Genomic DNA, 57,671 nt, shown 5'->3' with positions numbered 1-57,671 from the left:
ACGTCGCCGCCTTAGAGACAGGTGCAGACGACTTTATCAGTAAGCCTGTTAAGCCGCGTGTGCTTCTTGCACGGATCCGAGTGCTGCTTCGCAGAGTCGCGGAATCTGAAGCAAACTCAGACGCGAGCAATGAATTGAGTTTTGGTAAGTTAACGCTCAACAAGTTAACCAAAGGATGCGTTCTCAACGGTAAAGACATCGCGATTGCCGAAAGTGAGTTTGAATTGCTGTGGTTACTTGCGTCGTCGCCTGAGCAGGTGCTATCACGAAATTATCTCACTCAACAATTGCGTGGGGTCGATTATGACGGCATTGATCGGTTCATCGACAACAAAATCGTTGTTCTTCGAAAAAAGCTCAACGACAACACCATTCCTCCCAAAAAAATCATCACCGTTAGAGGCAAAGGTTATTTATTTGTCCCTGAGCGCTGGTAATCACTAACCAAAAGCCGTCGATATGCGCCGCATTTATTTTGAGTATTTGATTGGGCTAACCGTTATATTTTTGGTTAGCATTTATTCTTATGCCTTTATTGTTTACAAGCTCAGTACTGATTACGAATATATATTGAGAGATCATCAAGCAGAGGCCTATCAGCAATTGCTCGATGTCATTTCATCGGTCAAAACAGAAACGGAGACACTTGATATTATTCAAGCGTATGCCGATAAAACGCGCCAAAACCTTAGAGTGGTCAATTTATCGAGTGCTCCACAACTTGTTCAACACGTATTTTCTGACCCAAATATAAACAGTTACTACTATGATGAAGACTATCTGTGGTTTCGTTTGAGTAACAGTCGCACTCTATATGAGTTGAGCGATAACAAGGACTCTTTCTTACGCCAAAAAATTCGATTCGAAAATCGACTAATTTGGGTATTTGCAATTACGGGTTTTGCACTCAGCGGGCTGTTTTTAGTCTGGAGAATCAAGCGTCGCCTAAATAACCTTGAACAGGTCACAGTCTCATTTTCGAATGGTGACCTTTATCAACGCGCATCAGAGAAAAACAGCATCAAGCTAGGGACGTTAAATAAAAGCTTTAACGTAATGGCGGATAAGATATGTGATTTGATCAACAGTAATAAATCACTGACCAACGCGGTCGCCCATGAGTTACGCACCCCCATCTTTCGTATTCAGTGGCAAGCCGATATCCTCAGCGATTTAGAGCTGCCAGCAGCTCAAAGTAAAGCGGTCGCGCGCATTATTGCCGATACAGAAGAGATGGAAGATATGGTGGATGAGCTGCTTTATTACGCCAGATTAGAGCGCGGCGGGTCAGAACTGCAGTTGCAGTCGATCAATATTAATGAGTGGCTGCAAGAGCGATGTGAATTTTGGCGAAAGGAAACGCGTTTGGAATTGGTCCACGTTGTTTCTGCGATTCCTGTAGGGCTAAATGTTGATTTGAAGCTTTTTAATCGAGCAGTGGACAATATTGTGCGCAATGCCTTCAAGTTCGCACGAACCAAAATTGTGATTGAAGTGTGGTCAAGCGATGAAGACGTTGTGATTGAAATTCATGATGATGGAAAAGGTGTAGGCTCTGAGCACTGGCCGTATCTATTCGATCCATTTTACAGCGCGAATGCCGCACGAAATAAAGGCAAAACTGGACACGGCCTTGGTTTAGCAATCGTGAAACAAGTTTGTGATCATCATGGTGCGAGAGTTTCAGTGGCTGACAGTTACTTGAATGGCGCTTGTTTCTCTCTCAGTTTCCGGCGTCAGCGCACTCGCTCGATTGATGAGCGTTAACACTAGCCTGCGTGTTGAATACGAGTTGCATCGTTTGTGGGGTCAAGGTTGTTGTTTTATTTCAACCGTTTGCATACATAAAATAAACAGGGCATTATCGTTATAGTGAATTGACCCAATTGAGAACGCGTATGCAGATTTTGATAGAGCAGGAAGTGGCATTACATCAGTACGAAATTCGTCAAAATAAGCACGAGATAGCACGCCTCATACATCCTTCCTTTAAAGAAGTTGGCAAGTCAGGAACAAGTTTTGACTATGCTGACATCCTAGATATGATGGGTAACGAAAAGCCTTGTCTTGGTCATATTCACTCGCAAGATTTTGAAACCATTCAGCTCGAACCCTCAATTCAACTTCTCCTCTATAAAACGGCTTGGATCGACAAACTGGGCACCAAAGGCCACTACGCCAAGCGTTCCTCTATCTGGGTTTTTACAGGGGAAGGTTGGCAACTGAAATATCATCAAGGCACGCCCTGTGCTGAGTTTGAGCTAGTCACCTAATCGGATGTAAGGAGGCGGTATGAATGTCGCAGTGGTGTTAGGAACGTCCAAATCGGATGGCAATACGCGTCGTTTGGTCAATGAGTTTGTTTACCAATCGGGCGCGGCTCTGTTTGATTTGTCTGAGCGCGAAATCTCATACTATGATTACGAGCACAAAAACCGCATGGACGACTTCTTGCCTCTAATCATCGAGTTAAGCGAGTTCGATCATATCGTGTTTGCCTCTCCCGTCTATTGGTATTCCATGTCAGCACAGTTGAAGGTGTTCTTTGACCGACTCTCCGATTTGCTGACCATAGAGAAACAACTCGGCAGACGCCTAAAAGGCAAGTCCATTTCCATTTTATCGACTGGCTACAATACCGAGTTGCCGGAATGCTTTATTGAACCTTTTGTTCTCACGGCTAAGTACATGCATATGGAATTTAACGGCTGGACTTACGCAGCGATTCAGAGTGAAGTGGATCTCGCTGCGCTAGAGGCAGTGGCGGAAATGGCACTGCATAAAATTCATTAAGCAAGGAGCATCAATGAAGAAAACAGCGCTCGTCACGGGTGGTTCAAAGGGTATTGGACTTGAAGTGATTAAACGTCTCATCGAGCAAGGTGTTCAGGTCATTACGTGTTCACGGAACAAAGCGCATTGGCTGGAACAATGTGAGGTGTTACCAGAACTGCAAAATGTCGACTATCTCGCGCTTGATATCTCAATTGAATCCCAACTTAGGGATTTTTTTGATTACGTTGAGCGTCAATATGGGCAACTTGATTTCGCCATCAACAATGCCTCTCCCGCGATTGGTTCGTTAGGCGAGTTTGGCAGTGTGTCACTGGATGATTTGAAAAACACATTGGATGTGGATTTTTGGTCACAAGCCTACTGTTTGAAGCGAGAAATTAGCCTGATGGGTTCTGGCGGCGCGATTGTGAATGTCAGCTCGGTCAATGGCATTAGACCTACGCCCAATGCGGCGATGTACAGCGCGGCGAAACACGCACTTGAAGGTTTAACGCGTTCTGTGGCACTCGAAACGATCAGCAAAGGGATACGGATTAACGCGGTGGCACCAGGCGTGACGTGGACACCGCGTTGGCAAGAGAGAGAGCGTGAAGATCCGGGCATTCGTGAGCGAGTCAACGACGCCGTGCCATTAAAGCGTTTTGCACACACTGGTGAAGTTGTGGACGCCATTGAATTTTTGCTTTCAGATAAGGCAAGTTACATCGTTGGGCACACTTTGGTTGTCGACGGTGGTCTATCACTCGCCTAATGGTTTTTTCCTGATTTTTCTCTTACTCCTAGTGTGACAGTTAAAAGAAATAGCGCGCTAGGACTCGCAATTTTCGTCACTATGTCTAAGCTCCTTTAAGGGCAGGGCTGCGGTTTAGTTCGTTCCAGTGCTGCCTTTCTCCAACTCAATCACACCGAGAGGCACAAGCTAAGTGTCCATTTTGCACGCTAAAAGTCAGTCAAATAAACGTAAACGAGTTAAGGACTAAGGAAATGTTTAACAACAAAATTTGCCTAGTGACAGGCGCAGCCCAAGGAATCGGCAAAGCAGTAGTGGAACGATTTGCCGAGCAGCACGCTCAAATGGTCTATGCGATCGACATGAATGAGCAAGCGTTACTCTCGGCATTTGAAGGCCGGACCAATGTAAAACCGATTGTGATGAATATTTGCGACCGCGCTGCGGTATTCGAGTTCATGGAGCAGGTAAAAGCGGACGTGAGCAGAATCGATGTTTTGGTCAACAATGCGGGCATTACCCGAGACGCATTGATCGAGAAAATGACCGAAGATGAGTGGGACGCGGTAATAAACGTGAACCTAAAAGGTGTGTTTAATCTGACTCAAGCTGTTGCCCCGATCATGATGGAGAACAATGCAGGCTCTATCGTAACCATGTCTTCGGTTGTCGGAACCGATGGCAACATTGGCCAAAGCAATTACGCCGCAACCAAAGGCGGGGTGATTGCAATGACGAAAGGCTGGGCAAAAGAGTTTGCACGAAAAGGCGCACAAGTGAGAGCGAACTGCGTAGCCCCTGGCTTTGTTCAAACCCCAATGACTGAAAACCTCCCAGAAAAAGTGTTGGATATGATGAAAGCGAAGACGCCGCTCGGTCGGATGGGAACGCCAGAAGACATCACCAATGGCGTAGAATTTCTTGCCAGTGACAAGGCCAGCTTTATCACGGGTCAAGTGCTTAAGATTGATGGCGGACTGGTGTTGTAGTTTAGTTTGATAATTCGCTGTCATGGCATCGAATCCGTGACAGCGGCTTTTTAGCTCGATTTGAGTATGGCGTCCACCAGTTTGTCGAGCTCTGTTTTCACGGTGTCGTTGAGTTCATAGCCGATGTTAATACGAAAACAATCGTTATAGAGTGCTAGCGTACTAAACAGATGACCAAGTCGAATATCGATTTTTCCTTGTTCGACAAGCGATCGAAACTGATCAACGTCTAAATTTGATACCTGCAACCAGAGCACCATTCCTCCTTTCGGGTCACTCATATTCACATGGCTCGGTAATCGTTCAGAGAGATAATGGACATACGCTTGTCGAAGCTGGAGTAGCCGATTTCTGCGCCGCTTGAGCTGTTTTGCATAGTGTCCAGACTCAATAAAATCGGCCACTGCGAGTTGGATAGGCAGAGAAACACCAAAGCAAGAAGCGGTATGATGTTGACGGTATCGGTCTGTATAGCGACCTGGAAGGCACCAACCTAACCGATAACTCGGAGAAAGACTCTTAGAGATGGAGCCACACCATAGAACATAGCCGCCTTGATCGTAATACTTAGCAGGAAGCGGGGTGTGATCAGCGTAAGAGAGTTCTAAGTAAACATCATCTTCAATAATCGGGGTTTGGTATTGATTGGCGAGCCTTGCGAGGGTCTGTTTTTGTTGAGCGGACATAGTGATGCCTTGCGGGTTCATATGCGAAGTACAAAAAATGCCTGCTTTTACATTCCCATCTCGCAAATGGCCTTCAAGTTGAATAAGGTCTATCCCATCATCTAGTGAAGGGACTTCAACAATGTGTCTGCCCATTTGACCAAGCAAATCCAATATTCCACTGAAACACGGAGAGCTAATAGCAACCGCATCACCGGCTTGAGTACATGCTTCAAGCGCAGCTTTGATTGCTGGCATACAGCCAGAGGTTACAACGAGTTCTTCTGGATTTAGGTGTAAGCCTAGTTTTGAGAAATGAGTACTTAGTGCATTTCGAAGCAGCGGCTCCCCTTGAGTATTTGGGTAGTGATTTAGCCGCTCTGTGAGTCGTTTGCTGGCGCGTCGAAAACTACGTTCCAACTCATTTAACGCGATTCCATCAATACTCGTACTAGAAACGCCAAGTGGACCGTTGTGGTTGGAGTGAATCGAAAAGCTGTGGTTTACGGTTGATACCCTGCTGACAAAGCGGGCCCACTCAGGCGTATTGTGTTTGCTGGGTCTGGCACTGACGAAATAGCCAGCTTGGGGGCGAGCATAAATCCAACCTTGAGATTCAAGCTCTTGATAGCAACTCACTGCCGTAGACATACTGATCGAATGTTGCTTAGAGAGTTGGCGCAAAGAGGGCATACGGCTACCTTCGATCAGTTTTCCGCTTTCAATCTCGTGGACGAACTGGTTTGCGAGTGCTCTATAGATGCTCATAGTCATACTGTACTGGTTTTTATGTGAATAATTGTATCTGTACTGATAACTGTACCCGATCAATACTAATTTTCAACAGAAAGGGAGGGCAGTTATGACAAGAAACGATTTATTGTTGGCTATTTTTGTAATGGCGATTTGGGGGTTTAACTTCTCAATGATCAAAATGGGGATTACAGATGTTCATCCGTTATTGGCGACGGCAGCACGTTTCACACTTGCAGTGATTCCCGCCATATTCTTCATTCGCAGACCCAGCGTGAAGTGGCGATACCTAATGAGTTATGGCGTTGTATTTGGTGTTGGCATCTGGGGAATGGCGTCTTGGTCAATCACCGCGGGGCTATCGTCTGGGATGTCATCGGTACTGCTATCATCCAATGCGCTGATCAGTATGGCTGTGGGCGTGTTTATTCATAAAGAAGCGGCCTCGAAACGAAAAGTCATGGGGGCAGTGACGGCTTTGGTAGCCTTGCTTGTTTTGGTCTCTGCGACCAATGGTAATGTCACGGTTCAAGGATTGCTCTTTATTGCAATTGCGGCGGGAAGTTGGACGGTCATGGGGATGATAGTCAAAGGGTCAAAGACCACCCAGGCATTCGCGTTCAATGTATGGGGGATGCTATTTGCTCCGATCCCATTGGTGTTATTTGCTATCAGTTTGTACGGTGCGGATATTGTGTTTGACGCTGTTCGTGTTTGGGATACGAAAACGACGGTCGCAGTGCTCTTTCAGGCTTACCCGACTACTTTATTTGGTTATTGGGTTTGGAATCGATTGTTGATCCGCTATCCATTGAGTACCACGGCCCCGTTGACTTTATTGGTGCCGGTGTTTGCGCTTGTTTCAGGCTATCTGATGTACGCAGAGCGACTTAGTAGCGCACAAGTTTTGGCTTGTGGGATGTTTCTTGTCGGCATCGGTTTGATTGTCAAGCCAGCTAGGGAGAAATGGCGCACTGGACCAAAGGTCAGCGTATCTTAGGTAATGTAAAAAGGGGCTGAATGTCAGCCCCTTTTGCTATTTGATAAACGCGAGATCAAACACGGTTGAGCGGTTTCTCCCAGTCTCTTTTGAGAAATAAAGCGCTTTGTCTGCATGCTCTAGCCAGTTCAAGTGGTTAGATTGATAAGGTGAGATTTCACAAATCCCCAAACTGATGGTGTACTTAACGTTGTAGCCTTCACATTCAACGATCGAGCTCTCGATCTTCTTACGTAAACGCTCAGTAAAGTAAAGAGCTTGGTTAGCGCATGTCCCCGGAAGCAGCACGGTGAACTCTTCGCCGCCATACCGGCCACAAACATCGGATGTGCGTGATGCCTTTCTTAGTTCATTCGCGGTGTGGCGAATCACGTGGTCACCAACGGTATGACCATAGGTGTCGTTAACGCGCTTAAAATGATCGATGTCGAAAATCACAAGAGAGGAGACCGCACCTGAAATTTTGCAGCTCTCATACTCCTTCATTAAACACGTTTCCCAATAGCGGCGGTTGAACAGTTGGGTTAAACCATCGGTTCGGCTCAGATCGGACAGTTTTTGATTGGAGTCCATCAAGTGGATTTTGTTTTTGGCGATATCGGTGACGTCATTGATCACTAAGCTCACATGTGACACCTCACCATTGACCGATGTTAACGGTGAGAATGTGATGTTTTGACGCATCTCCCTTAACCCGTTTGAGATGGGGCTAAAGTTCTTAAACTTGAAGAGGTAAGGGCGATCTTCCCAGCAAGAAAAGCCGCGGCTGTTGAGTTTAAAAGAGGCGTCGACTTTTTTTCTTAGCCAAGATTCCGGTAGCCCCTCAATCACATCAAACAGAACTTTGCCGATGATTTTGTCGGCGCTAATACCGCTGTAGGACTGCATGAAGGAGTTCCACGCGTAAACACGGTACGCTTTATCTACAACGATAAGGCCAGCATCGAGATCGCCGATGATTTGCATTGTCCAATGGAAGTCACTGATTTCGGTTGCTTTCATAACACGCTCTTTAGAATCTGTTCGATGGCGTCAATGGAGTCATTGTCCATCAGGAAAATGACATCGCAGGCAATGTCGAGGTTTTCCGCTTTATAGACGAACTCGATGGTAAAAATATCTTCATCGTACCCCGCAAGAAACTGATTACAGCTCAATGACACTTGCAGCAGCTCTTTTTCAAGCACGATAGGTTGGCGTAAAGAGATGGCGATATCGAGTTGACGGCTAAACGACACTAAGAAAGAAGAAACCAGTAGGTTGGAGATATCGAGAATGACTTCGTTGGTGCCGTTGCTTTCTTCACCTCCGAGGTTATCTAGCCCGCGCCCGTGCAGGCAGACGAGCGCTTCGCCATTGATGCCATTGCCCACAAAACGCTGAGATACCGCTCGATACTCAGAGTTATTTACAATGTCTTGGACGGTCATTTTTAGCTCTGACTGATGCAAAGACGCGACGTTTGGCAACGGCATTTCAATAAACTGACCAACTTGTTCTGCAATCAAGGAAGCACTGGTTCCTAAGGCGATATTACTCATCTCGCGGATACTGCCCATCAAATCGACAGATTGGTGAATGCACTCTGGCGTTGCCATGTTAAACGCCTGAAGTGGGATACCGTACTTTGAAAATAGTTGGGTAAGGTCAGAGGTACTGAAGGGTTTTTCGATAAAATCGAGGGCGCCCATTGCACGGCATCGTTGTTTGGCTTCGCTTTGAATATCACCAGACACGACGATCACTTTTGTCGGGTAACGGCTTACAGGGAGGGACGCGAGCACTTCAAAGCCATCCATTACTGGCATGGTAAGATCAAGAAATAGGATGTCGATGTCAGTTTCTACGAGCTGCTCTAAGGCTTCTTTACCATTTTCCGCCTGAAGAATGACGGTCTTAGCGGTTTGCCCGATTTTGCTGATGATAGCTTTGCGTGCGATCTTAGAGTCGTCGCAGACCAATATATTCATGAGGTGTATTTTAAGCCCAAGGGTGACGAAGGTTTTTTATAGTTGTATAAAGCAAAAATCGATTATAGTGTGATATTAGTGCCAAATACTCAGACTTAGTTAACACTTTTGAACGGGTTATATCACGACCTTTTTAATCGCTAGGGGTGATTTTTAGAGCCCCAACACAGAATCATCGTTTGATGTGGTCGTGTAATGCTAATGCAACATTCGAGTTAGGTGAGCGGTTTAGATATTGTGTGACTCGCCAACCACTTAGCGCCACTTTGCGAAGGTCTACACCGGTATCAATACCCAGCCCTTCACACAGATAAAGCACATCTTCTGTGGCTACGTTGCCTGACGCGCCTTTTGCATAGGGGCATCCGCCAAGCCCAGCCACGCTCGAATCGATAACATTCACCCCCATTTGCAATGCTTGATAGATGTTCGCCAAGGCTTGTCCCCAGGTATTGTGAAAATGAACGGCGAGTCTTGATTGATCAACTCGGCGCATCACGGCATTCAGCATTTGGGCAACTTTTAGTGGGGTGCCTGTGCCTATCGTGTCACCCAGCGAGACTTCGTAGCAGCCCATTGAAATAAGTTGTTGGGCGACATCTGCAACTTGTTCTGGTTGAATTTTGCCTTCATAAGGACAATCAATAATACACGAAAGGTAACCGCGCACAGCAATACCTTGCTGCGAGGCTTTTTCGATAACGGGTTTAAATCGGTCTAGGCTCTGTTGGGTCGAACAATTGATGTTTTTTTGGCTGAAGGACTCCGAGCAGGAAGCAAACACCGCGACTTGGTCCGCTTGAGCTTTCATCGCGGCATCAAAGCCGGTGATGTTGGGCGTAAGTGCCGCGTAGATGACGTCAGGGTTGCGTGTGATCTGCTTAAAGACCTCATCAGAATCGGCCATTTGCGGAACCCACCTAGGAGAGACAAACGATCCCACTTCGATGTGAGTGAGTCCGCTACTTGAAAGTTGGTTTATGAGCGCCACTTTCGCGTGAGTAGGGATGTTCGCCTCATTTTGTAAGCCATCCCTCGGTCCTACCTCAACAATTTTAACGCGCTCAGGCAGTGACAGGTGAGCCATTGGGTTACTCCTCATCTGGCCAAATGGGCGGGCGTTTTTCGATAAAAGCGGCGAGTCCTTCTTGCCCTTGTCGTGAAACGCGCACATTGGCAATCATATCGCTTGTATAGCGAACCAGTTCGCGGTCGATGATTTTGTTGTCACAGTGTTCAATGAGCTCTTTAGCGTGACGTAGTGCAGCTGGGCTGTTACGTAAAATCTGCGCTATGAAGCGATCAATACAGGCTTGTGCGTCGTCTTTGTTTGTCAGGTGGTGAACGATGTGCAGTTCTTGCGCGGTTTTTGCGTCGATGGTTTCTGCTGTCAGCATGTATCGTCGAGCTTGTCTAACGCCAATACTTCGAATCACATAAGGGGCAATCGTTGCGGGGACTAACCCCAATTTGACTTCACTCAAGCAAAATCGAGCGTGATGATCAGCAATGGCAATGTCGCTACAACAGATAAGACCTAAAGCACCGCCAAACGCCCAGCCATGAACGTAGACGATGGTGGGGTGGGGAAACTGATCCAATATGGACATTAACTTGGCGAGCGTTTGCGCATCTTCGACGTTGGCCTCATGCGATTGCTCCGCCATTTGTTTCATCCAGTTTAAATCCGCACCCGCGGAGAAGTGTTCGCCATTCCCTTTAAGCAGCAAGCAGCGCACATCAGGATGATTGGCGAGATAATCAAGGGCAAGGATTAACTCGTGAATCAATTGATCACCAAACGCATTGTGTTTATCGAGGCGGTTAAGGCTCAGCGTTGCGACGCCGTTTTGATCAATCTCATACTGTAAATCGCTACTCAGCGTAATGTCCATTTTACCGTTCCTTTGTATTACATCCTGAAAATCCCAAACTCGCTATCTGGAATCGGCGCATTCAGGGCGATTTTTAACGCGCGGGACAGCACGTTCCGAGTCTCATTTGGATCGATGATGCCGTCATCCCAAAGTCTAGCACTTGCGTAATAAGGCGAGCCTTCGGTTTCGTATTGATTGATGATCTTCTGTCTGAACGCGGATTCGGCGTCTGGTGACCAGTCGCCATTTTGCCTTTCGATGGCCTCGCGTTTGACTTGAGTCAGCACGCCTGCCGCTTGCTCTCCACCCATCACAGAAATTCGTGCATTGGGCCACATCCACATCATGGTGGGTTCGTAAGCGCGCCCACACATGCCATAATTTCCAGCTCCATACGAGCCTCCCACGATGACTGTAAACTTAGGCACATCGGCGCAAGCCACGGCCATCACCAACTTGGCTCCGTGTTTGGCGATGCCGCCTTCTTCGACCTTTTTACCGACCATAAAACCGGTCACATTTTGTAAAAACAGCAAAGGAATCTTGCGTTTGGCGCAGAGCTCAATAAAGTGCGCCCCTTTTTGCGCCGATTCTGAAAACAAGATGCCGTTGTTGGCAACAATTCCAATCAGTTGACCGTCAATACGGGCAAATCCGCACACAAGAGTGGTACCAAATAGCGCTTTGAACTCGTCAAAATCGGAATCATCGATGATCCTCGCGATCACTTCACGAATATCAAACGTGAGGCGCAAATCGGCGTTTACAATGCCGTACAGTTGTTCGGCTGGGTAACGCGGTGCAATCGATGGTGAGTGATTGTAGTCGACGGGCGTTAGGTGGCAATTGGCAATGGCTTGGCGCGCGAGACTCATTGCATGTTGCTCGTTTTCAGCGTAGTAATCCGCAACGCCCGATTTTCGGCAGTGCACATCTGCGCCGCCTAGTTCTTCGTCGGTGACCACTTCTCCAGTAGCGGCTTTCACCAGTGGGGGACCGGCTAGAAAGATGGTTCCTTGCTGTTTGACGATGATCGACACATCGGCCATTGCTGGAATGTAGGCGCCACCAGCGGTGCAAAGACCGAGCACGACCGATATCTGCGGGATACCCAATGCCGACATGCGTGCTTGGTTGTAAAAGATGCGCCCAAAATGCTGTTTATCTGCAAAGACATCTGCTTGGTGAGGCAGATTGGCACCACCGGAATCCACCAAGTAAACGCAGGGTAGGTGACATCGCTGGGCGATCTCTTGGGCGCGAAGGTGCTTTTTAACGGTTAGAGGGTAATAGGTTCCTCCTTTGACGGAAGGATCGTTGGCGATAATCATGCACTCCACACCATTCACTTTTCCTATGCCAGCCACCGCGCCTGCGCACGGTATTGGCTCTTCATACACTTGCCATGCAGCGAAAAGTCCGACTTCGAGAAAATCACTGTTGTCGTCTAAAAGCATGGCAATACGTTCTCGGACAGGATGTTTCCCCTTTGAACGTTGCCTTTCAATTGCCTTGGTACCGCCGCCTTGTTTGATGAGCTCTATGTTGCTTTTTAGCGTATCGACGAGTGCAGTCATCGCTTGATGGTTTTTTACATAGAGCGGTGCGTCAGTTTTAATTTTGCTTGTGATTACCGTCATTGAATTCCCTCAGCGTGATTCTTCAAACAGTTCGCGGCCAATGAGCATGCGTCTTATCTCAGATGTACCCGCGCCAATTTCATACAGCTTAGCATCACGTAATAAACGCCCAGCGGGAAACTCATTGATGTAGCCATTGCCGCCAAGCAGTTGTATTGCGTCTAAGGCGAGTTGGGTGGCCAGCTCTGCGCTATACAAAATCACACCAGCGGCATCTTTACGTGTTGCTTCCCCCCGATCGCAGGCGGCAGCAACGGTGTACACGTAACTTCTTGCGGCGTTAGTTCGGGTGTACATATCGGCGACTTTGGCTTGCACCAGTTGGAACTCGCCAATGGCTTTGCCAAACTGCTTGCGCTCATGTACGTAAGGGATCACTAAATCTAAGCACGCTTGCATGATGCCCAAAGGTCCGCCCGCAAGGACGACACGTTCGTAATCTAATCCGCTCATCAGCACCTGAACGCCTTTGTTGACTTCACCAAGGACATTTTCAACCGGGACAAGGCAATCGTTGAACACAAGTTCGCAGGTGTTTGAACCTCGCATACCCAGCTTGTCGAGTTTCTGCGCATGACTAAAACCTGAGAACGCTCGCTCGACGATAAAAGCGGTGATGCCATGTGAGCCAGCGGATGAATCGGTTTTGGCATAAACGATGATCACGTCGGCATCGGGGCCATTGGTGATCCACATTTTGTTGCCGCTGAGTCGATAATGGTCTCCATTTAACGTCGCTTTAAGCTGCATACTGACCACATCGGAACCCGCGTTTGGCTCGCTCATCGCCAATGCGCCAATCGCGCAACCATCAATGAGTTTGGGTAGGTATTTGGCTTTTTGTTCTTGGGTGCCGTTGCGAAAAATTTGATTCACGCAAAGGTTGGAATGAGCCCCATAGCTCAATGCAACTGAGGCGGAAGCACGGCTGATCTCTTCCATTGCAACCACATGAGCCAAGTAGCCCATGCCAGCGCCGCCAAATGACTCGGACGTGGTTATGCCAAGTAGCCCCATATCACCGAGCAGCGGCCACAAATGGTTGGGGAACTGATTGTCTTTGTCTATTTGATCCGCGATGGGCGCGATATGTTGGTCGGCAAATGCACCAACATGGTCGCGTAGCATGTCGATGGTTTCGCCCAGTCCAAAGTTGAGCGGGTGGTATGGAGATAACATAGCGCCTCCCAGTTGCACCTAAAGATGCAAAAAGAAGCGCTAAGTTACTTAAGGTTGCTAGCTTTGACTTAGGGCTTCTTCACATCGTTGACGAGCTGCGTTTAAGTCTTCAAGAACTACGGTAATGTCTTCGAGTTGACGCTTAAGCACAGCTTCCTTTTCATCAATAATCTTGAGCATTTTGGTCAGCTGAGTATCTTCTTGGTGAGTATCATACAGTGCAAATAGCTCTTTGATCTCGGCCAAAGAAAAGCCCAGTCGTTTACCACGAAGAATCAGTTTTAGGCGGATTTTATCCCTACGCTGGTAGAGTCGCATTGTGCCTTTACGTTCGGGCTCGATAAGCCCCACATCCTCATAAAAGCGAATGCTTCGAGTGGTAATACCAAACTCTTTTGCCAGCTCACTAATCTTAAATCTTTCCACCTGTCTTTATTCTCCAACTGCCTAAGAATAGATTGTAAAAAATGCGTTTCTTTACGTTTACGTAAATGTTAGTGCTATGCTTACGTAAACGTCAAGAAATTCCATGGAGTGGGGGACACAATGGGAGATAGCGATATCTGGATTGTTGCGGCGAAACGGACACCGATGGGGTGCTTTCAAGGTGCCTTATCAAGTTTTTCCTCTCCACAGCTTGGCGCCATGGCGATAGAGAGCGCAGTTGAAGCCGCAGATATTGCAATTGACCTAATCGATGAAGTATTCATGGGCTGTGTGTTACAAGCTGGTTGTGGCCAAGCGCCCGCAAGACAAGCAGCGCTTGGGGCTGGTTTAAGTGAATCAACGCCATCTACGACGGTCAATAAAGTATGTGGCTCAGGCATGAAAGCCGCAATGTTGGCAAACGATCTTATCAAATTGGGCTCGATGCAATGTGCGGTCGCGGGTGGAATGGAAAGCATGACTAACGCGCCTTATTTGCTAAAAGATCAGCGTGGCGGTGCGAGAATGGGGCACAAAACAACGTTCGACCATATGTTTTTAGATGGCCTGCAAGATGCCTATCAAGGCGAGTTAATGGGCGTCTATGGACAACAGATTGCCGACAAGTTGAAGTTTACCCGCGAGGCGATGGATGCGTGGGCAACTAACTCGATTCACCGAGCTCGAAGCGCAGATGAACAAGGTTTATTTGTTGACGAGCTTTGTCCGGTCACATTGAGCTCTGGTGAAAAGCTTGAGCGTGATGAACAACCTCAACGCGTTGACCCTGCCAAAATCCCCAAACTAAAACCTGCTTTCGATAAACAAGGTACGGTGACAGCCGCGAACTCGAGTGCAATTTCTGATGGCGCCGCTGCTTTGATCTTAATGTCGCCGACACTGGCAAAGCAGCAAAAACTTAAGCCACTCGCCGTCATCAAAGGTCATTCAACACATGCCAGAGCCCCTGAAGAGTTCACGTTAGCGCCGGTGTTTGCCATCGAAACCTTGTTATCGACGCTTGATTGGAGTGTCGATGAGGTTGACCTATGGGAGATCAACGAAGCATTTGCGGTGGTTACCCAAATTGCGGTCAAACAGCTTGGTCTTGATCCCGATAAAGTCAACATCAAAGGGGGCGCCTGCGCACTTGGACATCCCATTGGTGCCAGTGGCGCAAGAATTCTCGTCACCTTGATCCACAGTTTAAGACAGCTACAGGCGATAGGGACGGATGGGGATACGGAAAATAAAAAAGTGGTGCGAGGTATTGCTTCTCTGTGTATCGGCGGAGGTGAAGCCACCGCTATGGCAATAGAAATTCCACTTGAGTGAAAAAGGATACCACTATGACACAGTCAGTTCCGCTTTATATCGATGGTGAGTTCTGTCAATCGCAATCCAATGATTGGATTGATGTGACTAACCCCGCAACCAATGCCGTGATCGCCAAGTTACCAAAGGCGACAGATGCAGAAATAGCGCGCGCGATCGAGAGTGCAAGCCATGCTTTTCATCACTGGAAAGAGGTGGCGGTTTCTGAGCGAGCCAGAGTCATGCTCCGCTACCAACATTTACTTAAAGAGCACCACGACGATTTGGCTGAGTTATTGTCTCAAGAAACAGGGAAAATCCTACTGGATGCCAAAGGGGACGTGTGGCGCGGGATAGAAGTGGTCGAGCAAGCCGCAAACATCGCCAGCAATATGATGGGAGAAACGGTTGAAAATGTTGCCACCGACATTGATAGCTACTCGTTAATTCAGCCCCTCGGCGTCTGCTGTGGCATTACACCGTTTAATTTTCCTGCAATGATTCCATTATGGATGTTTCCGTTGGCCATTGCTGCTGGCAATACCTTTGTCCTCAAACCTTCAGAGCAAGTGCCATTGACGTCAATCCGTTTAGCTGAGCTTTTTGAGCAAGCGGGCGCACCGAAAGGCGTGTTGCAAATCATCCATGGTGACAAACACCAAGTAGATACCCTTCTTGCCCATCCAGATATCCGAACCGTGTCTTTTGTCGGGTCGGTCTCGGTTGCCGAATACATCTATCACACCGGAACCCTGCACAATAAACGAGTCCAAGCTTTTGCCGGTGCCAAAAATCATATGGTGATCATGCCCGATGCTAATAAAAATCAAGTGGTCAGCAATTTAGTTGGGGCGTCGGTTGGCGCTGCTGGGCAACGGTGCATGGCGATTTCCGTCGCGGTGTTTGTGGGTGAATCCAAGCAATGGATTGCTGAGCTCAAAGACGAAATGGCGAAGATGAAACCAGGGGCATGGGATGATGAATCCGCTGCTTACGGGCCTTTGATAAGCAAAACGGCGAAAGAGCGAGTGATACGATTGATTGATGAAGGCAAAGCGCAAGGCGCCATTTGTGAATTGGATGGCAGTGATTGCACGGTAACCGGCTTGCCTGACGGAAATTGGGTAGGCCCGACGCTGTTTAGCGGTGTGACGACCGATATGTCTATCTACCAGCAAGAAATTTTTGGTCCTGTTTTGGTGTGCCTTGAAGTGGATTCACTGGATGATGCCATTGCGCTCATCAATCGAAACCCATACGGCAATGGCACCTCGATATTTACTTCGAGTGGCGGCGCGGCGCGTAAGTTTCAACACGACATCCAAGTTGGGCAGGTGGGCATCAATGTCCCGATTCCCGTGCCGTTACCCTTCTTTTCATTCACTGGATGGCGAGGCAGTTTCTACGGCGATTTGCACGCTTATGGTAAACAAGCAGTGCGATTTTTTACCGAAACCAAAACGGTGACCGCGCGTTGGTTCGATGACGACATTCCCACTGGCCCCAACTTAACCATTCAATTGAAATAGGAGCGGCAGATGGACTTTGAACTGAATGAAGAACAACGAGCGTTTGCCGATACCGCGGCACAATTTGCCGAGCAACGTTTAATGCCAAATGCCGCCAAATGGGATAGCGAGCAAATCTTTCCTAAAGAGGTTCTGAGCGAAGCGGGCGAGCTGGGTTTTTTAAGCCTGTACACGCCAGAAGAGCAAGGCGGTTTGGGCTTGAGCCGTTTAGATGCCTCTATCGTGTTCGAGCAGCTTGCGATGGGCTGCACGTCAACCACAGCCTACATGACCATTCACAATATGGTCTCTTGGATGGTGGCAAGTTTTGCAACCGATGCCGTCAAACAGCGCTATTGTGACAAACTGGTCACTGGCGAGTGGTTAGGGTCTTACTGCTTAACCGAGCCAAACGCAGGATCAGATGCTGCCTCTTTGACAACCAGTGCTACCAAGCAAGGTGAACGCTATATATTGAACGGGGCCAAAGCATTTATCTCGGGTGCGGGTGATACCGATGTATTGGTTGTTATGGCAAGGACCAGCGACGACGGGGCTAAGGGCGTTTCGGCGTTTGTGGTTCCCGCAAGTGCCGAAGGGATAAGCTACGGACGAAAAGAGCCGAAAATGGGGTGGAACAGCCAGCCAACACGCTCAGTCAACTTTGATGGTGTGGTCATTCCTGACGATCATAGACTTGGCGAAGAAGGTGAAGGATTTACCTTTGCCATGAAAGGATTGGATGGAGGGCGGATTAACATCGCGACTTGTTCCATAGGGACTGCCCAGCAAGCATTGAATCAGGCGACTCAGTACATCCAAGAACGCAAGCAGTTCGGTAAACGGATTGCCGATTTTCAATCTATTCAATTTCGACTGGCTGACATGGCGACAGAATTGGTGGCTGCGAGACAATTAGTGCGTTTGGCTGCGTGCAAGCTCGATCAAAACTCCTCAGACGCGACGGCCTACTGCGCCATGGCAAAACGCTACGCCACCGACATTGGTTTTAAAGTGTGCGACCAAGCGCTGCAGCTTTTTGGTGGCTATGGCTACATTCAAGAATACCCAATGGAGCGCTATTTTCGCGATGTTAGGGTGCATCAAATACTTGAAGGCACCAATGAGATCATGCGTTTGATCATTTCAAGACGATTGTTAGCGCAAGGCGCGCAGCTACTGTAAAGGACAACCACTATGACCAACGCAATCGAACACACAGTGTCTGACCATATCGCCGTGATCACGATGAACAATCCGCCCGCCAATACATGGACAGAGCAAAGCCTGATGCAACTAAAGCAACTGGTGGAGAGGTTAAATGCAGATCGCGATGTCTATGCGCTAGTGCTAGTGGGGCAAGGCGAAAAATTCTTCTCTGCGGGCGCTGACCTTAACTTGTTTGCATCAGGAGATAAAGCCGTCGCGTTTAAGATGGCAAAAGCCTTTGGGGAAGCATTTGAAACCCTATCTCAATTTCGCGGCGTGTCGATCGCGGCTATCAACGGTTACGCCATGGGAGGCGGGTTAGAAGTGGCGTTGGCTTGCGACATACGCATCGCAGAAACGCAAGCCAAGCTCGCGTTGCCTGAGGCGAAAGTGGGCTTGCTGCCGTGCGCTGGAGGGACGCAGAATCTCACGGCTTTAGTGGGTGAAGGTTGGGCTAAGCGGATGATTCTCTGCGGCGAACAGATCGATGCGCAAATGGCTGAAAAAATTGGGCTGGTTGAACAAGTGGTTGCAAAAGGCGATGTGTTAAATCAAGCCATTGAACTTGCGAAACAAGTCGCCAATCAATCACCTTCATCGGTGGCGGCGTGTAAAACGCTGATCCAGACCACACGGTTCCAAACGCGAGACTACGGTTTAGCAAAAGAAAGGGAGCTGTTTATGGCTCTTTTCGATACGGATGATCAACAAGAAGGGGTGAACGCATTTCTTGAAAAGCGTACACCTGAATGGAAAAACCAATAAGGGGGCAATATGACCGATACTGTCCATTTTAATCTACTGCCTTGCAGTGACAGTCAACACAAAATCGCCGTTGCCACGCTCGACAACGCCCCTTCATTAAACGCGTTAACCGCCAACATGCTCACCTTGTTAATGACTCAATTAGCGTTGTGGCAAGAAGACGATGACATCATCTGTGTCGTGCTTGAAGGTGCCGGAGAAAAGGCTTTTTGCGCGGGCGGCGATGTAAAATCAATGCATGAAGTAATGCGTGACAACACCAATGATGAGATTCGTCGAGTGTGTGGTGATTTCTTTACCATCGAGTATCGATGTGACTACCTAATTCACACCTACTGCAAACCGATCATCGCATGGGGAAGCGGAATTGTGATGGGCGGAGGCATGGGTCTGTTTATGGGCTCAAGCCATAAAGTCGTTACGCCCAATTCGAAGCTCGCAATGCCTGAAATCAGCATTGGCTTATACCCTGATGTCGGTGGAACATGGTTCTTGAATCGGCTGGATGACGGGATAGGTCTGTTTCTTGGACTCACCGGTTCCATGCTCAATGCGGCTGACGCCGTTGACGTCCATTTGGCAGACTTTATGGCGCTTGCGGAACATAAAGCCAGCTTGATCGAACAACTCCAAGTGGCCGACTGGGAATGCGTGGACGACGCCTATGAAGTCGTGACTGAGTTGTTGGAAACATTTGCTCAAGAGGCGCATCACGAATCACCTAAACCTCAGCTACTTCCCTTTTACCCGCATATTCAGCAAGCCTGCCATCAGGACAGCTTACTTCAAGTGGTTGATGCCATTGACGCGATAGAGGGTGAAAGCCAGTGGCTAGCGCGCGCGAAATCAAATCTCGCCACGGGCAGCCCGATCAGTGCCCATATTTGCTACCGTCAATTGACCGCTTGCCATGACCTTTCATTGGCAGATTGTTTTCGCTTAGAGCTGACGTTGTCAGTGTGTTGCTGTCTAGTGGGCGAGTTTCAAGAGGGCGTGAGAGCACGATTGGTCGATAAGGATGGCTCTCCAAACTGGAAGTATAAAAGTCTCGCTGCTGTCGAAGATAAGCTTATTGATGAAATGTTTACCTCCCTGTGGACACCAGAGTCACACCCTCTTGCACAGTTAGGGCATTACTAGTCAGTTGACTCTCAAAAACAAAAGGACACTGTTATGACAACCATCGCGTTTATCGGACTTGGCAATATGGGCGCACCCATGGCTCTGAATTTAGTGAAAGCAGGGTGCAGAGTGCAAGTGTTTGATTTGGTGCAGCAATCGGTGGAGCAAGTAGCGTCACATGGCGCTGTAGCGGCAAACTCAATCGAAGAGGCGCTAAGCGGTGCAAACGCAGTGGTAACCATGTTACCCGCGGGGGAGCATGTTCGCGCGGTCTACCTCGGTGACCACCAAGGCAATAAAGGACTCATCGATGCCGTTGCCCCAAATACGCTATTAATCGATTCCTCCACCATCGACCCAGACTCCGCCCGTTTGGTTGCGTCTCACGCGCAGAGCAAAGGGCTAGAGTTTGTCGATGCGCCGGTCTCTGGAGGCGTAGCGGGGGCAGCAGCGGGGTCACTGACCTTTATTGTTGGTGGCAGCGATAAAGCGTTTGATAAAGCAGAGCAAGTGCTAAAACACATGGGCAAAAACATTTTCCACGCTGGCAAGGCAGGCGATGGTCAGATGGGAAAAATCTGTAACAACCTGATGCTGGGTATATTGATGTCGGGGACCTGTGAGGCGTTAAACCTAGGCATTGAAAACGGTTTGGATCCAAACGTCTTATCACAAATTATGCTGCAAAGTTCGGGGCGAAATTGGGCACTTGAGCTTTATAACCCATGTCCGGATGTGATGGAGACAGCGCCAGCTAGCAATGGCTACCAGCCCGGATTCATGACCAAACTGATGCTCAAAGATCTGGGCTTAGGGCTTGATACCGCGGCAAAAAGCCAAACCTCGGTGCCGATGGGATCGCTCGCTCGAAACCTATTCGCTTTTCACAATGCCAATGGTAACGCGGAAAAAGACTTTTCTAGCTTGTTTGAGTTTTACCAAAGCAAGAATAAGTGAGGGCGACGATGGACTTAAAGCAGAGTGTCATTGCGATAACAGGGGCAGGTAGAGGATTGGGCCAGATGATGGCAATCAATTTGGCTCATGACGGCGCGGAGTTAGCCCTACTTGATAGGGATGAATCTTCTCTGGAAGAGACCAAGAAACAATGCAATATGTTGGGCGTGAAAGCGCTGTGTTATTGCGTGGATGTCACATCGGAAGAAGAAGTTGAACGCGTTTTTAACGACATTGTGGACGATTTTGGCCAGTTAGACGGACTCATCAATAATGCAGGGATCCTACGTGACGGCTTACTTGTCAAAGTGAAAGATGGCGTAGTCAGCAAAATGTCGTTGGAGCAGTTCAATTCAGTGATTAACGTTAATCTGACTGGGACGTTTTTGTGTGGCAGAGAGGCAGCGTGTCAGATGGTCAAATTACAACGACCGGGCGTGATCATTAATATTTCGAGTGTTGCGAGGGCAGGCAACATTGGCCAAACCAATTACGCGGCGTCCAAAGCTGCGGTAGCGACACTTGCGGCAACTTGGGGCAAAGAGCTAGCAAGGTACGGCATACGCTCAGTCGCTATTGCCCCGGGCGTGATAGAAACGGAAATGACACGTCAAATGAAGCCTGAAGCCAAACAACGATTGGAGCAGGCCATACCGCTGCGCCGCTTGGGCTTGGCCAATGAAATCGCCAGCACGGTTCAATTTGTTCTTGAAAATGATTACGTCAATGCGCGAACCATTGAGATAGACGGTGGAATTTCATTTTAGTCTGTCCAGTAACGGGTATCCGCAGATACGTTGACAGACTTTTTTTCTCAATTTTTCGTAAAGTTTCCAAAGCGTGCTTACAATTATATCACTAGGTGCATAAATATATATGACGTCAGATGGCAGTTTCCTCTAATTCGATAAGCGGATATGGATTTTCCGCGAGAGGTCATTGTTATGAAAATTGCCACCAAAATAGTAACGGCATCAACCATTCTGTGTACGCTGGCGGTTGTTGCCACGGGCGTGATAGTAGGTTGGCGCTCCTCGGTGTTATCTGAAGACGCACTATATAATCGCGCCACAGAGCAGTTAATCTCCGTTCGTGAAATAAAGAAAAATGAGATCGAACTCTATTTCGAACAGATTCGTGGTCAATTGATCACAACAGCACACTCGGTGGGTATTCAAGACGCCATTACCGAGTTCTCTCAAGCGTTTGCTCAGTATCCGACAGAGTCAGTGACTGAGCGCGATCACTCAGTATTGGAACGTTACTATCAGAGCCAGTTTGGTGCGACGTATCGAGCGTCAAACAGCGGCCGTTCTGCCAATGAAATGCAAAAACTGTCGATGATTTCTCCCCTGGGCAAGGCGTTGCAAGCAAGATACATAGGTAGCAACCCAAATCCACTCGGTAATAAGCATCAATTGATGGCTGACAGTTTGGGCACTCGTTACGATGAGGTTCACGCAAAATATCATCCAAGTATTAAAGGGTTTCTGGAGCAGTTTGGCTATTACGATATCTTTCTCGTTAACCCAAACGGGGACGTCGTTTATTCAGTGTTTAAAGAGCTGGATTACGCCACAAACTTATTGACTGGCCCTTATGCGGGCAGCGGGATTGCAAAAGCTTTTAGTCAGGCACTTTCAATGAGTGATGGCCAATTCCATCTTGAAGACTTCGCGCCTTACTATCCTTCTTATCAAGCCGCGGCTTCTTTTATCTCTTCACCGATCAAACAGGGGTCAACAACCTTAGGTGTGCTGATATTCCAGATGCCAGTGGACGAAATCAACAACATTATGACTTTCAACGGCAACTGGAGTAATGCGGGTTTGGGGGAAAGTGGTGAAAGTTATCTTGTTGGTCCTGATGGGCTTTTGAGAAGCGAATCAAGATTTCTCATGGAAGATGCCGATAATTACTATAAAACGATGCTGAATTCAGGGGTATCAAACACCATTATTGAGCAAATCAAGGGCAAAGGATCTGCGATTGGTCGTCAGCCTGTGACGACATCTACCTCAAAAGCGGCGTTGCGTGGGCAAAGTGGTTCGGGCGTTGTGGTTGATTATCGTGGTGAGGATGTTTTGTCAGCTTACGCGCCAGTTAATGCGGCGGGATTGAGCTGGGGGATCGTGACAGAGATTGATAAACACGAGGCACTAAAAGATGTAGATAGCTTAATCAATGCAATGATCTTTACCGTCTTGAGTAGCATTGTGGTCATCGTGCTTATTGCAATTGTTATCTCTTACTTCTTAGGTAGAAGCATCGCTTGGCCTATCAAGTTGGCGAGCGAGCGTATTCAACAGATCAGCGAAAATAATGATCTTACCCAGCGACTCGAAGTGGCCGGTAAAGATGAGATGACTGAACTCGCTCTAAGTTTGAACGGGTTATTCACACATCTACAGCAAATCATTGGCAAATTTGCACAAGCGACTGACGACTTAAACAGCAATACCAACAGCATGGCGGGCAACATGAACAGTACCCGTGCGGCTGTCGATGACCAAAATCATCGAACCGAATCGGTGGCTACGGCTGTTAATGAGATGAGCGCCTCAATTGCTGAGGTGGCGCAGTTTGCAACCCGAGCAGCAGAGTTTGTCAAAAACGCCAATGACGCAGGCAGCCAAGGCGTAAATATTGGTCGAAGTTTGGGCGTGGAAATCTCTCAGTTGAATCAGCAAATGCAAACTGCGGTTGAAGCGATCGGACGCCTACACAATGAGACCAACTCAATCGCCGAGGTGCTCGATGTGATTCAAGGCATTGCCGAGCAAACGAACTTGCTGGCTCTCAATGCAGCGATTGAGGCGGCTAGGGCTGGTGAGCAAGGGCGCGGTTTTGCTGTGGTAGCTGATGAAGTCCGTTCATTGGCTGGGCGTACCCAATCATCAACGGAAGAAATCCGAGAAAAGATTGAGTCACTTCAACGCGAAACCAATGAGGTTTCGAAGAGTATTGAGAATGCAAACATCACGGTATCGAAAGGCGTTGCGACGTGTGATGAGAACACTGACATGTTGGAGCAAATCGTCACGATGTTGATTGAACTCAATGAGATGAACGTTCAAATCGCTGCCGCGACCGAAGAGCAACGCGCTGTGACGGATGAGATTAGCGGCAGTATCACATCCATAGCGGATGCATCTTCAGCAGTGTCAATTCAAGTGAACGATGTGGACGATGTCTTGCAAGGGCTCTCTTCCCAAGCTGAAGAGCTCAATCAGGATGTTACCCAGTTCAAATATTAATCCAATTGTAACCGCGGCTACTTTGCATGAGCCTAGATCAGCGAAGTAGCCTCGGCTCATCTTGATTCCTTTCTTTATATAGCAGGGTTAACCTACCTATTGCCTGACGACAAATTAGCGCTTTTTATCTCGTAATCAATCGCATAGACTGACCTCTTTATAATATCTATGGAGAGAGTCCAAATGGAATTGAATGCCTTTATTGAAAAACTAAACCAGCAGCCTGAGCAAGTTGAATTTGAACAAACCATCGCGGTGATCGACGCTTTCTACGATTTCGTTCCAACCTCGTTTACTAACGGAAGTACCCGCAATGATGCTGGGCAAAACAACGGTTCGTGTAAGATTTTTGCGTTCGGCAAACTGAATGGATTGGATAAGGCAAGTACGCTCGCTTGTTTTGGTCGTTTTTATCGACAAGATGTGCTGGAAAACCCACAAGGCGAAGACCACGCCAATATTCGTAACTTTATTCAGTCAGGCTGGGATGGTGTTCACTTTAACGGTGAGGCATTGATAGCAAAATAAGCGTATCGATTTCGACTTTCTGGAGAGCAAACAATGACGAACAACGAACTAGAAAAATACCTTGATACCTTTATGTGCGCGGAGTCGAGTTTCCCATTTGGGCCAGATGCGTTGGTATTTAAGGTCAAAGGTAAGATGTTCGCCATTTTGGCGCAAAGGGAAGGGCGAGAGTACGTGACTGTAAAGGTCAAACCCGAAGACGGAGAAGTACTCACCGATCAGTTTGCGGATATCACACCAGGTTATCACACTAACAAGCGCCACTGGGTGACCGTTTATTATCCTGGTGATGTCGAAGACGGCTTGATTCACGATCTTTGCGAGCGTTCTTATGAGCTTGTGGTGAGTAAACTGCCTAAAGCACAGCGAGAATTATTGCAGGGCGGAGCGGTCGGAAGTGTTTAAAAACCGCCTGATTAGATCAAACAAACAGCTATTTGATGTAATTGTCGGCAAACAAACAAAAATATGAGATTTTTGTTTGACTCTCAGTGCTCAATCCGTAAAGTATGCAGCGAACGCAACGGTGGGTAACCTAAAGCGTTGAAAGAAAAGGGCGCCTTGGCAGAGTGGCTATGCAGCGGATTGCAAATCCGTGGACCTCGGTTCGACTCCGGGAGGCGCCTCCATTCTTTATCATATTTTAGATGGTGTTTATTGTTCTAAACGGCATCACAAAGCGATTTGTGTGCCCTGGTGGTGGAATTGGTAGACACAAGGGATTTAAAATCCCTCGGCGTTCGCGCTGTGCCGGTTCAAGTCCGGCCCGGGGCACCATCTTAAATTACTCGAGAGAGTGCAAAAATAATGGCGCCTTGGCAGAGTGGCTATGCAGCGGATTGCAAATCCGTGGACCTCGGTTCGACTCCGGGAGGCGCCTCCATTATTTTGAAGCCCTGACAGAAATGTCGGGGCTTTTTTATGTCTGTAGCTTTGGCAAAAAAATGCCCAGTCAAAAGACTGGGCATTGTTGATTAATAGCTATTCATAATGATGAGTTGCGTATCATCAATGACATAAGTTTGATAGCCATCGCCTGACACATCCAGTTCATTGTAAATACTATTGTTATTGCCTGACGCGTCACCGCTGTACCGCTGTGAGCCATCCGCTCTGAAGATCCACACATCTTTGTCGCCATAGTAGTTACTTGTGGTGGCATGAACTTCGTTGTTCTCGCCCATTGCTGAGCCAGCAGCGTACCCGTCGGTGGTAAATACTTGCGTAACCTGCATGCTATCGACATCAAGACCGAGCAGCGAGGAGCCAACCGGATAGACCACGCTACCATCTTTGTTGATGGCTAAGCCGGTGGCGAATGAATCTGTACCGTGTGGCGCTTTAGCGATATGCTCCACTTTGACATCGTCACGATAGCTGTTGTACGTCAGTTCATAACAGTGCAATAGGTACGGCGATAGACCAGATTCGGTAGCACAGAAGCGGTTACCAAATTGGCTTGATGCAAGAATGTCATAGCCTTGATACCAGGCAACATCCGATACCCAGTGACCGTCACCACGTACATTTAGGCGTGTACCGGTATTGGCGTGATAAATGTTCCCACGAGCGGCAACAATCAGTGGTACGCCTGAAGGTTCGGTAATTGTAAACGTCTCTGCGAGCCCTTCATTACCTGACCAGATCGTATGTAGGTTAAATGTCGTCAGGTCAAAGACCGCAATACTGTTGCCATCCAAACCACTGTACAACCATCTTCCGTCCTCACTCACTTTTATGTCACCAAACTGGTGAGTTCCGCCAGGTGATAGCCCCGCAACGTACTCTTGCGTATGGCTATTATAAACACTGATTTCAGCAGAATCGGCGGTTCCATCGTTAAGGTAGATGTAAGGCCTAACAGGGTCAGCCGCTACATTGATTGCTTTTTGAGGTATCACTTGCTTCTCGACAGGGTCGGTATCGCCAACCCAAAGGCTGACACGAATGCTATTGCTGTTGGCAATACTCACGTCATCTGCTCTGACGACAACTTCCGCTTCATGCAGCTGATTGGTCGCTAAACCGCTAGCATCCGCAGTAAGCTGCAACTTATCAGCCGTGGTACCAGAGGTTGTCACCGTCAGCCAAGGAGCTTCCGTTGACGCTTTCCAAAGCGTGGTGGAAAAGCCGTAGGTATCTAGGATATCGATTTCAGCAGTAAGACGCTGTTTGGTTGCAAACTTAGTCAAGGCAACACCGCGATCAGGCACAACCAACGCACGACGAGACGCAAGCACGTTGACGTCAAATTGTTTGTTGATTGTGTGTTCACCAACCTGAGCAGAAGCCGTTGCGGTAAAGGTGTTAAGGCCTTCCTTTACACTTTCAATAGAGGTCAAGTTCACATCAAGCGTTTTTGCGGTGCTCGATGCGTAAATGTTGGAGGAATGCAGACCTTCAGGCAGTGACACTGTTACTGGATGAATCCGATCACCTGTCGATAAGCTGACATCTAGGCTGGTTGAAATAGGTTCAAAACCATCTGAGATGTCGAGTGTGACGCTATTATTACTTAGCGTTAACTCTGGTAAAGCAAACTCAGCGGAGACTTGGATTTGCGAGTCTGTGCCTTCCGTTTTGTCGCGCAACGTTATAGTCGTTGAATAGGATCCTGGCGTGAGCTTGTAGTCGATAATGGAAAGCTCGACAGTGGTGTCACCGGTGCCCATTCTTTCACTAATTGAGAGCCAGCTTGCGGTGTCTAGTAACAGCCACTCTATGTTAGTTCCGGTAATTGAAAGCTGTTTAACCTCCTTCATTGAAGAACCGATAGTGTGGGACAAGGTAGTACTTGTGAGGTTTGCCTTGAGTTTATCGTGACGAGTTGGATCGAGTGGGTAGTGATCGTTGACATCCAATACGCCATCGTTGTCATCATCGGTATCATCATTGTTGCTAATACCATCGCCATCTGTGTCTACTACAGGCTCAGTAGGCTCAGTAGGCTCAGTAGGCTCAGTAGGCTCAGTAGGCTCAGTAGGCTCAGTAGGCTCAGTAGGCTCAGTAGGGTCGGTAGGATTTGTTGGTTCCGTAGGTTCCGTTGGTTCGGTAGGGTCCGTTGGCTCTGTTGGTTCCGTAGGCTCAGAAGGATCAGTTGGCTCCGATGGCTCAGTGGGTTCGGTTGGCTCTGTGACAGGCGCGGTGAAGTTTGTGAGTTCAATGATTTGACCGCCTTGAACACGGCGAACAATACCAACATTGTCGGCGAACCACAGGTCTACTTGCCAAGGAATCTCAAAGAAGTAGCCGTCGATGGTAGAGCTAATGTATAAATCTACGGTTACGTGAGTGGCATCAAAAGTACCGTAGGGAACGGTAATCTTCTCAGTCCCATTGATGGTTGTCGAACCATAAACATTGATGGGGTTATTTCCGTATGTCGGTTGGATGTTGGCTGTGCCAGAAGTGGCAACACTTTGCAGCGATCGAGCTGAACTCTCAACTAACTGCATAGATTCATCGAATCGGAAATCAATACTAAAAGTGCCGACGCCAGAAACATAAGTGGATGGCGAATAGAAACCCGCAAACGAGACACTTTCCTCTGTGGCGATAAAGTACTCTTTACCTCCAGATGGATAGTTGATGACTTGCGCGGTTTTTCCGCCTATTTGGGTGGTCGTTGCGTACGTAACTTCGCTACTGTTGTCGTAGTACCACTTAGTGTCACTGGTGGTTGGTAGATAGCTATTGGGAGAGTTAGGCGCGATGGTTTGAGGTTTGTTGCCACCATTACTGCTGCCACCTCCGCCTCCGCCACCACACGCTGACAGTGTCAATGCACAGGCTAATATAAGCCCATGATGCAATGTTTTTTTTGAGGTCGAACCTCGTCGGCTCCGTGCCGAACAATTAAGCCAGTTCAAACGATTTCTCCTGAAAAATCAAAATCGCCTAAGTTTATAATTTGCTCAATTATATTGGTTGGGATTGATGGGCAATTTCGACTGACTTGGCATATTTCTCATCAATATTTCAGTGGGTTGTGAAGTGTTTCTCAAATGATTGTTTTTGATGTCTAAATAGAATGCTAACTCTACTTTAACTTCATGTTTTACATATGGAAACATTTCCAAGGGCAAAAATATTAACAGGGGAGAATCAAGTGATATTGAGAACGAGTCGTTAACAAAAGTATGCTCTATGAAGCATAACTGACTTGAGACTCTATAACGACATAGAGTGATAAGACATCGAACCTAATTTACTGTTTTATTAAGGTCCTTCGAAGGTCGCTTTGTAACCGAACACAATGAACGGATTGTATTATTAATAATACAGTGTACATTTAGCAGATGAATCATCCATTATTCTTATATTAGAAACTCTTAACATGAAAAAGAACTTGCTCACTTTGTCCGTAGCAGCGTTGCTAGCCTATCCATTCATCTCTCACAATGCTCACGCGGTTTCCGTTGCTTGGGATCAGCAGGATGAAGTATGGCAAACTCAAGAATCTGATCATTTCTCAATCCATTTTCGTTCTGGGCACGAAAAGCAGGCAGCTCGCTCACTCGATTTGGCAGAGCAAGTTCATAAAGAGCTGACGCCTTTTTTTGGCTACGAGCCTAAAGATAAGACCGAGATAGTATTGGTCGATGAGTTTGACTTTTCAAACGGTTGGGCGACCGTACTCCCTTACCCGCAGATCAGGCTCTATATGAGCCCGCCAGATGACGTAAACAGCCTTGAAAGTAATGACGAGTGGCTGCACTTACTGATACGACACGAGTATGTGCATATCCTGCATCTAGAAATGGGGGGCGGTGCGCCTGAGTTTTTACGCAACATATTTGGTCGTAACGTATTGCTTTACCCCCATACTCTTACGCCATCAATGCTAGTCGAGGGCTTGGCGGTGTATTTGGAAACCAATAAAGATCTTGGTTACGGGCGCTTGCAAGGTTCAAGCTATCCAATGGAAATGCGCATGGAAGTCGCCTCTGGAAAGGTTAAGGACCTCAATCAAGCGGTGGTCGCCAGTAAACACTTTCCGCTTGGTTATCAATATCTCTATGGTGCTTACTTTGTTGACTATCTTGTTCTTCAATATGGAGAAGATAAAGTTCAGACCTTCTTGGATGATTATAGTCGTCGTTTACTGCCATTTTTCCTCTTGAACAGAACCGCCAAAAATACATTTGGTGAGTCGTTTGAAGCGTTGTGGCCACAGTTTCAAACCTACCTAAATGAGCGCTTTAGTGAAGAGATCGTATTACGCACGGCGAATAAGGTGTCGGGTGAAAGACTTAATGAGACAACTCCCGTTATGCAGGTAGTGACGACAAACGCGGCGGGTGATGTTTTCATCAATCGAAACAACGGTGAAGATAGAAATGACGTTGCTCAAGTGCAGGCATCTAAAGAGATCAATCGTATCTCAAGTTCAAAAGGTGTCGTTGCTCTAGATGCCCACCAAACCTCTGGATTGGTTGCGTCAAGACTGGTTTATTACGCCGATGGGCGAGGTATTACAGACTTGTTCTGGTTACAAGAAGGGGCATGGAAGCGGTTAACCGAGCGGGAGCGTTTTAGAGATGTTCGTTGGCTTGCCAATGGTCAGCAGGTTATCGCAAGCCGAAAAATCGATGGGTTTAGTGAGCTGTGGTTGATTGATGTTATGGCACCTGAAAACAAGCAACGGCTCTGGCGAGGTGCTGAAAACGAAGTATTAGGTGGGTACGATCTTTCTCCTGATGACACTTACTTGGTGGCGAGTGTTAAGCGCTCCCAAGATGGCTGGAATCTTGAGCGTTTGAATCTAACGAACTTGCAATGGTCCACAATCACCAAGACACGATCCGTTGAAAATAGCCCAGTATTTGTGGATGCAGACACTGTGATGTTTAGCGCTGATTACGACGGAGTGTTTAATGTTTACCGCCATACTCTCGGTAGCCAATCGGTTGAGCAACTCACCCGCGAAGTGGGGGGAGCATTTTCACCATTATGGTCAGATACCTTTGGCTTGGTTTATCAAAGCTATGACAGTGAAGGTTATACGCTTCGCGCACTTAAGCAGCCAGATGCTCTCGATAATGTCGTTTTAGGTGAGGTTGCTGCAAGCTACCAATACCCAGATCCAGCGCCAATGTCTGTGGAGAAAACCGATGCTGTTGATTATTCACCCTGGAGCAGTCTAAGACCAAGGACATGGGTACCGATCTTCAGCCTTGATGAGAATCAATCGATCGCCGGAATCGTAACCAATGGCTCTGATGCGCTTGGCAGGCACAACTACACCATTGAGTTAGGTTGGGATACGGAAAACGGATTAGGTCAATACCACCTTAGTTATCTTTACGACAATCGATGGTTCGCCGCGATTGGCAGAAACCATGACTTTACAACATTCTCAGAATTAGGGGTTGAGTCCCAGCGCATCGAACAGAACGATAATGCCTTGTTACAACGTAACCATATTTATACCGCGTTTGAAGATCAGTTATCTCTTTCTGCGGGTCTTTTTTGGGAGAAAGAGAGCGAGGTTCAACAACCTAAGGTAACGACCAGCCCATATGAAGAGCGGCAAGAAACGCTAGTCGGTTTAGCGGCTTGGTTCGACAACAGAGAAAGCTACCTTAACGTCATGGGCGTGGGTTGGGGGCACTATCTTGATCTCACTGCCGAAACAAATGATTTGCTGGGAAGCGACTATGAAGGGAACAAATATCAAGCGCAGTGGCGAAGCACGTTTGATCTGCCTGGGCGCTCTACACTGACGCTCCGCTTAGCTGGTGGATACAGCGATGAGAAGGCGAAACCGTTTCGTTTAGGTGGCAGCGACCAAAGCGATGAGAGCGCCCTGTTTGGTCGAGAAACTCAGGCATTAAGAGGCTACGATGAAACTGTTCAATCAGGGAATCACTATTTTACTCAACGAATAGAGTACAGGTCATGGTTGGCTCGAATTGAGCGCAACTGGGGACTGTTTCCGATTGGTTTGGGGGATATCTCTGCAACCCTGTTTGCCGACTCTGGTAGTGCATGGAGTGAAGGCGGCCAGTATAAAAGGCTTACTGGGCTGGGTGTATCAACAACCGTTGAGCTTAAGATGGGGTACAACTTAACGGTACCCGTAACCATGGGTTATGCCAACGGCTTAGATAAGGAGCTAGGAAAGGACCAGTTCTATTTGTCTGTATCAGGTGAGTTTTAAAGGCGAGTCTGAGATTGGAAAGGCGGTGCCAAGTCGTGAGAATAAAATAAGTTGTCGAGTTTTAACGCAAATTCCTGCACATCCATTACACTTATACGCACGAGCTTGGTGCAAAAAATTTGCGTCTAAATGCTATGTTATTGAAATTTAGAGAGATGTTTGTTTGGCATCAGATTTGCTCTACTCAGTATTGTGACCTTTGAAAGTCAAAGGCAAGACAAGAATAATATAACAGCGTCAAAGGCAACTAAGCCTCTTCCTCTCTAGGGAAGAGGCTTTTTTATTCTCTGGAGATACGGTTTTCTCGGTAGCGTTAAAAAGGTCGAAATCGGGAGAATCAGACCAGTATGTAAGCGAGTGTAATCAAGGCTAGCAAATTAATAAAACACTGTTCATAATAAGTGCATCTCATAGGAGCAGTTATTATGAAAAGAATTTGGTTAGCCGTACTTTTTAGCGTTGTATTGTCCGGATGTGTCGTTTTTCCAACAACCCGCGACTACTACAAGCCAGTTGTAATGCAATCACAATCTGCAGTACCAAGCTCAGCTTGTGGCTACGTTAAAACTAGACTGGATGGAATCGAACAGACAGCTGGCCACTATGGTGTTAGCGTATTCCCTTCAAAAGACAGTGAAAACGGTATATCCATTACCGCTCTGTTGGAATCGAAGAGAAAAGGTCCTGAAGTGGTTAACGTAGAGGTGGTAACTGAGATCGGCGCCTTGATGCGTGATGACCACGCGACCCAAGTCTCTAATACGACTGAAAGTATCGGGATTCACCGCTCTTGGTTCAATGTTAAATATCCGCCTTTAAAAGTGTTACCAGAACAGTTGAAGATAATGGTGACTGATAGCGAAGGTAAGACTTTTGAGTTCAACTTTGAACATACCATTCAAAGTGACGTTTATCATGGCTCTATTAACTGTTGAACCCACAGCTTTGATGAGTCAGTCGTATAAAGTTTGCGCGTGTTGCGGTGGTTTTACGCGTTTAAGCGGTTTTTTAAGCACTTAAACGAATGTGAAGACGTTAATTGTTGACGTGTAAAATCAATCGGTTAAAGTACGCCTCGTTCGAACGGGAAAGCCCGTGAGGATGATGGTGTACCATCGCATTATGCGTTGCCCTGGTGGTGGAATTGGTAGACACAAGGGATTTAAAATCCCTCGGCGTTCGCGCTGTGCCGGTTCAAGTCCGGCCCGGGGCACCATCTCATCAAAGTAAACAATTTGGCGCCTTGGCAGAGTGGCTATGCAGCGGATTGCAAATCCGTGGACCTCGGTTCGATTCCGGGAGGCGCCTCCATGACATTTTGGTCAGACTTGAGGCCAAACATAAACCAGCATTAAGCTGGTTTTTTTATGTCTGATGGTAGCTCAATCTCTTTTTATATCGCACTACCACACCTTCACCGATAAGCAGGGAACAGTTTAATGCTCCCTAGCGTCGATCACTCACTATGCACATAGATGCTATCGCGACCGTTGGCTTTCACATGCAACAAGGCTCGGTCTGCGCGGCGAAGTAACAGATCAAAGTCGTGACTGTTATCTGAGTTAACAATGCCAGTACTGATGGTCACGGTTAGGTGTTCTGCCACGCTGCCAAAGTCTCGTTGTTTAATGGCATTTCGTAATGATTCACACACTGAAAACACCTTCTGCGGATCCCAGTCTCTAAATCCTATAACAAACTCTTCGCCGCCCCAACGAGCGACAAAACCATTTTGTGGCGTCGCATTTTTAATCTCTTGCGCGACGATCTTGAGCACTTGGTCACCTGCTAAGTGGGTGTAGGTATCATTAATTTGTTTGAAATGGTCAATATCGATCAGCGCGAGAGAAAACGACGTCGATTGACCCGGTGCGTAGACAACTTTCTCAATCCATTCATCAAAGGCACGTCGGTTGTTGAGTCTCGTTAATTGGTCTTCTCGAGCTTGAACTTCAAACGCCGCAGCTTGTTTGCGGAGTGCGAGGGTTTTCTGCATGACCTCGTTTTTGAGCCTTAGCTCTGAGCGTTTTAACAACCTCAAGCGCCACCAAAATAGAAGTGCGATTGACGCCGCGAGCAACAAGAATAACCCTATTTGAACGCTGGCACGTTGCCACCAATAGGGCAATACCACGAATTCAACGCTTGCTAGGTTGACGTCACTTTCATGATGTTCGTAATAGGCTTTCACAACAAAACGGTAGTGGCCGGGTGCAAGGTTGGTGTAGTCGGCACTCGTTTGTGAACCACGAGATACCCAACCGTTATCCAGACCCTCAAGTTTCGTTCGATAGCGAATGTGTTGAGCGGATAAAAAACCAAGACCCACGTAATCAAATGAGACGCGCTGGCTGCCTGCGGGAAATGAGAAAACGTGTTGTTGGGCTAAATCATATTGCGTTTTATCGACGGTGAGACGTTCGATGACGGTCGGGAAATGAGGAATAACTAACCCCTCGGTATTGCGTGGATTGGTAGATGCAACGCCTTGCGCGGTTGGGAACCACAATGTCCCTTCATTATCGATAGTCGCGGCTGGATTAGAGCCTCCGTTGACTTGAGCGGTTCGCATACCATCGCGTTCGTTATAGAGTTCGAAACGTATAGGTCCTCTTGCGCGGCCGTCGGCTATCGCGTTCGCTTGGTCTAGACTGATCCTCCAAAGCCCACGGTTGGATGTTAGCCAGAAATAGCCCATGTGATCGGGTATCACTTGGAAGAACTTATCAATCGGTAATCCTTGCGGTCGTCCAATAAGGCTGAGCTTTTTATCGCTAAATCGATAACGAATTAAGCCACGATCGGTGGCTAACCACATCGAAGAGCCTTGCGCGTAGAAACCAAACACATATTGCGCATCTTCCATGCTAGTGAGATCGATCTGTTCAACCTTGTCACCACGAATGACGGCGACACCAACCGCTGACCCAACCCATATATGCCCATGTTTATCTTGAGCGAGTGCCATCACATAGTTATCTACTAAGCCATCGTCGACGGTAAACAATCGTGTTGTGCCGTCCGGTGAGCGACGCAATAGACCTGCCGTTGTGCCAAACCAATGCTGATTTTGCTTGTCCTGCAAAATGGCGCGAACTTCGTGCGTAGGAAGCTCATCAAGTGGATAGGGGGCCAATGTTTGACCATCAAATAGGTAAACACCTCTGTTGTACGTCCCAACCCACGCGCCGCCTTGTGCTCTGGGGGCTAGGCTCAGTATTGATAGCAATTCACTTTGATTTGAGTCTGTTTGAACATTGCGGATCTCTCGGTTACGAATAACACTTAAGCCGCGACTTGTTCCCGCGATAATGTCGCCAGAATCGAGCGCAAGTACGGTTCTTACGTAATCGCCGGCTAACCCACGATGCCGATCCCAAACGGTAAATGGTGCCTTGTGCAACCGCGTCAATCCACCGTTGGTTCCGATCCAGATGCTGCGCTCTCTATCTTGGAAAAGGGAAAGCACGCGGTTGTTGAGTAATCCTGAGCGCTCATTAAAGTGAGTTAATGTGTTGTTTGCTAGCCGATAAACCCCGTTATTAATGGTACCAAACCAGTAATCACCAGAGTCGTCAGCGAGAATTCGAGTGATGAATGCACTGTCTAATGTTGGGTGAAGTGAGTGCAGCTTGTTATTGGCATCGAAGCGCCAAGCGCCATGTTTGCCACCAAATAGGATCTCACCATTGCTTAGTTGGAGAGCGTCGTAGATTGGATTTGGGTCCAATCCAGCTTGGGCGCTAATGTTGACCACGCCTTCTTGACCGACTTTGAATAAGCCTTTGTTGGTTGACGCAAGTACGTCCCTATCGAGCGCGAGAGTCAGTTTGTAAACACCGACTGACGAGATTTTGATTTCGTTCTTTGCTTCTAAGCTGCCACGATAGACTAAGCCAAGGCTTTGCGTGCCTATCCAAATTCCACCGTTTGGATCGCGTAATACTGCATTGATGAGCTTACCCGCGGGCTCGACAGGTTGCCAACCTCGCTGATGGCGATAAGTTAATCCACCACGTACGCCTCCGGCAAGTAGCCCGCCTTTGGCGTCTGCATAAAGAGCGCGCACGCCCGAGTCAATTAAGCCTGAATCAACGCCGCGAGTGAAATGTTCGAATCGGTGTCCGTTGAATCGCGCCAGACCTTCCCATGTTGCGAACCAAAGATAGCCGTCATCAGTTTGGGTGATGGCATTAATGCTGTTGTGGGGAAGACCATCTCGGCTAGTCCAAGTCTCAAAGAGGTATTCACTCAGTTCAGAAGCGCGCGCGGAAAGGGGAGAGACGAAAAACAGAACAAAATAGATTAAGCCAGCCACTAATTGAGGGGACCAATTTCGTTCGTTCATCTGTATACCTTTGGCTGCAATCTCTTCGAACGAGACAGCATAGTTGATTTCATATTATTGCTCAATGTATTAGCTCTATGTTATACACAGCGTAAAGCGCAATTGAAGCTAGCGATTAAGGTACAAAAATCCCCATATAAGGAAACGTTCTATGGAATTGGTTATGATCTTTGCCATTATATTTGGCGCTGTGTTTGGTACTCGGTTTGTGAAGTTGTTTCTATCTCACCGCAAAGAAATCAAACAACTAGAACTAGAGCAGCAAAGTGGCGTAGATCGTGCCCAAAATGTCGAACTTCAGCAGCAAGTAGAGCAACTGACCGATCGTGTCGAAGTGCTCGAAAAGATCGTTACCGATCAAAAGTATCAGTTAGAGAAAGAGATCGCGTCGCTCTAACTCATCGCAAGCGCAACAATCCCGACAACTATGCGGAACAGGGGCTCGTTCTCTGTGCCATTTCATATTGTCGAAGTGGCATTTTATCGATAGTTGATTTAATAGAGTCCCAATCGGTATTTTTTCCCCAGCGCAGCTTTTCCATGCCATCCTTACCAACTAAGACCGCGGTATGTTCGCCCGGCACAACATCGTAGATGTGGAACATACCACTAAGGTTGAATTCCTCTCTGACCCAACTAGGTACTGTAAATCCATCTTCCGTTATAACAAGGGTGACAACGTCACGCTCTGCCAGTTCGCACTCTATCATCAGAGTTTCGAGCAGGAACTGTTTGACGTGTTCGTCATTAGTCGGAGCAAAGTAAATGACACTTCTGTGAGCCCATTTTTCCGAATGAGCTGGGTATGCTAGGGTCGTTTGCACAAAACCAAACATCAGCATTGTCAGCAGTAGAACGCGCATTGTGAGCCTCCTAGTCGCACTATCCGAGCTTTGTTGCTTTCATTTCCTATACGTTAATTGTAGGTGTTAAGCTCAGTCATTTCTGATTGTAAGAGGACATCGCATCATGGAAGTGATTCACACCTCAAGATTGAGACTTAGAACGGCGACAAAAGACGATGCGCTATTCATCCAAAACCTCTATCCAAGTGAAGACTTTAAAAGGTATGTCGGCGACAAACAGCTTCACACCAAACAAGACGCCGAGCGCTATATTGAAGAGAACATTTTAACCATGTATCGAAACCATGGCGTATGTTTGTTTGTGGTCGAGCGCCTTAGTGACTCTACGCCCATTGGGGGTTGCGGACTAATAAAGCGCGACCAATTTGATGCATACGATATTGGCTATGGTTTTTTACCGACCTGCTATGGATGTGGCTTTGGTCTGGAGTCATCGCTCGCCATTATTGAATACGCAAAGCAAAACCCACAAATTGAAGAGCTGATTGCGATCACAACGTCAGACAACATAGCCAGCCAAAAGCTACTATCTCGACTTGGCTTTACCTATGTCAAAGTCGAAAGCAAAGTGAGTGATACGATTGATCTACTCTTGTATCGATTACCTCTGAACAACCATGAAACACATCCATAGTGATATCTTGCAAGGTGCTTTACTTACGGAACACAAAACCGTGGCGGCGATGATGGCGATTTACTGCCGTGATAAGCACTATTCAAAAGGAGAGCTTTGCAGTGAATGTGCTGAGCTTTTGGCTTACGCTGAGGTAAAGTTAGACCGCTGCCCTTATGGTCAAGAAAAACCGACGTGCAATAAGTGCCCGATCCACTGTTATAAACCCCAGCCCAAAGCGGCAATGAAAGCCGTTATGCGATACTCAGGGCCTAGGATGCTTCTACCTCATCCAATTCTCTCAATTCGTCATCTTTTGTTGGAGCGCCGGGCAGCTCCGGAAAGGCCGCTAACCAACATGTCAAACCGAGCCAAGCGGCGTCAAAAATAATCGGCTCAACAACTTTACTCTCTCTTCGCGTCTAAGTCGAAATGTTATACGCCGCTTCACGCACATCGCTGGCTAGCTCACAAAACATCACCTTGTTGAATGCATCTCTCTATAGGTATTACCAAAGCAAAGGGTAAATAGTGGGCGTGATATATATTTTTCCTATATGACACTAGCTATAGCCTATTTTTCCAACCGATATCGACTGAGTAAACTGACTCTAAATTGCTGAATTATTGGAGTTTACAATGCGAAGAAAAACGGTGTTATACGGCGCTTTGATGACCGCTATATTAGCGGGGTGTACGAATACCGAGCAGGCTTCTACGACAGAGTATTTTGAGGGAACCGCGAGTTATCAGCTTAATGCTGCCGATGTATTTCGTCTCAGTAAGCAGTTGAAACAGAGGGGGCTGGTAAAGTCGCTTAAACCACTCTACGGCGAGTCTTACTACTCGGAAGAGGCATTCAAATCGGCCATTTCTACTCGCTTAAATCGCGAACTTAGTGACGAAGTCTACGAAGAATTAAAGCAAAAAGCGTTTGTTGCTCCGCAAGTGCTATCGCTGGAGTTTGTCGCTGACAATACGTTGCGGGTGCGCTTTGGTCACGAGCAAGTCCCTCTGCAGCAAAAGCTACTCGACGTAAGCGCTTTAACACTCTCAAGTTTAGATAAATTGGGCAAGTACCAGTGGGCGACCAGTTCATTGGTTGTTGCCGTTGAACCGACGACCTTGTGCGTTCAGATTCAAGATAAGAAAGGCAGCGAAGTTAATCAGGTTTGCCCAGCACAATCGACAGGCTTCACCGTCCACACTGATCATGACTATCACTACCACGGACTAGGCCAAGAGTTTCAAAAAGCGGGCGACCTAGATGGTCGATGGAATCAACGAACACGCCACGCGGGCAACAAAATGGAAGGATTCAATGGTGGGGCGACTGGTAACACTATTGTTCCTGTTCTTTATGGTGCGAGCCCAACTCAGAGTGATTTCGCGCTCTATCTCAACAACCTTTACAGTTCGGAATGGCAGTTCGATGGCCAAGAGATAAATGTAAAAGCCTCAAAAGGAGCCAGTGAAATCATTGTGATGGTCGCTCCTAAACAAAAAGAGCTGCGTAAGCAGTTTATGCAGTTGTCAGGCAAGCCGCTTGTGCCGCCAAGAAAGATGTTTGGTATGTGGCTGTCAGAGTACGGATTTGATAATTGGGCTGAAATGGATAGCAAGCTCGCGACACTGCGTGACAATCAGTTCCCTATTGATGGGGTCGTTATGGATCTTCAGTGGTTCGGTAATGTGAGTGGCAACGATCCAGACAGCCAGATGGGCTCTCTTACCTGGGATAGAGATAACTTCCCACAGCCCGAACTAAAAATAGCCCAGCTCAAACAGCAAGGAATCGGGATGGTGCTGATCGAAGAGAGCTATGTCAGTCAGGGACTTGATGAATTTAAAGCGCTCGAAGAAAAAGGCTATCTCGCCAAAGACCCAGAGACAGGGTTAGGTGCCAATGTGAACCCTCACGGGGGAGGCAACTGGTGGGGGAAAGGCGGCATGATTGATTGGTCGAACCCTGAGGTGAATGGCTATTGGCACGATTGGAAGCGCCAGCAACTGATTGATATGGGAGTCATGGGGCATTGGACTGATCTTGGCGAACCAGAAATGTACAATCATCAAGCTCGTTACTTTGGCGATCAAGCGCATGATGAAATTCACAACCTGTTTAACTACTACTGGCTAGAAGGCATCTATCAGGGCTACCAAAATAATGATGTGGACCAAAGGCCATTTATGATGTCTCGCTCCGGAACCACGGGAATTCAAAAGTTCGGTGCGTCGATGTGGTCTGCGGATATTGGCTCTAATCTGACAAGCCTCGCCACTCACATTGGGCAACAAACCAATATGATGTTGTCAGGCATTGACTACTATGGGTCAGATATCGGTGGGTTTCATCGTAAAGGGCTTGGGGTAATTGGCGAGAAAAAGCAAGCAGCCCTAGATGAGACGTACACTCAATGGTTTGCCTACAGCAGTTTGTTTGATGTGCCAGTTCGCCCACATACCGAGAATTTGTGCAACTGCAAAGAAACCGCGCCAGATCGTATTGGAGACAGGGAAAGTAATCGCAACAACCTTGCTCTGCGCTACGAGATAATCCCATACCTATACTCTCTGGCTCATCACGCCCATCAGGATGGCGAGGCGATCTTTGCGCCTGTCAGTTATGAGTTCAGCGAGGATTCAACCTTGTATGACATCCAGCACCAAAAGATGATCGGCAATCAGTTGATGAGTGCAGTGGTCGCCGAACTTGATGCCAAAGACGTTACTGTGACATTCCCGCAGGGAGATTGGTTTGATTTCCGAACCGGAACCAAGATGGATGCGCTGAAAGCACAATCCAAGACAATTGACTTATACAACGAGAATAACCAATACCAACTGCCACTATTTGCAAAACAAGGCGCGATCATCCCTGTTTCAAAGAGTAGTGCAGGGCAATGGACCAGCGAAGTGCCGCAAGACATTACACTAAAAATCTTTGGCTTCGCCAATAATGCCTTCACGCTTGTTGAAGACGATGGCAAGACGACTGACTACTTGCATGGTGCGAAACGGGAAACACAAATCACGACGCGTGTATTGGATTCGAGTGCAACTTTGAGTATTCAATCGCTAGGGAAATACCAAGGCATGCCATCGTCACGCGCACTTGAAGTTAACTGGAGTCTAGATGCGGAGATACAAGTTTCTCGAATCTCTAGCAACGCAGAGCAAGCGATCACATGGAAACAATCAGGTGACCAACTTTATGTGAAGCTCGCTCAATTACCTGAGCAGGGAGAAACGACCATCACACTCGAGTTTTGAAAGTGAAACGGGCATAAAAAATAAGGAGAACATCGCGTTCTCCTTATTGATTTATTACTCGCCAGCGACAGCTTGACGTTTGGTTTTGATGCTTGCGATGAGCATGTAAACGCAAGTCGCCAGCAGCGTTGCAAATAGGTAGCCCATCAAACCTTGTTCTCCAGACATAAACCAATCAGCGAGAACTGGACCTGCCACGGAGCCCACGCTGTAGCTAAACAGCATCACTTGTGTCGCTGACACAATGTAGCTTGCATCTAGTTTGTCGCAGCCAAGATTGATTGCAACGGGATAAAGCGCGAATGTCGCCATACCCAAGATAAACAGCCCCGCACCCAACGCATGAATACCGGAATACGCAGCGGTTAGCGCAATCGCAGCAACGCCAAGCAAGCAAAATATTGCCATTAAAAACGTGCGGCCAAAATACTTAGACATCCAAGGAACGATTGGCTGAACCGCCATTCCGCCAAGTACTACCAGTGCCATTAGGCTACCCAAATTGTCGTTACTGATACCGCGCTGAGATAGCTCTAAAGGCATTAACCCGTAAACGGCGCCAAGCGTCAACCCAGACACTATGCAACCAATGATTGCCGCATGATTGAGCTTCGCGATTTGTTTCAATGAGAGCGGTGAGCTGTGTTGGCTTTCAGGTTGGTCAGTTTCACCAAATAGTAGAACAACAATTGCCAACAATAGCATGGTCACAATGGCAATGAATGGTACGCCACCAGTCACACCAAGTACGCCAATGCCTAGTTGACCAAGTGATGTGCCGCCGTACAACGAGCCCATGTATAACCCAAGGCGTTTTGCTCTTGCAGATTCGTCTCCGTGCAGTAACCATGACTCAACAATCACAAACACGCCCGCTACCGCAATACCGGCGACAAAACGTGCACAAAGCCAAACCATGGATTGATTGAATGCTGGCAACAGCGCAATCGTAAACAGAAAAGCGCCCAAACAATATACAAAAGCGTTTTTGTGACCAACCTTGGTGACTACAGGTTCGATAATCACAGCACCAACTAGTAGACCCGCGTAAAACACACTGGCTAACCAACTGGCAAGGGAAGATTCCAAGCCATAATGTGGCAGCATTAAAGGAATCAAGCTCATTAAATAGCCTGACGCTACCGCATAAAGAGCAAGCGCAATAACAGGTACAGAAATGCGTGCTTTTGGAGCAGGAGCAAGGGTGTTTTCCAACGTCGTGACCTCTGGTTGATGGAGCGAAAATAATCAGAATTTGGCGCGACTATGGGGTTAAATGGGGGAGAGGTAAAACGATAAATATTGTTCGAGACGATAAAAGATACTTATCGTTATCTATGTGTAGAAAATGAATAATTAAAGCCGAAATTTTTGCTAATTTCGGCTTTCTAAATTGCTAATTTAATCTGTGTGCTACTTCAGAAGAGCTTGGTTTAACCATTGATCAAATTGACCTTTAGGAAGAGCGCCGTTAATCATATCGACTCTTTTCCCATCTTTAAACACCATAACGGTTGGAATGCTTCTAATCTGATATTTAGCGGCGATATTTTGCTGAGATTCGGTATCGACTTTTACAAATCGTACACTTTGCGCTCGTTCAGAGGCAACATCAGAAAAAACAGGAGCAAACCCAACACATGGGTTACACCAAGGTGCCCAAAAATCGATCACCACTGGCTGTTTTGACTCAAGCAACGCATCTAGATTTTGCTCCGTCCCTTCAATTGGCGCGCCATCTAACAATGATGTTTGGCATTTACCACAGTTTGGGCTCTCTGACACTCGCTCTGTTGGAACGCGATTGACGCCTGAACATGACGGGCATCGTGTATTAAATGTAGACATGACTTTTCTCTTTCTATTTGTAATTGCTGTGACACTAGTTGTTTCAATAGGATGACACCACCCACCAACGCTAGTTATACTCTGAAAAGGTCGAGTGACTCAAATAAGAAAACGAAAAGGCTCAGAATGACAACTTTTTTTGCAGAAATTACTGGCTGGGGCAAGTGCCTACCTCCAGCTACGCTCTCCAATGATGATCTAAGCACATTTATCGATACCTCAGATGAATGGATCCGAACTAGAACGGGGATCGAAAATCGCCGTATTAGCCACGTCGAAACTTCTGATATGGCGACCGTTGCCGCGAAACATGCACTGGCTTGTGCTGGAATTAGTGCCGATGACGTTGATTTGCTCATCGTCGCGACTTGTTCTCCTGATTCACTGATTCCGAACATTGCCTCGAAAGTGTCGCAAAACCTTGGGATGAAAGCGACCACAGCGTTTGATTTGAACGCTGCTTGTACAGGTTTCGTGTACGGCTTGGAAACGGCGACGCGTATGATTCAAGCAGGCAACTACAAACATGCAATCGTGATCGGTGCAGAGCGTCTTTCTTTCTACATTGACTGGACGAAGCGTGACACCGCTGTATTGTTTGGTGACGGTGCTGGTGCAGTCGTGCTTTCGCGCACTGAGCAACAAGTCGGCTTGCAACATGCACAGCTCGGGTGTGACTCGGCAGGACGCGATATTCTAGCGGTACCAAAATTTGGCACATCAATGGACCGCTTTGCCGCCGACAATGGACATTGGGACTTCAACTTTGTTGGCAAAGAGATTTTTAAACGCGCCGTTAAAGGTATGGGCGCAGCGGCTCACAGTGTTCTGTCGAGAAGTCAGCTAGCCACCGATAACATAGACGTGGTCATCCCACACCAAGCGAATATTCGCATCATTCAAACACTGTGTGATATGTCTGGAATTAGCCAAGATAAAGCCTTCGTCAATATCCAGAAGTATGGCAACACCTCTGCTGCTACGGTTCCGATTGCGCTGTGTGAATCTTTGGAGCAAGGCGTTGTTAAACCGGGCGACAATTTACTACTTGCCGCATTTGGTGCGGGCCTCACTTGGGGCGCAGGCCACATTAAGTGGGGTGACCGAGTGACGCCGATTACACAAAGCGATGCGGTATTGCCTGATTGCGATGAAACCGCACTTGAATTGCTTAAAACGGCGATTGAGTTTTGCCATAGCCGCGCAGAGTAAAGCCACCCCTTAAAACGAAAAGCCGCGTATCATTCGCGGCTTTTTTACGCGACTAGCAAAGAAAAAGCGGAGGCATAACCGTAAAGAAGACAGTATCATAGAGCGTAAATCATAAGAATGATAAAGGGCGTTCATGAAGTTTCTGCACACCTCAGATTGGCATTTAGGTCGACAATTCCACAACGTTTCATTACTTGACGATCAAGTGGTTGTTCTTAACCAAATCGTCGATTACATCAAGCAAAATCCCGTTGATGCGTTAGTCGTCGCGGGCGATATTTACGATCGCTCAGTACCACCAACCGCCGCGATAGAAGTCATGAACCGCTTCGTCAACCAAGTGTGTGGTGAGTTAAATCTGCCAATCATCTTAATTCCGGGCAACCACGACGGTGCTCAGCGACTCGGTTTTGGCTCTGGCCGAATGAAAAGTGCAGGACTTCACATTCTGTCTGACTTTGAGCAGATGCTAACCCCGGTTGTTATTGAGTCAGAGATTGGTCCCGTTGCATTCTACGGCATGCCATATAGCGACCCAGAGCAAGTTCGCCACCACTTTAAGCAGTCGGTGTCGACACACGATGAGGCTCATCAACTGCTCACTCAGCAAATCTGCCAGCAATTTCAACCTTCACACAAGAATGTACTAATCAGTCACTGCTTTGTAGACGGCGCCATTGAATCAGACTCAGAACGTCCTTTGTCCATTGGTGGTTCAGATCGCGTCAGTCACGAGCATTTCACTTCATTTGATTACGTCGCACTAGGGCATCTTCATCAGCCGCAGAAAAAGGGTGAAGAGTATATTCGCTATTCCGGTTCCTTGATGAAATACAGCTTCTCGGAGCAGCATCAACGAAAAGGCATGACGTTGGTTGAGTTGGATGAGTCGGGTTTCAAGCTGTCTACCCACATTGACCTAGCGGCGCCTCATGAGATGCGTATCTTGGAAGGCGAAATGGAAGAACTTCTCTCTGCTGGCCAAACTGATCCTAAGTTTGATGACTATCTACTGGTCCGCTTGCTTGATAAACACGCGATTCTAAATCCAATGGACAAACTACGCGCGGTTTATCCAAATGTATTGCACCTTGAGAAACCCGGCATGTTGGTAGGGGTTGAACAGCAGATGGCCAAAGCCAAATTAGCAAGAAGTGAAATGGATATGTTTCGCGATTTCTATTTAGAAGCACAAGATTCAGCGCTCAGTGATGAACAAGAAAGTGCACTCTCTGGCATCATCAAACAACTGACAAAGCAGTAAGATCACTATGAAACCAATTAAACTCGTACTACAAGCTTTTGGTCCTTTTGCCCAAAAGCAGGAGATTGACTTCACTCAATTGGGATCAAATCCGCTGTTTCTCATCAACGGACCAACCGGATCGGGGAAAACGTCGATTCTTGATGCAATCTGCTTCGCGTTGTACGGCGAAACGACGGGAAATGAGCGTCAAGGCATTCAAATGCGCAGTGATCTTGCTCCGCTCTCAGTACCAACTGAAGTGATATTAGACTTTGCGTTGCAAGGAAAGACTTACCGAGTGACACGTTCTCCCGAGCAAGAAGCGCCCAAAGCTCGCGGTGAAGGGACAACCACAAGAAAGCACACGGCGTCTTTGTATCAATTGGGTGAGCCAGAAGTTCTAATCGCCGGTAAAACGGCGCAAGTGAAAACAGAAGTTACTGACCTACTGGGGTTGAACGAAACCCAGTTCCGTCAGGTAATGGTGCTGCCGCAAGGTAAATTTCGAGAATTACTGCTCGCAAGCTCGAAAGATCGCGAGGAGATCTTTGGCCAGCTTTTCCAAACCGATATTTACAAGCGGATAGAGTATTCTCTGAAAGACAAAGCCAATGCGATAAGCAAAGCGAAGAATGACTTTGACCATGAAATACGGGGCGCATTGAGTGTTGCGGACGTTGAATCTGAATCTGAGCTTAAAGAACAACTGACCAATCTAACAGCCGCGCTAGAACACGCGACAACCCAAGAGCACGATGCGGCTGCGCAGCTGCAAGCGCAAAAACAAACGCTTCAGCAAGCTCAAACTATTCAACAGCGCTTTAGTGAACTAAGCGCGGCCTCTAAATCATTGGCTGAACATGTTGCTGCGGCAGACCGCTTTACAGAAAAGCAGCATCTTGTCGATATGGCGATAGCCGCCAATGGTTTAGCTTTTACCCATAGCCAATGGAAGCAGAGTGCTTTGCAGTCTGAGCAGGCAGCGAATCAACTCACCAATGCGAAAGAGAAACTGACCTCAATTAAGAAAGAGGTTGAGAATTCTGCTGCCCAGCAAAAACAGGCAGCAGAGCAAGTCGCGACAGTACCAGCGCTCAACGATGAGCTTTATACTTTACAAACCATTAAATCCAAATTGTCTGAAAAACAGCGGGTTGATGCTCAGTGCACATCACTGGAAACGTTAGCCGCCGAGCAACAACAGACGTTAACGCAGTACATCGCGCACAAACAAAGCCTCGAACAACAAGCAGAAGAGGGCAAGGCGAAATTTGAGCTCGCAAGGCAACAGCACCATGAGAAGCCTGCCGTTGAAGCTGCAATTGTTCGTTTACAGCGTTCGATGTCGGATCTCCAAAAGTTTACTCAACTCAAAAATGAGCTTGCTAGCCAGCAGAAACAGCTTACGCCACTCGAAGTTCAGCTGGCGAATGCAAATCAAGCCTTATCGGAAGCCACACAACAGGCTGATAGGCTCGATTGGGCTTGGCATAGTGCTCAAGCAGCGGTGTTGGCACAAAAGCTTCAAGATAAGGTGCCATGCCCTGTGTGTGGCAGCGAGGAGCACCCCAATCCAGCGCGATTTGAAGGCGAAGAGATTACAAAAGAGCAAGTCGAACAAGCCCGTGCCAAAGAGCGACAAGCGCTGAATACCCAACAACAGGCAATGAGTTCCCTTGAGCAGCAGCAATCGTTAATCGCTGCGAGTGAAAAGCGAGTCGTTGAGACGGCGGCAGAACTTGGAACACTAGCGCAAGCCGACCACATCGCGCTTGAAGAGGAACTGAAATCTAACCAGGGCAAGCTCAAAGAGATCGAATCGCTTGATTTAGCGAACTTGGAGCGAAGCGTCACAGAGCTTATCCAGCGCAGTGACAATGGTGAGCGCAAGATTGCAGAGCTCAAAGAGGCAATGTCTGCTACGCAAGCACAATTAACTGGATTACGAGAGCAATCGACAGTGTTAGCTAAAGAGATCGGTGAAACTTACCAAGAGGTAGGGGTAGTCGACCAAGCTTTAGTTCAATTAAAACAGCGTATTGACAGCATCAACCATGCGCACGACCTTGCGCAGAAACAGTTCCAAGCCATGTCCAACCAGCACTACGAACTTGAAGGGCAAGTGAAAACGCTCAGCGAACACTACGAACAAGTGACGTTGGCACTAACCAGTAACGCTCTATCTTGGCAGCAGGCGCTGGAGAAGAGTCAGTTTTCTGATGAAGTGGCATTTCTTGCTGCAAAAGCGCACGATGAGCAGCTGAAACAATGGCAAGAGGAGATACAAGGCTACCAACAGGCGCGAATCAAACTCGAGCAGACAGTACAAAACTTGACCGAGAGCTTAAAAGAGCAAACCGAACCAGATATGGAGGCGCTGAATGCACAACATGCTGAGGTCGAATCGCGTTATCAAACAGCTCGTGCTGAGTTAGATATTACTCGCTCTGCTTATGAGCGCGTCAACAAGGTATGCGAAGATATTTCACTGCTGCACCAAAAGAATGCCGAGTTGGAAAACGAGTACAAGGTATTCGGAACCCTTTACGATGTGGCGAGTGGCAAAACAGGCAGTCGCGTTAGCTTACACCGCTTTGTGCTTGGCGTATTGCTTGATGATGTTCTTATTCAGGCTTCTCAGCGTTTGAGTCTAATGAGTAAAGGGCGCTATATCCTATTACGCAAGACCGAAGGCTTTAAAGGCGCAGCCGGACGAGGTTTGGATCTGATTGTCGAAGACGGCTACACAGGCAAAACGCGAGATGTGGCAACACTCTCTGGCGGTGAGTCATTCATGGCGGCGCTTTCTCTCGCGCTCGGCCTTTCGGACGTGGTTCAATCTTACAGCGGCGGCATCCGTCTTGATACCTTGTTCATTGACGAAGGGTTTGGCAGTCTCGATCCAGAATCACTTGATTTAGCCGTTCAAACCTTGGTTGATCTTCAGCAATCGGGAAGAACCATCGGTCTTATCTCACACGTCTCTGAACTAAAGGAGCAAATGACACAGCGTATCGACGTAGAGCCGACCAAACTTGGTAGCTCCATCAAACTCGTGTCATCTTAGCGGAAGATTGGGAGCTCAAATATGGAGGGCTCCCAAGATATGTGCTAATTGTTAATTGAATAAACCCATAAATATAAAAGCAATATAGATAGTCAGCGAGTCGGATAGGTGATTAATGGACGCATTTCGCGTAGCAATCCAAGACACGGTCAACAAAATATACCAGTACGCAGAGCCTAACCTTACCTTAGTTGGTTGGATGGGGCTGCTAGGGTTTCCTACATACTACTACGTATGGAGCTATCTATTTCCGCAACCATACGAAAGTTTGGCATTAAGAACGTTTTGTTCTTTGCTGTTCGCCGTTATTGCGTTTCGTAATCAGTTGCCTGAGCACTATCGGCGCTATATGCCGTATTACTATCTCGTTTCTATCACGCTCTGTTTACCGTTTTTCTTCTTCTACATGATGCTGAAAAACGACTGGTCAACGATCTGGGCGATGTCATTTATGTCGTCCATTTTCCTGCATATTTTGCTCGTGCATCAAACGCGGATTGTGTTGGCTCAAGCGGGGGTGTCTATTTTCATCGCTATTGTGCTTGTTTATGGTGCCGATATGAATAAGGCGCTGAACGATGTGGTTTGGCCCTATATTCCTATTTTCCTGTTTACCTATGTGTTCGGTAACTTATTCTATTTTCGAAATCAAGCCGAGCACGAGAGCAAGGTGTCGATTGCCAAATCATTTGGCGCTGGCATTGCCCATGAAATGCGCAACCCGTTAAGTGCGCTTAAGGCGTCTATTGAAGTGCTGAGCTCCATTTTACCAGCGGATAAGAGTGGCTCTCAAAGTGGCATCAGTATATCAACGCATGAACTGTCGATGGCCAGAGAGGTTCTTGATGACGCTGATGAAGTGATTCGCAACGGCAATGAAGCCATCGATCTGCTTTTAACTTCGATTGATGAGAATCGAGTGTCGACGTCTACGTTTAGGAAACACTCCATTGCTACGGTCACGCGACACGCGCTTGAGAGCTTCCCTTACAAAAGCGGCCATGACAAATCTGCGGTGGAGCTGGTTGTCGAGCAAGATTTCGACTTCTTCGGTAGTGATACCTTAATCAAATACGCGCTCTACAACCTGCTCAAAAATGCGTTTTACTACCAAGCCGACAATGATTTTAAAATTGTCATTACGCTCACCCGCCGCGATGATAAAAATCAAATGATTTTCCACGATAACGGTGTCGGTATTGCTCCCGATGTTATCGAGCATGTTTTCAAGGATTTTTATACCTTTGGTAAGACCGGCAGCTACGGGCTTGGCCTGCCTTTCTGTCACAAAGTGATGGTGGCGGTTGGTGGAATAATTGAGTGTTATTCTATTCTGGATGAATGGACGCAATTCACACTCACGTTCCCAGAATATAAATCTAATGCGGTAGGGTCGATCAAGATCGATCTGATGAAGTCAAAATCCATCCTGCTGATTGGCGAACAAGGAACCTTTAGTAATATTTTAAATGAACACGCGTTTTACCAAGGGTTTCGATTTGTCACTTTGGACCTTGAGGCGGCGAGTAAAAAACAAGAATATGAATTCGAATTTGATGTCATTTTTATCGACTTCGATATTGCACTCAAAACGCCAAGTTTGATGAATGAACTTGAAGCAAAACTGCACTTTACCGAAGGACGCATCGCACCGTTATTCCAAAGTGATCTCTCGTATCACGACAATATTGAGCGCCACCTAGCCATCTATCCGGTTGAGAAAGAGCGCTTGAAGCAAGATCCTGATAGCGTGCTCGATCAACTTCTGTTTGAACAGCTCGAACCGAGCCGAAGCGTTATTCCAAAGAAACGTGTTTGCCACGGGAAAACCATCGTTATTGCGGACGACAATCAGTCTCTGCGTGCTTACACGTCGATTTTGTTGGAGCAACAAGGGTTCGAAGTTATCCAAGCTCAAAATGGTCATGAGGTGATCGAAAAGCTTCAACAAAGCCCTGTAGACTTGGTGATTATGGACATCGAAATGCCGTCTCTTAATGGGTTGGAGGCGGCCAATGCAATACGCAATTCAGCCAGTGAGTATGCCAATGTTCCCATCCTTGGTCACACGGGAGACTCAACGGCGCTTGCTATCGATAAAATTCAACAAGCGGGCATGAATGACTATGTCATCAAGCCCGCAGGCACCGATGTTTTGCTCGACAAAATTGCCAACTGGATTTAAGTGCCTTCGCTTAGAAGGCACGTTAACGTGACTATAGAATGTATAGGTTAGGTTGCTGACGAGCCGACTGAACCGCTGCGATGATCTGGTCCAGTTGTTGTTGTGTGGCGCTGCTATTTAATGAGAAACGAATGATGTTTTTGTTAGGAGTGGTTGCTGGCTGACAAAAAACGGCGCCAAATACGTGTTTACTCTCTAGGAAATCTCGTACGTTTTCTGTGTTTCTCTCATCACCGGTTTCAAGCGTGACGATTTGTGATTCGCTACGAATCGTTACGCCGATTTGCGTCAGCTGTTGTTTCAAATAACGACTGATTTTGCGCAAGTGCTCACGCTGGTGGTCACTTTGGCGAATGATCTCTAAGGTTTTGTCGAGTCTCTCAATTTCATAGGGCAACATGGCTGAGCTAAACACTGCTGGGTAGCCAACAAATGGAATGCACTCATTTGCTCGATTGTTGCACCAAATCGCTCCCGCACGATAGGCAAAAGCCTTCGCTAAACTTGCGGTCATAAAATCAACTTGGTGGCTGAGTTTGAGGCTCTTGAGCAAACCTTCACCATGCTTGCCATGAGTTCCAAGGGAATGGGATTCGTCTATAACCAGAGCGCAGCCATTCTCCTTCGACATTAAGACAATATCGATGAGAGGGGCAACCGTACCTATTGTGCTATACACCGAATCAATCAAGACTAAACCGGGTCCGTGGCGGCGAATCAGCTTTTGTAAATGACGGACATTGTTGTGCATAAACGGATGGATGTTTGCCCCTGCAATTCTTGCCCCTTCCCAAAGTGACATGTGGGCAAAGAAGTCAATATAAACCTGGGTTTCGCTATCGCAGATGGTTTGCAGCAAGGCTAGGTTTGCTGACCAGCCCGATTGAGATAATAAACAAGAGCTAAATCCCGTGTAGTCTGCCAGTTTGCGCTCGAGCGCGGGTTTTCTATCTTCACTTTGCAAGAACACCCCAGACATGACGGATGTGTGCCGTTTTTCGAGTATGGCTTCGGCGTGACGGTGAATGATCTCGGGGTGGTTCGCGAGATCAAGATAATCATTGCTTTGCAGTACAATATCGTCATCGTTGGGCTGGGCACCCATCACCAAATGTTTGCCGTTTTGATGGCAGTTAACGAGCTTCGCTAAGTGATGTTCTATCTTTTTGTTTATGAATTCTGGAGATGGAGGGCATAGGTTTAGCGTATTCATAATCGTATATCCTTTATTTGAAACCATGTGCCAGCTGACGAAAGAATATATGAATGAAATTTAATAATGTTTCTAGTTAAGATAATTATATTTTCGTGGTGGGTTACAAACAAAAATATCAACTATAATGCATAAGGGAAGTCTTCCCTAGGCTACGGCACTATAACTTACTGAAAATTCGGCGATAAAAGTTAGCCTTTTGCAACGTTTCGGGTTCAGAAAAACGCGTAAAAAAGCATGCTAGGGCGGAAATTGTTACAGGTTAGAAATAGCAAATAGATGGCTAGTTTGCCGCTTGATTCGTGCGATCGGATGAAAACAGCTCAGGCCAGTACATTTTTATGTAACCCACCGAAACCCAAATCACCAACCCTGTCGCGACACTTAACTCGAATAGTCCAAAATGGTGGAGCCAATGCCATTGAGGGTGATATTGCTCAAAGAAGCTGGTGAGTCGATGCATTGCAATGGCGCTGATGACAGACGGAAACGTAACCGCTGCAATAGAGGGCTGAAACTTAAGCCTAAGTAATTTGAAGTAACACAAGTAAATAAACAGCGTCATGGTGACTGCTATGCCAGCGAGAGCGCCGGTGAGGATTGGGTCTGGCTGTGGAAAGTTCACTAAGTAGGTCGCCAGCGTCAGGTTAATTGGCGCGGCCATAATAGCAAGGGTGGGTCGGGCGCGTCTTGGCAGCATCCCTTCAAACATTAAGCGATAAAGTACCAGCGGCAGCATGAAAAAATAGATCGCGATACAAACTGACACCAAGGTTTCGGAGAATACGGTATGACCAAACTGAGTGCCAGCCAGTGAGCTACTGATAAGCCCAACGGGATACAAAAACCAACTAGGGACGATGTTCGATATTTTGAAGTTGGTTAATTGGAAACCAAAGAACATCACCATCATGGTAAGGTGCAGTAATAACGCCGCAAACCAAAGTGGGTAGGCGACAACGGGTGAAATAACCGCTAAATAATCGCATAGAATCAGTAGTGCCATGCTCATCGGAGCCATCAAACTGCCACTAAGCGGATTGCGAATATCGTTAATGAATGTATTCGCATTGGTGAGGTATTTAACTAAGACAGGAAACAGCAATATCGCACCAAGAGAGGCGAGATAGGGGCGAACGAACTCACCAACTTCAGGAATATACAAGAACCACGCGTGTCCCAATCCAATAACACCCAGTGCAAGTGCAGCTTGCGATGGGGGTACACTCTGAAATTGTGTTAAGCGTCTCCAGTTCAACGACCTATTCCTACTTTGTGCGAGTAAATGCTCTAAAAATCGATCGAAGGTTTTGCGAGTTACCGATTTTTCTGCGCAGATGATAACAAGCCAAACGGTTGCGATGCAATTATCATTTCACTTCGCTAGGTAGGTCTTCCTGTCTTAACTTCTCATTTTTAAGAGTTCTGTGGAGCAATTGACTGTAGATTGGCTGCCCACCGAGCATTTGGGCAAACACCACTGCACCTAAGCTGGTGATGATCAAAGGAAGGATCAAGTAGTAATTATTGGTCATTTCTATCACTAACAGTATTCCTGTAATTGGCGCTCTCACCGTTGCGGCAAACAGTGCACCCATTCCTGCTATCGCGAACATGCCGGGCTCAATCATCAAGTCAGGTAACAGTTGATGCGCAATCAGACCAAACGCATAACCAAACAAGGTACCTAAGGCTAACATTGGCGCGAAAATACCCCCCGGTGCGCCCGAACCAAAACAGATCATGGTAGTGGCGATACGGGCGACAAAGAGCAATAGAAGAAACCCTGCGGTATAGCCGCCGCTGGCAATATTTGGAATCAAGGTGATTCCGCCGCCTGTAATCTCGGGCATGTAGAGTAGAGTGATGCCGAAGAATCCCCCAATTAAGCTACCGGTAATCAAATAGCGCTTACGTTCGTTTTTGTGGACTCTGGCAAAGAAGTCTTGTGACAGTGTCACTAGTTTATTAAAAACAACACCAAAGATACCAAACATAATACCAAGTAAGAGAAAGAGCCAAAGCGCTGGTAACTCCGGTGGCTGATACTGAGGTAAGGTAATGACGGCTGATTGCCCATTAATAGCGCGAAAGACAATATTGGCTGAAACCGCAGAAACAATGACCGCTTTTATCGAGATTAATGAGTACCGAAACTGAGGGCGCATCTCTTCAACGACAAACATAATCCCCGCTAAAGGTGCATTGAATGCCGCCGCTAAGCCACCCGCAGCGCCAGAGGCCAATAGGCTGTGTTTGGTGTCGTCATCTTTTACTCGAAAGATATCGGTTACCATGCGACCAATCGCGCCGCCCATCTGAACCGTCGGGCCCTCGCGACCGAGCACCATGCCGGAGCCGAGGGTACCCATACCGCCAAAAAATTTAACAGGGATTACTCGCCACCAGCGTACCGGGCGAATTCCATCCATCGCACCCTCGATTTCCGGTATTCCAGAGCCCGCGGCTTCCGGTGCGAATCGATGTACCAAAAAATAGCCAATGAATGCCAGCGAAGCGCTAATTAAAAATGCGCTTAACCATAGTGGTAGAGCACTTCCAATAGAATCTTTCAGCCAGTCGGTACGGGTTTCAGAAACAAAGTGCACCGCCAACTCAAATAGAGTGCCAACAAAACCAGCAAGAACGCCAACGATAATAGAAAGTAACAGGACTGAAACGGGCGTTTTGTCTTTGGAGAGAAATTGATTGATCGCGTCCTTGGGTACTGCTGCGAGTAGGGACTGCTTGAATTTCTCTCTTTTTGTCATGGAGTGTTTTGCCTCGTACGATAAGCGGTGGAAATGATGTTACGGCAAATTATACGCCGGTCTATGCGTAACTATAGCGACAAGAATGGAATATTGATTTTCAAATATGACAATTTAATGAGACTCGTGGTGAATCGAGAGAATTTAATTATCGGATCGGTATCACAGAACCGATTAAATAGGGGAGATGATCAGCTTGCAAACTGGTGGTTTTGAACCATAGTTAAAGGGTAAGACAACTCGAACCAACCCGCATGGAGGAAATAGTGTCTTACCTACAATTTGGATGGATTCAATGATAAAAATTGAAAATCCTCGTTTTACATCGAGTGGCGTAAGTCGCACTCGATTCGCAGACTCACGATTGAGTAACGAGGGATAGGGCGCACTGAATGGTGCGCCTTTTGTCGTTTAGAGAGAGTCGATATTTGATATGCGTTTTAGCACGCCTTCTAACTCATCCCATGGCAATAATTGGCTATCAATGACCTCTAGTCGGCTTTCAAACCCTTCAAGAGACATTTGATTCACCGAAACCACGCCATTGCTAACATTGAATGCAAAGCAGCCGTTGTTCGTATTGAGAACACCTTTCACGCGTTCAGCGGTAAGGTCAGATAAAACTGAGAAAAGGTCATCAAAGTCGAACTCGACTTCAGCACCAAATATCCAGCCACAGCTAAAGTAACCCTGTCCTTTGTTTTCTTTGCGGACAAAGGTTTGGTTTGGTGGCAACTGAAATTGCGGCTCTTTTTCGGCATGTTCGTGGTGATGCGACTCAACCTCATTCGACTCAGTAGGGTTTCGGCGCGGACTATCGAGTAACTCGATTGGGAAATTACCGTGCTTTACCAGCTGGCTAAAGATTTTCGGTGGGGATTGATCGGTAACCCAATCGTTAAATGCGTCAACATCACCCACATGACATTCATCCACCTTATTACCGATTACAATGTCGGAGATGGATAATTGATCATTAAAGTTCTGATTCTCTATATATTTGGGATTTGAAAGGTTACGTGGATCTACCAAGCCGATTGTGGCTCTTAGGTCGATGTAATCTTTAAACTGACTTGACGTCAACGTAGCAAGAACTTTATGTGCGTGGCCAAGGCCTGTAGGTTCAACGATTAGGCGATCTGGGTTGGTACGTAGCAGGGCGGTGATAGCGACAGACATAGGCACACCAGCGGCGCAACACATGCAACCACCAGGTACTTCTTTAATCAAGGCGCCTTGCTCGGTCATTAACGCGCCGTCGATACCAATTTCACCAAACTCATTGACTAGCACTGCCCAATTTTCACTTTCGGGCTTGTTCTTGAGTAGATTCAAAATGGCCGTTGTTTTCCCCGTGCCAAGAAAACCGGTGATGATGTTGGTTGGAATTCTCATAGAAAACTTCTCATTGTTTGTTTTGTTACACTATAACAAAAACTCAATCTTTGTGATCAAAAAAGGGCAGTGATGTGCTGCCCTGTTTAAGTCTTCTAGCGCTTGTTTCTGAGGTAGCGTTTGCGACGTTCCTCTTTCTTCTTCGCTTTTTCTTCTGCTTTGCGTGCTGCTTCAATCTCAACTTCAATAAGCTCTTGAGTGATCATTTCTGGTCGCTCTAGCGTGATTTGTCCAAGCGTCCCGCCTCTTAATTCATGAAGGAGAATCTCAGAGCACTTGTGCAGATCCACTCGACCTCCGGCGCGCAGTGCACCCCGTTTGCGACCAATCTCTTCCATTAGCTCTATATCTGACTCAGGTAAGTCTTCAATTTGATAGCGCTCTTGTAATCGCTCAGGGTAGGCTTGGGCTAGATATTCGACTGTGTAAAAAGCAACTTCGTCATATTCCATGGCGGTGTCTTTTACTGCACCAGTCGCGGCCAAACGAAAACCGCTGTGAGGGTTTTCGACTTTTGGCCATAAAATACCCGGGGTATCGGATAAAACGATGCCGTTTTGCAAGTTAATACGTTGTTGACGTCTAGTCACCGCAGGTTGGTTGCCTGTGACTGCGATGGTTCGACCTGCAAGAGCATTAATGATGGTCGACTTGCCCACATTTGGGATCCCCATAATCATGGTACGAATGTTTTTACCAATTTCTTCGCGGTGGGGAGCAAGCTTACGAACAAGCTCCATGATTTTATTCACTTCGGCTTGCTGTGACGTAGTGATCGCGATCGCTTTTACATTGTGTTCTTTCTCAAAATGATCAATCCAAAGTTGTGTTAGCTCTGGATCGGCAAGGTCTCGCTTGTTCAGCACTTTGACAACAGGTTTATCACCTTTGAGCTCGGCGATCATCGGGTTTTCACTACTAAAAGGAATGCGAGCGTCGAGTACTTCAATAATGACGTCTATTTGAGGAATCGCTTCTGCAATCTCTTTTTGAGCCTTATGCATGTGGCCCGGAAACCATTGAATTTTACTTGCAACCATATGAAAATCTTACCTTTTATTTTTATGGTTAGGCTGGTGGGGTATCAGGTGGGGTACCAAAAGAGAAATCAGATAGAGGGGTACTGGAAGTATTTAACGACCACCTGATGCCACGTCAGCATTGATGTGATCATTCTAACACTTTAATTGTTTAGACGAAAATCTTAGTCGTTTTAAAAATTTCACAAGTTAATTAGTGAAATTGAGTTTTCTGGCTTGATCCACCTACCTCAGTACGCCGACATAAACTCAGCTCTTAACAGAGCATTTATAAAAAGTAATATATAAGATGGATGGAATATAATTGTGGGCTACTTATATACTGTCTCTTTTAATTTTGAGGTTGAAGCTTTGTTCTGTATCTCGTAAACGTTTTAGGGTACTCAGTCTCCAAGTATATAAGTTTTCCAAACTAGCATTGCTGAATTCTAAGCGCTCAGAATTTAGAGATGATGATCTGCTTTAACCTATCTATGATGATTCATATACAATTTCTAAAATGGTTTGTAACCAAGTAGCTATTCTTTCCCAATTTTTCAGAAATCCACTTCAGTCTAAACTAGAACTCAAAAATGCATTGGTAATTTAGTGAGTATGGAAATTTCATTTTTCGGGAGATTTAAAAACATCCGTTCTAGATTTAAATTTAGAAAGTGCTTTGATAAAGAAACTAGCGAAAATTTCAATCATATGAGGAGCACAGTGATCGTGTTTAATTATCACCTCATTTATTGGTTGAATTTTTTT

The 57,671-nt window shown here is 47.1% G+C and carries 45 protein-coding genes and 5 tRNA genes (1 of these 50 running past the window's edge); 32 read left to right on the top strand and 18 right to left on the bottom strand.

What is annotated here, in order from left to right:
* The 6 genes from OH458_RS20305 to OH458_RS20280 form a co-directional block, all read left to right on the top strand.
* A protein-coding gene (locus tag OH458_RS20305; RefSeq protein ID WP_005471328.1) for a response regulator crosses the window boundary here: on the top strand, nucleotides 1-437 show its 3' portion. 265 nt of this gene lie to the left of the window's left edge; only the last 437 of its 702 coding nucleotides appear in the window; its start codon lies off the left edge, out of view; the stop codon is at nucleotides 435-437.
* 22 nt (nucleotides 438-459) lie between these two features.
* On the top strand, nucleotides 460-1,767 hold the full coding sequence (locus tag OH458_RS20300; RefSeq protein ID WP_333482677.1) for an ATP-binding protein: 1,308 nt from the start codon (nucleotides 460-462) through the stop codon (nucleotides 1,765-1,767).
* 131 nt (nucleotides 1,768-1,898) lie between these two features.
* A complete protein-coding gene (locus OH458_RS20295) occupies nucleotides 1,899-2,273 on the top strand; it encodes a nuclear transport factor 2 family protein (protein WP_269979625.1) in 375 nt (124 codons plus the stop codon).
* Nucleotides 2,274-2,292: 19 nt separating this feature from the next.
* Nucleotides 2,293-2,793: a flavodoxin family protein gene (locus tag OH458_RS20290; RefSeq protein WP_005471279.1), complete on the top strand. Its 501-nt coding sequence runs from the start codon at nucleotides 2,293-2,295 to the stop codon at nucleotides 2,791-2,793.
* 13 nt (nucleotides 2,794-2,806) lie between these two features.
* The gene (locus OH458_RS20285; protein ID WP_269979624.1) at nucleotides 2,807-3,547 is read left to right on the top strand and encodes an SDR family NAD(P)-dependent oxidoreductase; all 741 of its coding nucleotides are present in this window, start codon (nucleotides 2,807-2,809) and stop codon (nucleotides 3,545-3,547) included.
* A gap of 233 nt (nucleotides 3,548-3,780) precedes the next feature.
* On the top strand, nucleotides 3,781-4,515 hold the full coding sequence (locus tag OH458_RS20280) for a beta-ketoacyl-ACP reductase (RefSeq protein WP_269979623.1): 735 nt from the start codon (nucleotides 3,781-3,783) through the stop codon (nucleotides 4,513-4,515).
* Between the two features lie 50 nt (nucleotides 4,516-4,565).
* Here the strand turns inward: OH458_RS20280 and OH458_RS20275 are convergent, their stop codons facing one another.
* The gene (locus OH458_RS20275; protein ID WP_269979622.1) at nucleotides 4,566-5,948 is read right to left on the bottom strand and encodes an aminotransferase-like domain-containing protein; all 1,383 of its coding nucleotides are present in this window, start codon (nucleotides 5,946-5,948) and stop codon (nucleotides 4,566-4,568) included.
* Nucleotides 5,949-6,042: 94 nt separating this feature from the next.
* On the opposite strand from OH458_RS20275, the gene OH458_RS20270 reads away from it, so the two are divergent.
* Nucleotides 6,043-6,933 carry an EamA family transporter gene (locus tag OH458_RS20270; RefSeq protein WP_269979621.1) on the top strand — a complete coding sequence of 297 codons (891 nt, stop codon included), beginning with the start codon at nucleotides 6,043-6,045 and terminating at the stop codon, nucleotides 6,931-6,933.
* A 36-nt stretch (nucleotides 6,934-6,969) separates the two neighbouring features.
* Here OH458_RS20270 and OH458_RS20265 read toward each other — a convergent pair whose 3' ends face one another.
* The 7 genes from OH458_RS20265 to OH458_RS20235 form a co-directional block, all read right to left on the bottom strand.
* Nucleotides 6,970-7,935 carry a sensor domain-containing diguanylate cyclase gene (locus tag OH458_RS20265; protein WP_005471314.1) on the bottom strand — a complete coding sequence of 322 codons (966 nt, stop codon included), beginning with the start codon at nucleotides 7,933-7,935 and terminating at the stop codon, nucleotides 6,970-6,972.
* On the bottom strand, nucleotides 7,932-8,903 hold the full coding sequence (locus OH458_RS20260) for a response regulator (protein WP_269979620.1): 972 nt from the start codon (nucleotides 8,901-8,903) through the stop codon (nucleotides 7,932-7,934). The genes OH458_RS20265 and OH458_RS20260 overlap by 4 nt, the downstream gene beginning before the upstream one ends.
* 172 nt (nucleotides 8,904-9,075) lie before the next feature.
* Nucleotides 9,076-9,981, bottom strand: coding sequence for a hydroxymethylglutaryl-CoA lyase (locus OH458_RS20255; protein ID WP_269979637.1), 906 nt, complete (start codon nucleotides 9,979-9,981; stop codon nucleotides 9,076-9,078).
* A 13-nt stretch (nucleotides 9,982-9,994) separates the two neighbouring features.
* Nucleotides 9,995-10,798, bottom strand: a complete 804-nt coding sequence (locus OH458_RS20250; RefSeq protein WP_005471382.1) for an enoyl-CoA hydratase-related protein — start codon at nucleotides 10,796-10,798, stop codon at nucleotides 9,995-9,997.
* Nucleotides 10,799-10,815: 17 nt separating this feature from the next.
* Nucleotides 10,816-12,420 carry a carboxyl transferase domain-containing protein gene (locus OH458_RS20245; protein WP_269979619.1) on the bottom strand — a complete coding sequence of 535 codons (1,605 nt, stop codon included), beginning with the start codon at nucleotides 12,418-12,420 and terminating at the stop codon, nucleotides 10,816-10,818.
* Between the two features lie 9 nt (nucleotides 12,421-12,429).
* Nucleotides 12,430-13,599 carry an isovaleryl-CoA dehydrogenase gene (locus OH458_RS20240; RefSeq protein ID WP_269979618.1) on the bottom strand — a complete coding sequence of 390 codons (1,170 nt, stop codon included), beginning with the start codon at nucleotides 13,597-13,599 and terminating at the stop codon, nucleotides 12,430-12,432.
* 57 nt (nucleotides 13,600-13,656) lie between these two features.
* The gene (locus tag OH458_RS20235; protein WP_005471363.1) at nucleotides 13,657-14,025 is read right to left on the bottom strand and encodes a MerR family transcriptional regulator; all 369 of its coding nucleotides are present in this window, start codon (nucleotides 14,023-14,025) and stop codon (nucleotides 13,657-13,659) included.
* A gap of 120 nt (nucleotides 14,026-14,145) precedes the next feature.
* On the opposite strand from OH458_RS20235, the gene OH458_RS20230 reads away from it, so the two are divergent.
* The 13 genes from OH458_RS20230 (at nucleotide 14,146) to OH458_RS20170 (ending at nucleotide 25,568) form a co-directional block, all read left to right on the top strand.
* Nucleotides 14,146-15,360 carry a thiolase family protein gene (locus OH458_RS20230; RefSeq protein ID WP_269979617.1) on the top strand — a complete coding sequence of 405 codons (1,215 nt, stop codon included), beginning with the start codon at nucleotides 14,146-14,148 and terminating at the stop codon, nucleotides 15,358-15,360.
* Nucleotides 15,361-15,374: 14 nt separating this feature from the next.
* Nucleotides 15,375-16,868 (top strand): CoA-acylating methylmalonate-semialdehyde dehydrogenase, encoded by a 1,494-nt coding sequence (locus OH458_RS20225; RefSeq protein ID WP_269979616.1) that lies wholly within the window; start codon nucleotides 15,375-15,377, stop codon nucleotides 16,866-16,868.
* Nucleotides 16,869-16,877: 9 nt separating this feature from the next.
* Nucleotides 16,878-18,032: an acyl-CoA dehydrogenase family protein gene (locus tag OH458_RS20220; protein WP_269979615.1), complete on the top strand. Its 1,155-nt coding sequence runs from the start codon at nucleotides 16,878-16,880 to the stop codon at nucleotides 18,030-18,032.
* Between the two features lie 12 nt (nucleotides 18,033-18,044).
* Entirely contained in the window at nucleotides 18,045-18,821 is a 777-nt protein-coding gene (locus OH458_RS20215; protein WP_269979614.1) for an enoyl-CoA hydratase, read from the top strand.
* 9 nt (nucleotides 18,822-18,830) lie between these two features.
* Nucleotides 18,831-19,961: an enoyl-CoA hydratase/isomerase family protein gene (locus OH458_RS20210; RefSeq protein WP_269979613.1), complete on the top strand. Its 1,131-nt coding sequence runs from the start codon at nucleotides 18,831-18,833 to the stop codon at nucleotides 19,959-19,961.
* Nucleotides 19,962-19,994: 33 nt separating this feature from the next.
* Nucleotides 19,995-20,900 carry a 3-hydroxyisobutyrate dehydrogenase gene (gene mmsB / locus OH458_RS20205; protein ID WP_269979612.1) on the top strand — a complete coding sequence of 302 codons (906 nt, stop codon included), beginning with the start codon at nucleotides 19,995-19,997 and terminating at the stop codon, nucleotides 20,898-20,900.
* A gap of 8 nt (nucleotides 20,901-20,908) precedes the next feature.
* On the top strand, nucleotides 20,909-21,667 hold the full coding sequence (locus OH458_RS20200) for an SDR family oxidoreductase (protein ID WP_269979611.1): 759 nt from the start codon (nucleotides 20,909-20,911) through the stop codon (nucleotides 21,665-21,667).
* 177 nt (nucleotides 21,668-21,844) lie between these two features.
* Complete coding sequence (locus tag OH458_RS20195) at nucleotides 21,845-24,157, top strand: methyl-accepting chemotaxis protein (RefSeq protein ID WP_269979610.1); 2,313 nt, start codon at nucleotides 21,845-21,847, stop codon at nucleotides 24,155-24,157.
* A 183-nt stretch (nucleotides 24,158-24,340) separates the two neighbouring features.
* Nucleotides 24,341-24,685 (top strand): HopJ type III effector protein, encoded by a 345-nt coding sequence (locus tag OH458_RS20190; protein ID WP_269979609.1) that lies wholly within the window; start codon nucleotides 24,341-24,343, stop codon nucleotides 24,683-24,685.
* Nucleotides 24,686-24,718: 33 nt separating this feature from the next.
* Nucleotides 24,719-25,090, top strand: a complete 372-nt coding sequence (locus OH458_RS20185; protein ID WP_038137102.1) for an MmcQ/YjbR family DNA-binding protein — start codon at nucleotides 24,719-24,721, stop codon at nucleotides 25,088-25,090.
* A gap of 150 nt (nucleotides 25,091-25,240) precedes the next feature.
* Nucleotides 25,241-25,314 (top strand) — tRNA-Cys (locus OH458_RS20180).
* A gap of 61 nt (nucleotides 25,315-25,375) precedes the next feature.
* Nucleotides 25,376-25,462 (top strand) — tRNA-Leu (locus OH458_RS20175).
* A gap of 32 nt (nucleotides 25,463-25,494) precedes the next feature.
* Nucleotides 25,495-25,568 (top strand) — tRNA-Cys (locus OH458_RS20170).
* Between the two features lie 91 nt (nucleotides 25,569-25,659).
* On the opposite strand, the gene OH458_RS20165 is transcribed toward OH458_RS20170, so the two are convergent.
* Entirely contained in the window at nucleotides 25,660-28,554 is a 2,895-nt protein-coding gene (locus tag OH458_RS20165; RefSeq protein ID WP_269979608.1) for a hypothetical protein, read from the bottom strand.
* A gap of 467 nt (nucleotides 28,555-29,021) precedes the next feature.
* Here OH458_RS20165 and OH458_RS20160 point away from each other — a divergent pair, with 467 nt between their 5' ends.
* The 4 genes from OH458_RS20160 to OH458_RS20145 all read left to right on the top strand — a co-directional run bounded on the left by OH458_RS20160 (nucleotide 29,022) and on the right by OH458_RS20145 (nucleotide 33,158).
* The gene (locus tag OH458_RS20160; protein ID WP_269979607.1) at nucleotides 29,022-31,847 is read left to right on the top strand and encodes a hypothetical protein; all 2,826 of its coding nucleotides are present in this window, start codon (nucleotides 29,022-29,024) and stop codon (nucleotides 31,845-31,847) included.
* A gap of 425 nt (nucleotides 31,848-32,272) precedes the next feature.
* Complete coding sequence (locus tag OH458_RS20155) at nucleotides 32,273-32,782, top strand: hypothetical protein (protein ID WP_269979606.1); 510 nt, start codon at nucleotides 32,273-32,275, stop codon at nucleotides 32,780-32,782.
* 194 nt (nucleotides 32,783-32,976) lie between these two features.
* Nucleotides 32,977-33,063: transfer RNA gene (locus tag OH458_RS20150), tRNA-Leu, on the top strand.
* A 21-nt stretch (nucleotides 33,064-33,084) separates the two neighbouring features.
* Nucleotides 33,085-33,158, top strand: a tRNA-Cys gene (locus tag OH458_RS20145).
* Nucleotides 33,159-33,303: 145 nt separating this feature from the next.
* Here OH458_RS20145 and OH458_RS20140 read toward each other — a convergent pair.
* Complete coding sequence (locus OH458_RS20140) at nucleotides 33,304-36,195, bottom strand: ligand-binding sensor domain-containing diguanylate cyclase (RefSeq protein ID WP_269979605.1); 2,892 nt, start codon at nucleotides 36,193-36,195, stop codon at nucleotides 33,304-33,306.
* Between the two features lie 151 nt (nucleotides 36,196-36,346).
* On the opposite strand from OH458_RS20140, the gene OH458_RS20135 reads away from it, so the two are divergent.
* A complete protein-coding gene (locus OH458_RS20135) occupies nucleotides 36,347-36,592 on the top strand; it encodes a nitrite reductase (protein ID WP_269979604.1) in 246 nt (81 codons plus the stop codon).
* Nucleotides 36,593-36,620: 28 nt separating this feature from the next.
* Here OH458_RS20135 and OH458_RS20130 read toward each other — a convergent pair whose 3' ends face one another.
* A complete protein-coding gene (locus OH458_RS20130) occupies nucleotides 36,621-37,058 on the bottom strand; it encodes a DUF4174 domain-containing protein (RefSeq protein ID WP_038187098.1) in 438 nt (145 codons plus the stop codon).
* A 106-nt stretch (nucleotides 37,059-37,164) separates the two neighbouring features.
* Between OH458_RS20130 and OH458_RS20125 the strand changes: the two genes are divergently transcribed.
* The 3 genes from OH458_RS20125 (at nucleotide 37,165) to OH458_RS20115 (ending at nucleotide 40,947) form a co-directional block, all read left to right on the top strand.
* A complete protein-coding gene (locus OH458_RS20125) occupies nucleotides 37,165-37,695 on the top strand; it encodes a GNAT family N-acetyltransferase (RefSeq protein WP_269979603.1) in 531 nt (176 codons plus the stop codon).
* Nucleotides 37,679-38,065 carry a nitrous oxide-stimulated promoter family protein gene (locus OH458_RS20120; protein ID WP_269979602.1) on the top strand — a complete coding sequence of 129 codons (387 nt, stop codon included), beginning with the start codon at nucleotides 37,679-37,681 and terminating at the stop codon, nucleotides 38,063-38,065. The genes OH458_RS20125 and OH458_RS20120 overlap by 17 nt, the downstream gene beginning before the upstream one ends.
* Nucleotides 38,066-38,313: 248 nt before the next feature.
* Nucleotides 38,314-40,947 (top strand): glycoside hydrolase family 31 protein, encoded by a 2,634-nt coding sequence (locus tag OH458_RS20115; RefSeq protein WP_269979601.1) that lies wholly within the window; start codon nucleotides 38,314-38,316, stop codon nucleotides 40,945-40,947.
* Between the two features lie 54 nt (nucleotides 40,948-41,001).
* Here the strand turns inward: OH458_RS20115 and OH458_RS20110 are convergent, their stop codons facing one another.
* Together OH458_RS20110 and trxC are read right to left on the bottom strand one after the other, a co-directional pair.
* Complete coding sequence (locus tag OH458_RS20110) at nucleotides 41,002-42,162, bottom strand: MFS transporter (protein WP_269979600.1); 1,161 nt, start codon at nucleotides 42,160-42,162, stop codon at nucleotides 41,002-41,004.
* 198 nt (nucleotides 42,163-42,360) lie between these two features.
* Nucleotides 42,361-42,795 carry a thioredoxin TrxC gene (gene trxC / locus OH458_RS20105; RefSeq protein WP_039480393.1) on the bottom strand — a complete coding sequence of 145 codons (435 nt, stop codon included), beginning with the start codon at nucleotides 42,793-42,795 and terminating at the stop codon, nucleotides 42,361-42,363.
* A gap of 126 nt (nucleotides 42,796-42,921) precedes the next feature.
* Between trxC and OH458_RS20100 the strand changes: the two genes are divergently transcribed.
* The 4 genes from OH458_RS20100 to OH458_RS20085 all read left to right on the top strand — a co-directional run bounded on the left by OH458_RS20100 (nucleotide 42,922) and on the right by OH458_RS20085 (nucleotide 50,505).
* Nucleotides 42,922-44,007 (top strand): ketoacyl-ACP synthase III, encoded by a 1,086-nt coding sequence (locus tag OH458_RS20100; protein WP_269979599.1) that lies wholly within the window; start codon nucleotides 42,922-42,924, stop codon nucleotides 44,005-44,007.
* Nucleotides 44,008-44,140: 133 nt separating this feature from the next.
* On the top strand, nucleotides 44,141-45,271 hold the full coding sequence (locus OH458_RS20095; protein WP_269979598.1) for an exonuclease SbcCD subunit D: 1,131 nt from the start codon (nucleotides 44,141-44,143) through the stop codon (nucleotides 45,269-45,271).
* 7 nt (nucleotides 45,272-45,278) lie between these two features.
* A complete protein-coding gene (locus tag OH458_RS20090; protein WP_269979597.1) occupies nucleotides 45,279-48,320 on the top strand; it encodes an AAA family ATPase in 3,042 nt (1,013 codons plus the stop codon).
* Nucleotides 48,321-48,435: 115 nt separating this feature from the next.
* Entirely contained in the window at nucleotides 48,436-50,505 is a 2,070-nt protein-coding gene (locus OH458_RS20085) for an ATP-binding response regulator (RefSeq protein ID WP_269979596.1), read from the top strand.
* A 31-nt stretch (nucleotides 50,506-50,536) separates the two neighbouring features.
* On the opposite strand, the gene cqsA is transcribed toward OH458_RS20085, so the two are convergent.
* From cqsA to ylqF, 5 genes are all read right to left on the bottom strand, one after another.
* Nucleotides 50,537-51,718, bottom strand: coding sequence for an alpha-hydroxyketone-type quorum-sensing autoinducer synthase (gene cqsA, locus OH458_RS20080; RefSeq protein WP_269979595.1), 1,182 nt, complete (start codon nucleotides 51,716-51,718; stop codon nucleotides 50,537-50,539).
* 283 nt (nucleotides 51,719-52,001) lie between these two features.
* Nucleotides 52,002-52,976 carry a TDT family transporter gene (locus OH458_RS20075; RefSeq protein ID WP_269979594.1) on the bottom strand — a complete coding sequence of 325 codons (975 nt, stop codon included), beginning with the start codon at nucleotides 52,974-52,976 and terminating at the stop codon, nucleotides 52,002-52,004.
* A 112-nt stretch (nucleotides 52,977-53,088) separates the two neighbouring features.
* Entirely contained in the window at nucleotides 53,089-54,489 is a 1,401-nt protein-coding gene (clcA, locus tag OH458_RS20070) for a H(+)/Cl(-) exchange transporter ClcA (protein WP_269979593.1), read from the bottom strand.
* A 411-nt stretch (nucleotides 54,490-54,900) separates the two neighbouring features.
* Entirely contained in the window at nucleotides 54,901-55,884 is a 984-nt protein-coding gene (locus OH458_RS20065) for a CobW family GTP-binding protein (protein WP_269979592.1), read from the bottom strand.
* Between the two features lie 95 nt (nucleotides 55,885-55,979).
* Nucleotides 55,980-56,924: a ribosome biogenesis GTPase YlqF gene (gene ylqF / locus OH458_RS20060; RefSeq protein ID WP_269979591.1), complete on the bottom strand. Its 945-nt coding sequence runs from the start codon at nucleotides 56,922-56,924 to the stop codon at nucleotides 55,980-55,982.
* Nucleotides 56,925-57,671: the final 747 nt, after the last annotated feature.

The sequence above is a fragment of the Vibrio sp. MarTm2 genome (assembly GCF_027587055.1).
Classification (GTDB): Bacteria; Pseudomonadota; Gammaproteobacteria; order Enterobacterales; family Vibrionaceae; genus Vibrio; species Vibrio sinaloensis_D.
Note: the sequence above shows the minus strand (reverse complement) of the source record. Positions and strands in the feature narration are given on the sequence as shown.

Excerpts from the sequence above, each read along its gene's own strand:
- OH458_RS20155 (WP_269979606.1), top strand. The coding sequence starts at position 32,273 with ATGAAAAGAATTTGGTTAGCCGTACTTTTTAGCGTTGTATTGTCCGGA.
- OH458_RS20250 (WP_005471382.1), bottom strand. The coding sequence starts at position 10,798 with ATGGACATTACGCTGAGTAGCGATTTACAGTATGAGATTGATCAAAAC.
- OH458_RS20225 (WP_269979616.1), top strand. The coding sequence starts at position 15,375 with ATGACACAGTCAGTTCCGCTTTATATCGATGGTGAGTTCTGTCAATCG.
- OH458_RS20295 (WP_269979625.1), top strand. The coding sequence starts at position 1,899 with ATGCAGATTTTGATAGAGCAGGAAGTGGCATTACATCAGTACGAAATT.
- OH458_RS20135 (WP_269979604.1), top strand. The coding sequence starts at position 36,347 with ATGGAATTGGTTATGATCTTTGCCATTATATTTGGCGCTGTGTTTGGT.
- OH458_RS20210 (WP_269979613.1), top strand. The coding sequence starts at position 18,831 with ATGACCGATACTGTCCATTTTAATCTACTGCCTTGCAGTGACAGTCAA.
- OH458_RS20090 (WP_269979597.1), top strand. The coding sequence starts at position 45,279 with ATGAAACCAATTAAACTCGTACTACAAGCTTTTGGTCCTTTTGCCCAA.
- OH458_RS20245 (WP_269979619.1), bottom strand. The coding sequence starts at position 12,420 with ATGACGGTAATCACAAGCAAAATTAAAACTGACGCACCGCTCTATGTA.
- OH458_RS20065 (WP_269979592.1), bottom strand. The coding sequence starts at position 55,884 with ATGAGAATTCCAACCAACATCATCACCGGTTTTCTTGGCACGGGGAAA.
- OH458_RS20215 (WP_269979614.1), top strand. The coding sequence starts at position 18,045 with ATGACCAACGCAATCGAACACACAGTGTCTGACCATATCGCCGTGATC.
- mmsB (WP_269979612.1), top strand. The coding sequence starts at position 19,995 with ATGACAACCATCGCGTTTATCGGACTTGGCAATATGGGCGCACCCATG.
- OH458_RS20300 (WP_333482677.1), top strand. The coding sequence starts at position 460 with ATGCGCCGCATTTATTTTGAGTATTTGATTGGGCTAACCGTTATATTT.
- OH458_RS20290 (WP_005471279.1), top strand. The coding sequence starts at position 2,293 with ATGAATGTCGCAGTGGTGTTAGGAACGTCCAAATCGGATGGCAATACG.
- OH458_RS20240 (WP_269979618.1), bottom strand. The coding sequence starts at position 13,599 with ATGTTATCTCCATACCACCCGCTCAACTTTGGACTGGGCGAAACCATC.
- OH458_RS20195 (WP_269979610.1), top strand. The coding sequence starts at position 21,845 with ATGAAAATTGCCACCAAAATAGTAACGGCATCAACCATTCTGTGTACG.
- OH458_RS20115 (WP_269979601.1), top strand. The coding sequence starts at position 38,314 with ATGCGAAGAAAAACGGTGTTATACGGCGCTTTGATGACCGCTATATTA.
- OH458_RS20120 (WP_269979602.1), top strand. The coding sequence starts at position 37,679 with ATGAAACACATCCATAGTGATATCTTGCAAGGTGCTTTACTTACGGAA.
- OH458_RS20285 (WP_269979624.1), top strand. The coding sequence starts at position 2,807 with ATGAAGAAAACAGCGCTCGTCACGGGTGGTTCAAAGGGTATTGGACTT.
- cqsA (WP_269979595.1), bottom strand. The coding sequence starts at position 51,718 with ATGAATACGCTAAACCTATGCCCTCCATCTCCAGAATTCATAAACAAA.
- OH458_RS20095 (WP_269979598.1), top strand. The coding sequence starts at position 44,141 with ATGAAGTTTCTGCACACCTCAGATTGGCATTTAGGTCGACAATTCCAC.
- OH458_RS20200 (WP_269979611.1), top strand. The coding sequence starts at position 20,909 with ATGGACTTAAAGCAGAGTGTCATTGCGATAACAGGGGCAGGTAGAGGA.
- OH458_RS20125 (WP_269979603.1), top strand. The coding sequence starts at position 37,165 with ATGGAAGTGATTCACACCTCAAGATTGAGACTTAGAACGGCGACAAAA.
- OH458_RS20260 (WP_269979620.1), bottom strand. The coding sequence starts at position 8,903 with ATGAATATATTGGTCTGCGACGACTCTAAGATCGCACGCAAAGCTATC.
- OH458_RS20275 (WP_269979622.1), bottom strand. The coding sequence starts at position 5,948 with ATGAGCATCTATAGAGCACTCGCAAACCAGTTCGTCCACGAGATTGAA.
- OH458_RS20160 (WP_269979607.1), top strand. The coding sequence starts at position 29,022 with ATGAAAAAGAACTTGCTCACTTTGTCCGTAGCAGCGTTGCTAGCCTAT.
- OH458_RS20190 (WP_269979609.1), top strand. The coding sequence starts at position 24,341 with ATGGAATTGAATGCCTTTATTGAAAAACTAAACCAGCAGCCTGAGCAA.
- OH458_RS20130 (WP_038187098.1), bottom strand. The coding sequence starts at position 37,058 with ATGCGCGTTCTACTGCTGACAATGCTGATGTTTGGTTTTGTGCAAACG.
- OH458_RS20085 (WP_269979596.1), top strand. The coding sequence starts at position 48,436 with ATGGACGCATTTCGCGTAGCAATCCAAGACACGGTCAACAAAATATAC.
- OH458_RS20280 (WP_269979623.1), top strand. The coding sequence starts at position 3,781 with ATGTTTAACAACAAAATTTGCCTAGTGACAGGCGCAGCCCAAGGAATC.
- OH458_RS20220 (WP_269979615.1), top strand. The coding sequence starts at position 16,878 with ATGGACTTTGAACTGAATGAAGAACAACGAGCGTTTGCCGATACCGCG.
- OH458_RS20265 (WP_005471314.1), bottom strand. The coding sequence starts at position 7,935 with ATGAAAGCAACCGAAATCAGTGACTTCCATTGGACAATGCAAATCATC.
- OH458_RS20230 (WP_269979617.1), top strand. The coding sequence starts at position 14,146 with ATGGGAGATAGCGATATCTGGATTGTTGCGGCGAAACGGACACCGATG.
- OH458_RS20185 (WP_038137102.1), top strand. The coding sequence starts at position 24,719 with ATGACGAACAACGAACTAGAAAAATACCTTGATACCTTTATGTGCGCG.
- OH458_RS20270 (WP_269979621.1), top strand. The coding sequence starts at position 6,043 with ATGACAAGAAACGATTTATTGTTGGCTATTTTTGTAATGGCGATTTGG.
- OH458_RS20140 (WP_269979605.1), bottom strand. The coding sequence starts at position 36,195 with ATGAACGAACGAAATTGGTCCCCTCAATTAGTGGCTGGCTTAATCTAT.
- trxC (WP_039480393.1), bottom strand. The coding sequence starts at position 42,795 with ATGTCTACATTTAATACACGATGCCCGTCATGTTCAGGCGTCAATCGC.
- OH458_RS20100 (WP_269979599.1), top strand. The coding sequence starts at position 42,922 with ATGACAACTTTTTTTGCAGAAATTACTGGCTGGGGCAAGTGCCTACCT.
- ylqF (WP_269979591.1), bottom strand. The coding sequence starts at position 56,924 with ATGGTTGCAAGTAAAATTCAATGGTTTCCGGGCCACATGCATAAGGCT.
- clcA (WP_269979593.1), bottom strand. The coding sequence starts at position 54,489 with ATGACAAAAAGAGAGAAATTCAAGCAGTCCCTACTCGCAGCAGTACCC.